We start from the raw sequence: 54795 nt of genomic DNA on the forward strand, positions 1-54795 counted from the left end.
GGACCTGGATGCGGCGATCGAGGGCGCGATGGTCGCGAAGATGCGCAACGGCGGGTCGGCCTGTACGGCGGCCAACCGGTTTTACGTCCACGAGTCCCTCGTCGACGAGTTCAGCACCCGGATCACCGCGGCAATGAAGGCCGTCACGATGGGCCCGGGGGTCGACCGGTCGAACGATCTCGGCGCCCTGGTGTCGCCGGAGGAGCGCGACAAGGTGGCCGGTCTCGTCGATCGGGCGGTCGCCGACGGCGCGACCCTGACGCTGGGCGGCGGGACACCGCCGGCCGGCGCCTTCTACCCGCCGACGGTGCTGACCGACGTCCGGCACGGCAGCGAGATCAACCGGACGGAGATCTTCGGCCCGGTCGTGGCGATCGTCGGTTACACCGACGTCGAGGACGCGGTGACGATGGCCAACGACACCATCTACGGCTTGATCGCCTACGTGTACGGCGACCCGGCGCAGGCTCTCGGGGTCGCGCAACGGATCGACGCCGGCATGGTCGCGGTCAACAGGGGCGTGCTGAGCGATCCGGCCGCGCCGTTCGGGGGCACGAAACAGTCCGGCCTGGGCCGCGAGGGCAGCTCCGAAGGCATCCTCGAGTTCCTCGAGGAGAAGTACGTCGGGATCGAGGTGTGAGGCGATGGCCAACGCCGTACTCCAGACCCTGAAACCGCCGGACGTCGAGGGGGAGCCGCCCGCCCGCAAGCGGGCCAAGGTCAAGCCGAAGCGGCAGAACCTGGCCGGCTGGCTGTTCGTCGGTCCGGTGATCGTCGGGGTGCTGTTCTTCCAGTTGGCGCCGGTCGCGGCCTCCCTGGTGGTGTCGCTGACCAACTGGTCCGGGCTGAACACGCCGGAGTTCCTTGGTCTGGGCAACTACCGCGAGTTGTTCACCGCCGACGACACGTTCTACCCGTCCTTGCGCAACACGGTGATCTTCACCGTGGTCGTGGTCGTGCTGACCATCCTGATCGGGCTCGGCCTGGCGGTGCTGTGCAACCAGAAGGTGAAGGGCATCGGCGTCTTCCGGACGCTGTACTACTCGCCGGCGGTCACGAACGTGGTCGCGATCGGGTTCGTCTGGTTCTGGCTCTACGACCCGGACAACGGGTTGTTCAACGCGACGCTGAAGACGATCGGGATCGACGGGCCGGCCTGGCTGTCCGACACCAAGACCGCGCTGATCGCGGTGATCATCGTCGCGATCTGGCAGGGCGTCGGCTACCCGATGGTGATCCTGCTGGCTGGGCTGCAGAGCATCGACAGCTCGCTGCTCGAGGCGGCCACGATGGACGGCGCGTCGGCCTGGCGGAGGTTCTGGGCGGTGGTCGTCCCGCTGCTGACGCCGAGCCTGTTCTTCCTCAGCATCACGCAGTTCATCACCTCGTTCCAGGTGTTCGGGATCATCTACGTGATGACGTCCGGTGGGCCGAACAACGCCACCTCGGTGTTCATCTTCCACATCTACGAGGCGGCCTTCGGGCACGGCCGGCTGGGCTACGCCTCCGCGATGGGCTGGGTGCTGTTCGTCATCGTCGGCCTCGTCACCGCGATCCAGTGGAAGCTGGAGAAACGGTGGGTGCACTATGACAACTGAAGTCCTGCAGCCGAACAAGGCTCCTCGGCACCTGCCGCGCCGGGTCGTGGTCTTCGCCGTCCTGCTGTTCTTCGCGGTCGTGTTCGCGATGCCGCTGCTGTGGATGGTGAGCGCGTCGCTCAAGCCGGAGAACGAGGTCCTGCAGTCGCCGCCGACGTTCGTCCCGTCGTCGTTCCAGTGGGCCAACTACTCCCAGGCCGGCGACGGGCTGCTGCCGTTCTTCCTGAACAGCGTCAAGCTCGCCGCGCTGAACGTCGGGTTCCTGCTGCTGTTCGCCTCGCTGGCCGGCTACGGCTTCGCCCGGCTGAACTTCGTCTTCAAGAACCTGGCCTTCGCCCTGTTGTTGTCCACGGCAATGATCCCGAGCATGGTCTACCTGGTCCCGCAGTACATGCTGTTCCGGGAGCTGGGCTGGATCGACACCCACTACCCGCTGTGGATCCCGAACGTGCTGACCCCGGTGTTCGGCACATTCCTGCTCCGGCAGGCGTTCCGCGGGGTCCCGGTGGAGCTGGAAGAGGCGGCCAAGCTCGACGGCGCGTCCGTCTTCGGCACCTTCTGGCGGATCATGCTGCCGCAGGTGAAACCGGCCCTGGCCGCGGTCGGAGCGCTCACCTTCATGGGCTCGTGGAACGACCTGTTCGGGCCGCTGATCTTCCTGAACTCGACGCGGTTGCAGACGATGCCGATCGCGCTCGCGCTGTTCAAGGGCGAGTACTTCACCCAGACCAACCTGATGATGGCGGCCGCGACGCTGACGATCCTGCCGCCGCTGCTGCTGTTCCTGCTCGCGCAGAAGTACTTCGTCCAAGGCATCACCATGTCCGGCCTGAAAGGTTAAGCATGCGGATCACCCGGATCGAATCGATCATCCTGCTCGACAAGCTGCACATCCTGAAGGTGCACACCGACGAGGGCCTGGTCGGCGTCGGCGAGGTCAGCCCGATGAATGCCCATGTCACCCACAGCGTGGTCGAGCAGGCGCTCGCCCCACTGCTGGTCGGCGAGGAGGCCACCGACCTGGAGCGACTGTGGCGGCGGCTGTACACCAAGCCGTACAAGCTCGGCCCGGCCGGCGCCCAGCTGAACGCGATCGCCGGCATCGACATCGCGCTGTGGGACCTGCTCGGCAAGGCCGCCGGCCTGCCGGTCTACAAGCTGCTCGGCGGCAAGTACCGGCAGAGCGCCAAGGTCTACGCCAGCTCGATGTCGCGCAGCATGTCGCCGCAGGAGGAGGCCGAGCGCGCCCAGTCCTTCCAGGAGAAGGGCTTCCACGGTTACAAGATCCACTCCTCGACGCCGTGGATGCACGACGACGGCTTCGACCAGACCATCGCGACGGTGACCGCCGTACGGGCGCTGGTCGGCGACGACTTCCCGATCCTGGTCGACGTCAACAACGCCTACTACGAGCACACCGCCATCAAACTCGCGCACGCGCTGGAGGACCTCGGCGTGTGGCATTTCGAGGAGCCGCTGGCCGCCCACGACTACGCGGCCTACGGACGGCTCGCCGACGCGGTCGACATCCCGATCGCAGCCGGCGAACAGGAGTACAGCATCTGGCAGTTCCGCGACCTGATCCTGCAGGGCCGCGTCGACATCCTGCAGCCCGACGTCATCAAGTGCGGCGGGATCACCGAGTTCAAGAAGATCGCGGTGCTCGCCGACACCTTCACCAAGCCGATCACGGTGCACAACACCCAGCAGACCATCGGCACCTCGGCGCACGCCCACCTGTGGGTCAGCACCCCGTCCTGCGTGTACCCGCAGGAGTACAACATCGAGCACAACCCGATCCTCGACGACGTGCCGATCTGGCAGAACCCGCTCGTCCCGGTGAACGGCGAGATCACGCCCTGGGACCTGCCCGGGCTCGGCGTCGAGCTCGACGAGGACGCGGTCGCCAAGCTGCGCACCAACTGATCCCCTGACAGAACAGGAACAACCATGACGGCATCACAGCTTTCCCGAAGGTCGGTGCTCAAAGCCGTTGGCCTCGCCGGCGGGGCGTTCGCGGCCGGCGTGCCGCTGTCCGCCTGCGGCGGCAACGGAAGCGGGGGAGGAGGGGGCGGCGGCAACGCCTCCTTCCTGACCTGGGACACCACCAGCGGCAGCCCGCTCTACACGGTCGCCGAGAACTGGGCCAAGGGCGCGAGCAAGACGCTCGACATCCAGTCCGTCCCGGGTGACGACTACGACACCAAGCTGCGCACCGTGCTCTCGTCCGGCGCGGCGCCAACGGCGATCCGGATCAACGACGACTACGTGGCGGGGTACTACGCCGAAGGGTCCCTGCTCGACCTCCGTCCGTACCTGGAGAAGGACGGGATCAAGCCGGACGACTACTTCCCGGTCGCGTTCAACTTCCCGAAGCAGTCCGACGGCGCGCACGCGGCGTGGCCGATCATGACCAACCCCGGCGTCATCTACTGCAACGTCGACGCGTTCGAGGAGGCCGGGGTCGAGCTGCCGCCGAAGGACTGGGCCGCGAGCGGCTGGACCTGGGACGACTTCCTGGAGGCCGCGAAGAAGCTGACCAAGCCGGACGGCGAACGCTGGGGCGCGCTGATCTTCCCCGACACCTCGCTGGAGACGGTGTGGCCGGTCAACAACGGCAGTGACGGCATCTACTCCAAGGACGCCACCCGCTTCACCCTGGCCGAGGCACCGGGCGCGGAGGCGGTCCAGTGGATCGCGGACCTGGCCCTCGTGCACAAGGTGCACCCGGACTTCGCCACCGTGACCGCCGGCCGTCAGACGCCGAACTGGGCGCTGTCCCAGCTGGGCACCGGCAAGGTCGCGATGCTGCTCGCGCTGACCAGCGCGATCCCGTACCTGCGCAGCAACGCGAAGGTGAAGTGGGACATCTTCCCGCCGCCGATGAAGGTGGCCCGCAAGACCGTGAACACGATGACGGTGCTGGCGGTCCCGAAGGCGTCCAAGGACCCCGACGCGGCCTGGGACTTCCTCAAGTACTGCGCCGGCCCGGACGCGTCGAAGCTGCTGGCCCAGTCCCGCGGGTTCATGCCGGTGAGCAAGAGCTCCTCGTCGCTGTTCGTGCCCGACGACAAGGGCCCGGCCAACCTGGCACTGGTCACCCAGGCCCTGGACAACGCCGTGAACGAGAACTTCAGCCGGTACATCGAACGCGCCCGGACCGTCTACCGCCCGGTGCTGGACGATGTCTGGAGCGGCAAGCGGTCCGCGGCCGACGCGCTCGGCAGCGTGAAGCAGAAGGTCGAGAACGTACTCGCAGGCAAGGGGTGAGGATGAAGATCACCGAGATCAGCATCGAGGTCGTGTCGGAGCCGAAGGCGCACGCGGTCCGCGACGCGATCCAGTTGCTCGATCGCAACGGCCGGACCCGGGTGCGGATCGACACCGACGAAGGCATCAGCGGCGTCAGCGACACGTACTTCGGCCGGGTCGCCAGCTCGCCGGCAGTGCTGGCCCAGATCGTCACCGAGCAGCTGGCCCCCGAGATCATGGGGGAGGACCCGACGCTGATCCGGGGGATCCGGCGGAAGTTGCAGGTGCTGACCGACTACCAGGGCACGGCCGGACTGTCGTCGTACGGAATCTCGGCGATCGACCTGGCGCTGTGGGACCTGCTCGGCAGGTCGCTGGACGTGCCGGTGTGGAAGCTGCTCGGCGCCCAGCGCACGACCATCCCGACGTACGCGATGGTGGGCTGGCTCGAGCTGGACGTCGCCGGTCTGGAGGCGGTGTCGGCCAAGGCGATGGAGCAGGGCTTCCGCGGCGTGAAGATGAAGGTCGGCGGCGGCCCGTTGAGCGAGGACGTCCAGCGGATCAAGGCGGTCCGGGCCGTGATCGGCCCGGACGCGCCGCTGATGGTCGATGCCAACCAAGCCTTCGGGTACGACGAAGCACTCCGTCGTGGCCGTGTCTACGAGGACCTCGACTGCCGGTGGTTCGAGGAACCGTTGCCGGCCGCGGACACCGATGGGCACGTCCGGCTGGCCGAGAAGCTGGACATCCCGATCGCCACCGGCGAGAACCGCTACGGCCAGGCCGCCTTCCGGGACCTGATCGCGCGCGGCGGGGTGGGCGTCATACAGCCGGATCTGCGGCGGGCCGGTGGGCTCACCGACTGCCTGGAGATCGGGTTGATGGCGGCCGGGTTCGGTGTTCCGTACGCCTCGCACGGCGGCGGCGCGCACATCCACGTGCTGGCCGCGCTGCCGAACACCATCTACGTGGAGAGCGGACTGCTGCCGGCCGACGGCCGGGTGAAGCTCGTCGACGGCTGCTACCCGCTGCCGCAGGGCCCGGGCCTGTCGTCCTGGGGTTAGGCCGGAAACACCGGCTACCAGGTCCGGCAACTGGCGGTGAACTTCTTACCAGGCCCTTGTGTGTTACCGACGGGTTGGGTCATCGTGACCCTTAGTGCTTCTGTCGCCACCCCTCGCACAAAGGCGGTCCGCCCATGAAGTCCATCGCCAGCCTGCTCTCGGCCGCGGCCCTCGGCGCCGCGCTCCTCGTCAGTCCCGGGGTCGCCCACGCGGCCGCACCCAACTACGTGGCCCTCGGGGACTCCTACGCCTCGGGTGTCGGGACCCGCAGCTACATCACCAGCAGCGGGTCCTGCCAGCGCTCGACCAAGGCCTACCCGTACATCGACGCCGGCCGGATCGGCGCCAGCCTCACCTTCGTCGCCTGCTCCGGCGCGCGCGTCGCCGACGTCACCGCCAACCAGTTGAGCTCGGTGGTGAGCTCGACGAACCTGGTGTCGGTCCAGGTGGGTGGCAACGATGCCGGGTTCTCGTCGGTGATCACCGAGTGCGCCAAGCCGTCCTGGCTCGGCGACTGCACCGGCGCGATCAACAACGCGCAGGCGATCATCACCAACACGCTGCCCGGCCGGCTGAACGGCCTGTACGGCTCGATCCGCAGCCGGGCGGCCTCGGCCCGGGTCGTGGTGGTCGGCTACCCGCGGCTGTTCAACGGCACCGACTGCAACGCCGGCACGTTCTTCAGCCCGACCGAGATGACCCGGCTGAACCAGACCGCCGACCTGCTCAACGCCAAGATCGCGGCCTCGGCGAGCGCGGCCGGGTTCGCGTTCGTCAACCCGACCAGCGCGTTCATCGGGCACGCGGTCTGCGGCAGCCCGGAGTGGATCAACGGGCTGTCCAACCCGGTCAGCGAGTCCTACCACCCGAACGTCACCGGCCAGGCCGCCTACGCCAACCTGGTCGACGACCACCTCACCTGACGATCCTTCGGTCGGACAACCGGTCTGCCGGACAATCCGGCAGACCAGTTCTTGCTGCGCGGAAGAGTTGTTTGTGGTGTCATGCTGGGGTGGTGCGAAGGTCTGTGGACTGGCTCCTGGCGGCCCGGTTCCAGGCCAACTGCCTCGCGCGTCCGGTGGACGAGGCCGGCCCCGGAGGGGTGGCCGACGTCGTGCGCCGGACGGGGGGACTGCAGGCGCAGACCTGGCGCGGCGCCGCGTACGCCGTCCGGGCCCGCTCGACCGCGACCACTCTCGCCGACGTGTCCCGCGCCCAGGAGACTGACCGCTCGGTGGTCCGGAGCTGGTTCATGCGCGGCACCCTCCAACTCGTCGCGACCGAGCACGCCGGCCCGTTGCTCGGGCTGCTCGGCCCGAAGCTCATCAAGGACACCGAGCGCCGGTACGGCGAACTCGGCCTGACTGCATCGATCCGCGCCGAGGCGGTCGACGTGATCGAGGCGCATCTGCTGGCTGAAGGTCCCACGGATCGCTCGGGTCTGGCCGACGTACTGGTGAAGGCGGGGCTGATCGCCTCGCCCAAGGGGCAGCAGGTGTACGCGCTGATCCGGCACGTCGGGCTGCTCGGCCGGCTGTGTTACGGACCTGGCGAGACGTGGGTTGCCGTCCGTGACTGGCTGGGGAAGCCACTTGTCCTCGACGGGGACCTCGAGGGGTTGACCCGGCTGTACTTGACGGCGTACGGCCCGGCGACTGCACGCGACTTTGCCACTTGGTCGGGACTGCCGGTGCCTGCCGCGCGGCGGGGGTTGCAGGCGGTTGCGACCGAGTCGTTCGAGGTCGAAGGAGTCGAACTGTCGGCAGTTGAGGACCTGCCGGGATCTCCGGACCTGCGGCTGCTGGGGGAGTTCGACCCCTACCTGCTCGGGTACGCCGACCGGCGGCACGCGCTGGCCGAGGAGTACCGCAAGCACATCCATCCCGGGGGCGGCATGTTGCGTCCGGCGATCGTCGAGGCCGGCCGGGTGATCGGGTCCTGGAAGCACGCGGATCTGTCCTACGAGCTGTTCGAGGGCTCAGCCGCGGCCATGGCAGGAGAGCTCGAGGACCTGGCCCGGTTCGCCGGTTGATCGTATATGCCTGATCGGGTATATATGGGGTCATGACCGAGACCTTGAGCACGGAGAACGGCCGGACGGTCCTGCGGATGCAGCGCGAGCTACGGCATCCGGTGGAGAAGGTCTGGCGGGCGATCACCGAGCCGGGGCAGCTGTCCGGGTGGTTCCCGGCCGCGGTCGAGCTGGATCTGCGGCTGGACGGAGCGGTCACCTTCACCTTCCAGGACGACCCGGACGCCCCGGTGGAGCAGCATGGTTCCGGGGTGATCCGCGCGTACGAACCACCAAGGCTGATCGAGTACACCTGGGGTGAAGAGGTGCTGCGCTGGGAGCTCGTCGCGTCCGCCGACGGGTGCACGCTGCACCTGACTGCGACCTACGACGACCGGCCGGGCTCGGCGAGCTACACCAGCGGCTGGACCTTGTGCTTCGACGCGCTGGACCACGTGCTCGGTGGATCGGCGGTCCCGGAGAAGGACTACGCCGAGCTGCACGAGCACTTCGTCAAGGTGTACGGCCTGGACCAAGGGGCCGTGGACGACGATGGTGGGATCCGGTTCGAGCGGCAGCTCGTGCGCCCGAAGGAGCTCGTCTGGCAACTGCTCGCCGGTGCCGCCACCGCGACTGTCGGAAGCACGCCGCCGGCCGGGTTCGTTGCCAAGGGCGTTGATCCCGGGACGGTCACCGAGGCGGCCGAGCCGGAGCGGTTGACCTACACCTGGTCGCAGGGCGAGGTCGGCTGGACGCTTCGGGACGGCAACGGCGGAGCCCGCCTGGTCCTGACCCAGACTGGCCCCGCCGCTGCCTACCTCGATGCCTGGCGCGACCTGATCGAGGCTCTGGGCGCCGAGCTAGTGACCCGCGACGTAAAGCCGTAGGTGCTCGGCCGTCAGGCTCGGGCTGCTCTCGACCAGGTCGGCGGGGGTACCGGTGAAGATCACCTGCCCGCCGTCGTGGCCGGCGCCCGGGCCGACGTCGATCAGCCAGTCGGCATGTGCCATCACGGCCTGGTGGTGCTCGATCACGATGACCGTGTTGCCTTCGTCGACGAGGGTGTCGAGCATCGCCAGCAGCTTGTCGACGTCCGCCAGATGCAGACCCGTCGTCGGCTCGTCGAGGATGTAGACCGACCCGGTCTTACCCATGTTGATGGCCAGCTTCAGCCGCTGCCGTTCACCGCCGGACAGGGTGGTGAGCGGCTGCCCGAGGCCGATGTACCCGAGTCCGACCGTCGACAGCCGGTCGAGGATGCTTCGGGCCGGGCCACGGGTGAAGAACTCACGGGCTTCGGTGACCGTCATCCGCAGTACCTCGCTGATGTTCTTGCCCCGCAACCGATAGGCGAGCACCTCGGGGGTGAATCGCGCGCCGTTGCAGTCCTCGCAGACCGAGGCGACTTCGGCCATCATCGCGAGGTCGGTGTAGACGAGGCCGATGCCCTTGCAGGTCTTGCAGGCGCCCACCGAGTTCGCGCTGAACAGTCCGGGCTTCACCTTGTTCGCCTTGGCGAACTCGGCCCGGATCGGATCGAGCAGCCCGGTGTAGGTCGCCGGGTTGCTGCGCTTCGATCCCCGGATCGGCTCCTGCCCGGCGACGATCACGCCGTCCCGGCCGGCCAGTGACCCGTGGATCAGTGAGCTCTTGCCGGACCCGGCGACCCCGGTGACGACGGTCAGCACCCCGAGCGGGACGTCGACACTGACGTTCTTCAGGTTGTGCAGGTTCGCGTCCTCGATCGACAGTCTGCCGGTCGGCCGCCGTACGTCGTCCCGGACGCTGACTCGGTGGTCGAGGTAACGACCGGTCAGGGTGCGCGACTTCTTCAGGCCGTCGAGGTCGCCGGCGTAGCAGAGCCGGCCACCGGCCAGACCCGCGCCCGGTCCGAGGTCGACGATGTGGTCGGCGATCCGGATCGTCTCCGGCTTGTGCTCGACCACCAGCACGGTGTTGCCCTTGTCCCGCAGTTGCAGCAGCAGGTCGTTCATCCGCTGGATGTCGTGCGGGTGCAGCCCGACGGTCGGCTCGTCGAACACGTAGGTGACATCGGCCAGGCTCGAGCCGAGGTGCCGGACCAGCTTCACCCGCTGCGCCTCGCCACCGGACAATGTCGACGACTCGCGGTCCAGGCTGAGGTAGCCGAGCCCGATCGTGACCATCGAGTCCAGCGTCTCCCGGAGTCCCTCGACCATCGGGCCGACGTTCGGGTGGTTGATGCCGGCAACGAACTCCGCGAGGTCGCTGATCTGCATCGCCGAGCACTCGGCGATCGTCCGGCCATCGACCGTGACCGACCGGGCCGCCTCGTTCAGCCGCGCGCCACCACACGCCGGGCAGGTCGCCTGACGGATCGCCCGGTCGGCGAACGCGCGCAGGTGGCTCTGCATCGAGTCGCGGTCCTTGCTGAGGAAGCTGCGCTTCAGCTTCGACACCAGGCCCTCGAAGGTCAGGTTGCTCTTGCCGACCTTGACCTTGGTGGGCTCGGAGTACAGGAACTGCTGCCAGCTGTCGGACGGGTAGTCCTTCAGCGGCAGGTCGGGGTCGAACAGGCCGGTCGTCGCCATCAGCTGCCAGTGCCAGCTGTCCACGGCGTACCCGGGGGCCTTGATCGCCCCCTGGTTGAGGGTCTTGTCCCGGTCGACGAGCTCGTCCAGCACGAACTCGGTGGTCCGGCCCAGCCCTTCGCACTCCAGGCACATCCCGTCGGCCAGGTTGAAGCTGAACGCCGACGGACCTCCGACGTACGGCGTCCCGGCCCGGCTGAACAGGATCCGCAGCATCGTGTGCGCGTCGGTCGCCGTACCGACGGTGGAGCGGGAGTTGGCGCCGATCCGCTCCTGGTCGACGATGATCGCGGCGGACAGGTTGCGCAGCGAGTCGACGTCCGGCCGGCTGCGGCTGGGCATGAAGTTCTGGACGAAGGCGGTGTAGGTCTCGTTGATCAGCCGCTGGGACTCGGCGGCGATGGTGTCGAAGACGAGGGACGACTTGCCGGAGCCGGAGACTCCGGTGAAGACGGTGAGCCGGCGCTTGGGGATGTCCAGCGAGACCCCGCTGAGGTTGTTCTCGCGGGCTCCGCGCACCTGGATGGCGTCATGACTGTCGGCGGCCGTGTGACCGGCGGTCCCGGGCGATTCGGTAGCAGGCATCCTTCAATTGTGACATTGAAGCAGTCGTAGGAACTTAGGCTGAAGATCGCGCCTGGCCGGATGCGAAAACCTTACACGCCCGACGAAGGTTTGCGGGCCAGTCGCTGGACCTGGCCGAGCAGTTCCTGCAGCTGTCCGGCCAGTACCGAGCGGTTCGCCGGAGTGAGAGATGCGACCAGTTCGGCCTCGCGGGTCAGGACCTGGTCGACGGTCCGCTCGACCAGGTCGTGGCCGGCCTCGGTGAGGGTGACGAGGACCGCGCGGCTGCCGTCGGACGCCGTACGGCGGGTGACCAGGCCGGACTCCTCGGCCCGCGCGACCCGCTGCGAGATCGCGCCGGCGGTGACGAGCGTACGGCGGCTCAGCTCGCGGGTCGTGAGCTCGTAGGGCTTGCCGGCCCGGCGGAGCACGCTCAGCAGGTCGAGGGTGGCCGGATCGACGCCCAGGTCGGACAGCACCCGCCGCCGGTCGTCGGCGAACAGCTTGGCCAAGCGCCACAGGGGAGTGACGATCTCGATCGAGTCCGTCGGCGTCCCGGGCCGCTCCCGCTGCCAGGCCTGCGCGATCTCGGCGGCGGGGTAGGGGCTGGGCCCGTCGAAGGGATAGCCGTCGCGTTCGGAGGTCATGGGCACCATGCTACGTTTAGACCTAAACATTTAGACCTAAACGTGAGGAGTGCGATGACTCGCACGATCGTGGTGACCGGCGGAGCGACCGGAATCGGCCGGGCGACGGCCGAGCTTTTCCGCCGTGACGGCGACGACGTGGTGATCACGGGCCGGCGGGAGGACGTGCTGGCCAAGACGGCCGCCGACCTCGGAGCCAGGGGAGTGGTGTGCGACGCGACCGACCCGGAACAGGTCGAGCGGCTGCTCGGCGAGCTGCCGGAGCGGGTCGACGTACTGGTGAACAATGCAGGCGGGAACACGGACTTCAATCGGCCGGACGGGGGACTGGCCCAGCTGAAGGCGAACTGGCTGGCCAACCTGGAGGCGAACCTGCTGAGTGCTGTGCTCACCACCACGGCGCTCGCGCCGCGTCTCACCACAGCTGTCGTGCATGTCGGCTCGATCGCCGGCGCCCGCGGGCCCGGGTCGTACGGCGCGTCCAAGGCCGGGCTGGCGATGTACAGCCTCGACGTCGCCGCCGAGCTCGGCCCGCGCGGCATCACGTCGAACGTCGTCGCGCCCGGGTTCACCGCGGACACCGAGTTCTTCCAGGGGAAGCTGACCGGCGAGCGCCGTACCCGGTTGCTGGAGGCAACGATGACGAAGCGGGAGGGAACGGTGGCCGACATCGCCGAGACGATCCGCTTCCTCGCCACGCCCGCCGCTCGCCACCTGACCGCCCAGGTCCTGCACGTGAACGGCGGCGCCCGCCCGACCAGGTGAGTTCGTGGCAACGTGGTCGGGTCGTGTCTGGTGGTGCCGCGCAGTAGGCGCGGGATCACCAGACACGGCCTGAGTGTGACAATGGCGGTATGCGTGCCACCGTCAAAGATGTTGCCAAGCTGGCTGGGGTGTCCCCGAAGACGGTGTCGAACGTCATCAACGGCGTGGTGTTCGTTCGTCCGGAGACCCGGGCCCGGGTCGAGCAGGCCCTGGCCGAGCTGGACTACGTTCCGAACATGAGCGCTCGCGGCCTGCGCAACGGCCGCTCCGGGATGATCGCCCTGGCCCTGCCCGACCTGCTGCGGCCGTACTCCGCGGAGATCACGCACCTGGTCGTCGAGCTCGCCCACGAGCGCGGCTGGGGTGTGCAGATCGAGCAGACCGCGGCCGAGCCGAAGCGTGAGTTCGAGCTGCTGTCCAAGGGCCGCGCGCACCTGGTCGACGGCCTGATCCTGAACCCGGTCAACGTCGACGACAGCGCGGTGATGACCGCCGGTCCGCTACCGCCCGTCGTCCTGATCGGCGACGTCGACCAGGACGTGGTCAGCCAGGTCGCGATCGACAACGTCACCGCGGCGCGCGACATGACGAATCACCTGCTGGCGCGGGGCTGCCGCCGGATCGCCGCGGTCGGCGTGCCGGAGATCCCGCGCGGATCGAGCGGCGTGGGCGTGCTCGGGGGCACGGCGGACGCACCTGGTACGGCGGCGTCCCGGTTGCGTACGGCGGGATACCGCCAGGCGCTCGCGGAGGCCGGCGTACCGAATGATCCGGCGCTCGAGATCAACCTGGACCGGTGGCGCCCGGAGGGTGCGGCGACGGTGGTCGGGAAGTACCTGACCGAGCACGAGTTGCCGGACGCGTTCTTCTGCTTCACCGACACGGTCGCCTCCGGCACGCTGTCGGCGTTGTGGACCGCCGGGATCGACGTACCGAAGCAGACGCTGGTCGCCGGGTTCGACAACATCCTGGAGAGCCAGTTCATGATCCCGCCGCTGACGACGGTCGACTTCGACCGGCGCGAGTTCGTCCGGTCCGCCCTCGACCTGCTCGCCGAGCGAATGGCGGACAAAGACGCCGCACCACGCAGAGTCATCATTCCCCACCAAATCATCAAGCGCGCCAGTACGACCCGCTAACCGAGCGTCTATACCTTGGCTCGGAATATCAAACAAACGCACAAGCCAGGCGAAAACCCATTCAGCGTGTCCGCAATTGCCTGGAACAACGTCTTCCAGCGCCGGATATCTCAATGGGACCACTGCTTTCAGTGGGCACTTGGTGTCGAAAGTTTCGGTGAACGATCAAAGCTGGACACGGGTCCCGGTACGCGGGATTCCTGTCACGATCCCTTGAAAACGCCGTCACTCTCAGCAAGGCTTCCCTGATCACTTCCGCGTCGTTTCCGGGTGCGGGAAGGACGGGGGAGTGTGCGACTGCTGTGCCGTACCTGCGTCGTTTTAGGCGCCGGTACAGGCGTCGGTGTGAGGGCAGTCGCGCCAACCGTCACTCGGGGAGAACGATTAGGAGAAGGGGGAAGTGTGTCAGCGATGACAAGGCTCGCCGAGCAGTGCCGTGATGTGAGGAGTCACGGCAACGCAGGTCTCGGACGGGCTTCGATCCAACCGGCGGTGTGCACCGGCATCCACGAGGTGAGCTCGTCGATCCCGTCGGTGCAGCCGCGACGCGTGGCGGTGCTGAGGTTGAGCAACGGAATGACCACCACGCTGGGACTCGGCCACGGCGCTCCGGCTCCGGAGCAGGGCGCCACCGTGTTCGTGCGGGGTGGCCGGGGCATGGGTGATCAGCCCGCCTCAGGTGGGGTCATCCTCGCGTCGGGCGACCCCCACTGAAGACCAGGGCCCCGTGAAGGGCTGAGTCAGTGACTCGCCGGTCTCAGGTGTCAACGCCCAGCTGAGGCCGGCAAGTCCCTGGAGCAGCCCTACTTCTCTTCCGGCATCGGGTCGGTGAACGAACGGATCTCGATCGGCGAGTACGGCGCCTCCGGCAGCCGGGCCGCGATCTCCACCGCCCGCTCCGGGCTGCAGTCGACCAGGTAGTAGCCGGCCAGCACCTCCTTCGCCTCGGTGAAAGGCCCGTCGGTGACGGCCGGCACTCCGTCGCTGACCCGGACCACCCGGGCGTTCGCGGTGGTCAGGCCGAGGCCGTCGATGAACTCGCCGTTCGCCTTCAGCTCCTCGGTGAGCTTGCGGTGCTGGTCGAGCACCCCGTCGATGCCCAGCGCCTGCAGGGTGTCCCAGGTCTCGGTGTTTCCGTAGATCAACAGCATGTACTTCATCACTACCTCCGGTTCCGGTTCCCTGGGTACGTCGGAGCGCCCGTGCCGTCCTCGACAGTGTTGAATCTGCCCCGCCCCACCGCCCCGGTCAGGGGCGCTCCTCACGCTACTCAGTCACCAGGTCGCGCCGGCAGGCTCCCGCGTCGTGGTGTTGATCCGGTTGAACATGTTGGTGAGCGCGATCATCAGGATGATCGCGGCCAGCTGGGTCTCGTCGAAGTGCTTGGCCGCCTCGGCCCAGATCTCGTCGGTCACCGAGCCCGGCCGGTCGGCGATCCGGGTCGCGGCCTCGGCCAGGGCGAGCGCGGCCCGCTCCGCGTCGGTGAACAGGTCGCACTCGCGCCACGCGACGACCTGGTGCAGTCGTTCGTCGGTCTCGCCGTTCTTCACCGCGGACTTCACGCCGCCGAACACACACGGACCACAGCCGTTGATCTGGCTGGCCCGCAGGTGCACGAGCTCGAGCGTCGTGGCCGGGACACCGCCCTGGTGGACGGCCTTGAAGATGTTCTGGACGCCCTTGGTCGCGTCCGGCAGCAGCATCGCGGGGTTCGTCATCCGTGCAGTCATGGGAGGGTCTCCATCAGTGAGGTTTTGTTGTCTTCACCCTCCTGACGGAGCCTGGCCGGACAATGTGACACGAGCGGCCAGGAGATCTTGCTCGAGTCGTTCCGCCACCGGTACGGCGGGATCGGAGTACTGCCCGGTCAGGCAGATCGGCCCGGTCCACCCGAGTCGCCGCAACGTGGCGAAGACGACCGACCAGTCGGACATCCCTTCGTCGGCCTGCACGAAGTACGTCTTCCACCCGGCGTCGGTGCGGATGTACTTGGCGTTCTTCAGGTTCACGATGCCGAGCCGGTCCACGCCGAGCTCGAGGGTGACAGCCGGGTCGTCACCGGCGAGCGCGTCGTGGGCCGCGTCCCACACCAGCTTGAACTGCTCGGGCAGTCCGTCGAGCAGTTGCAGCACGCCGAGCGTCGACGGCACGAACCTCCCGTGATGCGGTTGGATGCCGACCTGGACGTCGTACTGCGCGGTCAGTACGGCGGCTTCCTCGAGCAGCCCGCGGGTTCGTCGTACCGAGGCCGCGTAACCGTCGGGACCCAGCTCGGCCATGATCCGGATCATCGGGACGCCGGCCTGGGCGCACGCGGCGAAGACGCGCTCGGTCAGCTCGCTCGCGACGCTGATCGGTTCGATGCCTTCGGCCCGCAACTGCTCCGAGAACTTCGGCAGCTCGGCCTCGGCGGTGGCCGGGGTGACGTAGGCGGTGTCGCGGACCGGAATCTCGGCGCCGGTGAAGCCGAGTCCGGCGACCAGCCGTCCGAGCTCGTCACCGGGCAACTCCGACCACGGTTTGGTGAAGACGGACCACGTGTGAGTCATGTGTCAGCGGCCTCCCAGCCCGCTCATGGTGATGCCTCTTACGAACCAGCGTTGGGTCAGGAAGAAGATGATGATCAACGGGACGGTGGTGACGGTCGCTGCCATCAGCAACAGGTTCCATTGGGTGCCGTTGGTGTCCTGGAACACCTGCAGGCCGACGGACGCCGTACGGGTCGCGTCGCTGTTGGAGATGATGAGCGGCCAGAGCAGGTTGTTCCACTGGCCGATGAACTTGAACACCGCCAACGTCGCGATCGCCGGCACGGCCAGCGGGACGATGATCCGGACGAACGCCTGCCAGCGGTTCGCGCCGTCCAGCCGGGCGGCCTCCTCGTAGTCGCGCGGGATGCCGAGGAAGAACTGCCGGAGCAGGAACACGCCGATCGCGGTGAACGCGTGCGGCAGGATCATCCCCGGCCAGGTGTCGATGCCGTGCAGCTTCGCGACCAGTACGAACTGCGGGATCAGCGTGACCTGCGACGGGATCATCAAGGTGGCCAGGTAGATCCCGAACAGCCAGCTCCGGCCCGGGAAGTTCAGCCGGGCGAACGCGTACGCCGCCAGCGCTGCGGTGATCGTCTCGAGCAGAGTCGTTCCGGCGGCGAAGTAGACGGTGTTGAGCAGGTACTTGCCGAGCGGCACCAGGTCGAAGGCCCGGGTCAGGTTCTCGGGGTGCCACGTGCTCGGCCAGAACGACGGTTTCGCGGCCATCGACTCGCCGTCGGACTGGAACCCGACGAGCACCATCATCACGACCGGGATCAGCGTGATCGCGGTGACCAGGAAGCAGGTGAACACCACCAACCGGCGGCGGAGATCAGTTGTCATAGTGCACAAGCCTCCGCTGGAAGACGAACTGGGTGGCGGTGATCAGGACGATGAACGCGAACAGGACCAGCGACTGCGCGGCGGCGTACCCCTGGTCGTAGTTCTCGAAGCCGGTCCGGTAGATGTACATGACCAGCGTCGTGGTGCGGGTGCCCGGACCACCGTTGGTCATGATCAGCGCCTGGTCGAAGACCTGGAACGAGCCGATGACCGAGGTCACGATCACGAAGAACAGCGCCGGTGACAGCATCGGCAGGGTCACGTTGCGGAAGCTCTGCCAGGTCGAGCTCCCGTCCACCCGGGCCGCCTCGTACAGCTGCTGCGGGATCGCCTGCAGGCCGGCCAGGAACACCACCATGCCGAACCCGAAGCTCTTCCACACACTCATCGCGACCAGCGCCGGCATCGCCCAGGTGTCCGAGATCAGCCAGGCCGGCCCGTTGATCCCGAACCACCCGAGCACGGCGTTCACCAGGCCGTCGTGCGGGATGTAGAGCCAGATCCAGACGAACGCGACCGCGACCGTGATGGTTGCGTACGGCAACAGCAGGAGCGACCGGAAGACCGCGACCCGGCGCAGCCCTTGGTTGAGCAGTAGCGCCAGTAGGAGGCTGACCAGGATCGTCAGGGGCACGCTCAGGAAGGTGAAGTAGACCGTGTTGCCGAGCGCGGACCAGAAGGTCGGGTCGGGGCCGAGGCGGGCGAAGTTGCTCAGCCCGGCCCAGGTCGGCGCGCTGAACAGGTTCCAGTCGAGCAGCGAGATGACGCCGGCCGCGACGACCGGTCCGGCGGTGAAGGTCAGGAAGCCGATCAGGCTGGGCAGGATGAAGAGCCAGGCGGTCAGCGATTCGCGGTTCCGCCAGCGTGGTGTCGGTTTCGAGGCCGGACGTGGTGGCGCGGTCGCGGCCGGGGCAGTCGCAGTATCGACAGCCATGGGTGGTCACCCCTTCCTGGCAGTGGCTTGGCGGATGTTGTCCTGGTGCTGCCGCATCAGTACGTCGAGACGCGGGGTCAACCCGCTGATCGCGTCGGCGACGGTGACCTGGCCGAGGAACGTCCTGGGCAGGTCCTGGCCGAGCAGTTGCTTGACCTGGTTCCAGTTCGTGGTGACGTCGAACGCATGGCCGCCGGCGACCTTGCCGGCCAGGATCTGCTGGACGATGCCGAGGTTGTCCGGCGGCGGCTGGAACGCGCTGCCGGCGCTGAGCCGGGCCGGGTTGTTCCGGCCGGCCCTGGCGTAGATGTCGAGCGCGCCGGTGCTGGTCAGCGTCTTCAGCAACTTCCAGGCCAGGTCCAGGTCGGCACCTTCGCGCACCCCCGATGGAATCGCGAAGCTGGACCCGGACACCCGCGGCGTGCTGCCGACCGCGCCGGCCGGGAACGGGATGATGTCCCAGTCGAACTTGGCCTTGCGCATGTTGACCACCTGCCACGGCCCGTTCTGCATGAAGGCGACGTTGCCCTCCATGAAGTTGGACAGTGAGCTCTCGGTGACCAGGTTCTTGATCGGCGGCGTGACCTTGTCCTTCACGAACAGGTCGATGACGAACTGCAGCGCCTCCATCGCCTCCGGGTCGCCGAGCGTGCTGCGGGTCGCCTGCTCGTTCATCACGTTGCCGCCGGCGCAGTAGATCCACGACACCAGGTCGTCGATGGCCGGCGCGCAGGTGAACCCGTACTGGTCCGGCGGCTCGGTCAGCTCGATCGCGAGCTCGCGGAACGTTGCCCACGACATCGGCTCGGTGCGGGACGGCAGGTCCACTCCGGCCTTCTGCAGCAGGGTCTTGTTGTAGTACATGACCGTCGGCGCGACGTCGAAGCCGATCGCGTAGGTCTTGCTGTTGAAGCTCGAGATCCGGCGGCTCGGCTGGTAGAAGTCGTCCGGGTCGAAGTCCGGATCGGCCTCGATCAGGTCGTCGAGCGGCCGGTGCGCGCCCCGGGCGGCGTACGTCGGGATCAGCGTGCCGTTGATCGCGGTCACCAGGCTCGCCGTGCCGCTGACGAGCTGCAGGTCGAGTTTGGTCGGGTAGCCGTTGGACGGGGTCAGGGTCGGGACGGACTTCACCTTCAGCTGTTGCTCGACGTACTTGCTGAAGTCCTCCCAGACCTTCTTCTCCGCGGCGCTGCTGGACCACATCGCCCACGTCGCGGCGCCGGGCGGTGGACCGGACGAGCAGCCGGCCACCACCGCGCCCACTCCGGCCAGGCCGGTGAGTTCGAGGAAGCTGCGGCGGGACAGCCACTTCTGCATGGCTTCTCCTCAGCTGTATTCGAGGTCGATCGACTCGGCGCGGATGCGGTCCTCGTCGACCTGGACGCCCAACCCGGGGGCGGTGGGGACCGTGGCGACGGCCTTGGTGATGGTCAGCCCGTCGACGTACAGGTCGGACAGCAACTCCGGCCCGTTCAGCTCGGCAGGCAGGGCGAGGTCGAGCTGGCTGAACACGTGCAGCGCGGCCGCGAACGCGACCCCGCAGTCGGTGAGGCCGCTGGCCAGGATCTCGAGACCGCCGGCCAGGGCGGTCTGGGCGGTTTTCAGGGCGTTGCGCAGGCCGCCGGACTTGCAGACCTTGACGACGACCAGGTCGGCGGCCTCCAGCCGGATCGCCCGGGCCAGGTCCTGGGCGGAGAAGCTGCCCTCGTCGATCGCGATCGGCAGGTCGATCAGTCCGCGCAGCCGCTGCATCGCGAGCGTGTCGGTGCTCGGCACCGGCTGCTCGATGCAGTGGATCGTGCGGATTCCCGCCGTACGGTCGCGGAGCTGCTTCAGCAGGCTGGGACGGTAGGACTGGTTCGCGTCGAGCCACAGCGGCTTGCCGTCGGCCACCTCGGCGACGGTATCGATCGCGGCGGTGTCCGCGTCCAGGTCACCACCGATCTTCACCTTGTACGCCGAGTAGTCCGACGACTGGAGGGCGTGCTCGCGGACAGCGTCGGAGTCGCCGACGCCTATCGCCGAGCAGAGCGGGATCTCGTCGTACACCTTGCCGCCGAGCAGTGCGTGCACGGGGACGCCGGCCAGCTTGCCGGCCGCGTCGTGCATCGCGACGTCGACGGCGGCGCGGGCGAACGGGAAGCCGTTCGACACCGAGGGGCTGAGGCGCTTGGCGGCGCGTTGGTGGAACAGTTCGACGTCGAACGGCGTGAGCTCGAGCAGGATCGGCGCGAGGTGCCGCTTGATCACCACGGCCATCGTCTCGGCGGTCTCGTAGCTCCAGCTCGGCAACGCGCGCTGCTCACCCCAGCCGACCACGCCGTCCTCGGTGGTCAGCTTGACGAAGACGACCGCGGTGGCCTGGTCCGGCCGTTCGCCGGGTGAACCGACCGCTCCGCTGCCGAGGACGAACCGGCGCGCGAACGGGACCGCGACCGGGAAGACCTCGACCTGAGTGATCCGGGACATGAGCGTCGTCCTCTCAGGCCGCGATCGACCACACGGCCGGGTCGACGAAGCTCGGTCCGCGGCTGCCGTCCTCGAGGTAGCGGAGCACGTCGGTCAGCACGTAGCCGGCGAGGGCGAGGTGGCCCTCTTCCGCGTTGCCCGCGATGTGCGGGCTGAGCAGCAGGTTGGGTGCTTCGAGAACCGAGCTGTCGAAGGCCGGCGGCTCCGGGTCGTAGACGTCGAGAGCGGCGTACAGGCGTCCGTCGAGCACGTGGTCGAGCAGAGCGGGCTGATCGATCGCCGGACCGCGGGACGAGTTGACCACGACCGCGCCGTCGGGGAGCCGCTCGATCAGTTCGCGCGTGATCATGCCCTTGGTCTCGGGCACGTTCGGGACGTGGATGGTGAGGAACGGGCTCTGCGCGGCTTCGTCGAGCGTTGCCGTGCGGACGCCGAGTTGGTCGGCGCGCTCGGCGGTCAGGTACGGGTCGTAGACGACGAGGTCGCAGCCGAACGGCTTCAGCAAGGTGATCAGTGCCCGCGCGGTGCTGCTGGCGCCGATGATGCCGACCTTCGCGCCGGCCAGCTCATGACCGCGGAACTCGGTCTGCTTCCAGCCGCCCTGCCGGACCGCGTGGTCGAAGCGGGGGAGGCGGCGGGCGAGGGTGAGCATCGCGGCCAGGCAGTACTCGCCGACCGACCAGGCGATCCGCGGTCCGGCGGAGAAGACGGCGACGCCCTGGTCGAGGACGACCGGGTCGATCAGGTTCTTGACCGAGCCGGCCGCGTGCGCGACCACCTTCGGACCGGTGCCGTCGGTCCACAGTTCCTTGTCGAGGTGCGGCGTACCCCAGCTGGTGAGCAGGACGTCCGCGCCGGTGGCGAGGCCGGCCACGGCGCTCGGGTCGAGGGCGGCCGGGCGGCCGGGCGATCCCGGTCCGGCGGCGTGCTCGGCCCCGGCCCAGACGACCTCGAACCGGTCCTCGAGCAGCCGGCGGGTCTGCGGGTCGACCACGTCGGCGGCGCGTTCGGGGGTGAACAGGGCAGCGAGCTTGGGCACCGTGGAGGCTCCTTCTGGTTGGGCGTTGCCCTCGACGGTAGGCGCTTTCCGTTATGCAGGTCCAAGCCCGTTTTCGTATTGACCGATACCGCGTGGGTATGGGTACGGTGCCCGCTATGGATCTCTCCCTGCAGCAGCTCCGGGGTTTCGTCGCTGTCGCCGAGGAGCTGCACTACGGCCGGGCCGCGGAGCGGCTGAACATCACCCAGCCGCCGTTGACCCGCCAGATCCAGGGCCTGGAGCGGACGCTCGGGGTGCGGCTGTTCGACCGCACCGGCCGGGGAGTGCGGCTGACCGCGGCCGGGGATGTCTTCCTGGAGCACGCGCGGCGGGTGCTCGCGTTGCTCGAGGTCGCGCCGGATGCGACGCGGCGCGCGGCTGAGGGGCAGACCGGGACGCTGCGGATCGCGTTCACTGCGATCGGGGCGTACGCCGTCCTGGCGGACTTCCTCACCATGGTCGGCAAGCGGACGCCGGCGGTGACCGCGGAGCTGACCGAGCTGGTGAGCCCGGAGCAGTTCGAGGCGCTGGCGAACATGGAGATCGACGTCGGCCTGGTGCGGCCGCCAATTCCGGCGGGCTTCGAGTCGCTGCTGATCCACTCGGAGGACCTGGTGCTCGCCGTACCGGCTGATCATCCGCTGGCGGTGGGGGAGTCGCCGGTGGCGCTCGTCGACGTGACCGACGACTACATCGGCTACAGCCCGGAAGGATCGCAGTACCTGCACGACATCTGCGCGGCGATGATCGGCATGGACCGCTACGCCGTCAGCCAGCTCGCGTCCCAGGTCCCCACGATGCTGGCCCTGGTCCGGGCCGGGCTGGGATGCGCCCTCATCCCGCGCTCGATCATGGCCATGCAGGTCGAAGGCGTCCGCTACCGCGAGCTCGACGCCGCCGACGCCCACTCCGTCACCCTGCACGCCTGCTGGAACCCCGACAGCCCCAACCCAGCCCTCCAACGCCTCACCGACTCCCTGCGAGACATCCCGCACCTGGACGGCTGAGCTTCGGGGTAAGGTTGTCGCAACTACGGACTGAGGGGGTGGGACCGATTACCGGTAAGGCAGGTTGGTTGCTCCCGCCTCGAGCGGTCGGCGTCGTGCGCTGACTGCGGGAGCCTCGTAGTCGAAGGGTTTCCGTGTCTGTTTCTTCTGCTTTTGAGATCTCCGACGCCGTCGTGCGGCTGCGCGCGTCCGGCTGCGTGTTCGCCGAGGACGAGGCCGCGCTGATCGCGTCGACCGCCCGAGACCAGACGGAGGCGGCGGTGATGGTCGAGCGCCGGGTCGCCGGTCTTCCGCTGGAGTACGTGCTCGGCTGGGCGTCGTTCCGCGGGATTCGGATCGTTGTCGATCCGGGGGTGTTCATTCCGCGTCGCCGTACCGAGTTCCTGGTCGAGGAGGCGTTGCGGGTGACGACGCCGGGCGCTGTCGTCGTCGACCTGGGGTGTGGTTCGGGTGCGCTCGGCGCGGCGGTGGCGGCCGAGCGAAAGGTCGAGTTGTACGCCGCCGACATCGAGCTGGCCGCGGTCGCGTGTGCCCGGCGCAACCTGGTGCCGTGGGGCGGGGCGGTGTACCAGGGCGACCTCTTCGCCGCGCTTCCCGGGGAGCTGAAGGGCCGGGTCGACGTACTGCTCGCCAACGTCCCGTACGTCCCGACGAACGAGATCCGGCTGCTTCCACCGGAGGCCCGGCTCTACGAACCGCACGTCACCTTGGACGGCGGCCCCGACGGACTGGCCACCCTGCGCCGAGTCGCCGCCGCGGCTCCCGAGTGGCTCGCCGCCGGCGGCCACCTCTTCGTCGAGATGAGCGAACACCAGGCCCCACTGGCGAGAGCCATCCTTCAGGAGCACGGCCTCACCGCCCACATCACCACCGACGAAGACCGCGGCGCAAACGTTGTCGCAGGCACTCAAGCGGTCGCGTAGGCACCGAGGGCCGTTCACACTCGGCGTTGGACGTGGAGGAGGTAGTCGCGGCGGTTGAGGGGGTCGTGGTCGGTTCGTGGCCGGTTCGGGATGGGGCCGGCCACGGGGTGGTAGCGCTCGAAGGCCGACTCCAGGACGCCCTCGCCGCGGGTGAGGGCGGGGAGTTGCTGTTCGAGACCATAGACCGCGGCTGCCGGGATTTCTCCTTCCAGGGTTGACGTTTCGGCCGCCAGCGCCGGCACCTGCGGGATCGCGCGCAGCCGTGCCAGGGCGGCCAGTACGGGGCGAGTCGTGTCGGTCGGGATCTCGAGCTGGAAGCGGTGCATCGGCTCGTGGACCGTCGTACCGGCCTGCTGCAGCGCGGTCATCAGGACCAGCGGCGTGAGGAACCGGAAGTCGCCGGCCGTGCTCGACATGCTCTTGTCGAAGACGGCATGGGCGTGACTCTGCCGCGCCGAGTAGCCCGAGTGCGTCATCACCACCCGCGCGTCCGGGATCGCCCAGCCGTGGATGCCCTGCCCGAGGGTCTCGCGGACGGTCTCCTCGACCGCCTTGATGAACGCGTACGGCATCGACCCGAGCTCGACCTCCAGCTCGAAGCCGACCCCCGCGCCGACCGGCGCGGGCTCGACCCGCAGGCCGACCGTGGCCAGGAACGGGTTCTCGTCCTTCTTGTTGAACTCGACCGCCTGCCCGACACCGTCGATCCGCTCGATGCAGATCGTGGTGGTCTCCCGGAACTCGACGTCGATCCCGAACTCGGTGGCCAGCGTCGTCTGGATGACCTCCTTCTGCACCTCGCCGTACAGCGACACGTACGTCTCCTGCCGCACGTCGTCCTGACGCAGGTTGATCAACGGATCCTGCTCGGCCAGCTGGGTGAGAGCGACCTGCAGGTTGCCCTTGTCGGAGCGCCGGGCCGGCGAGATGACCGTTTCCAGCGTCGGCGGCGCGAAGAACCCACCGCCCTCATGCCGGCTGGAGCCGATCCGGTCGCCGATCTGGATGTCCGCCAGGCCCCACAGCTTGCCGATCTGGCCGGCTCGCACCTCGGTGGCTGCCGGTTCGCCGAAGACCTCCAACGAGGTCAGCTTCGCCTCGCTGTTGTGGCCGAAGCGCAGTCGGTCGCGGACGCGCGCCGTACCGGCGAACATCCGGGCGTAGGCGACCTTCTCGCCGGCCGGACCGCGCTCGACCTTGAAGACCGACCCGTCAACAGGCACGTCGAGGTCCTGGGCGGCGAGCGGGAGAAGCTCCCGGATGCCGTCGGTGAGCGCGTCCGTCCCGGCGCCGGTGATCGCGGAGCCGAAGTACACCGGGTGCACGATGGCCTGCCGTGTCTGTGCGGCGAGCTTGCACCACAGATCGTCGTACGAGATGGCCTTCTCGTTCTCCACGAAGGTCGCCAGCAGCTCGTCGTCGTGCTCGGCGAGCACCTCGAGCATCCCCGGATGATGGTCCGGCCCGTACGGCGTGAACGTCGCCGACCGGCTGCCGAGACCGTCGGCCGAGCCCATCGGCACGATCGCGGGGGACAGCTTGTCCGCGATGCTCTTCAGCACACCGTCGTACTGCGCGCCCGCCCGGTCGGCCTTGTTGACGAAGATCAGCGTCGGGATCCGGAGCCGTTGCAGCGTCCGCATCAGCACGCGAGTCTGCGCCTGCACGCCCTCGACGGCCGAGATGACGAGTACGGCGCCGTCGAGCACGCTGAGCGCGCGTTCCACCTCGGCGATGAAGTCCGGGTGCCCGGGGGTGTCGATCAGGTTGACCGCCACGTCGGCGATCGTGAACGACACGACCGCGGACTTGATGGTGATCCCGCGCTGGCGCTCCAGCGCGAGCGAGTCGGTCTGGGTGCTGCCGGCGTCGACGCTGCCGACCTCGTCGATGACCCCGGCGGCGTACAGCAGCCGCTCGGTCAGGCTGGTCTTACCGGCGTCGACATGCGCCAGGATCCCAAGGTTCAGTACTTTCACAACGCTTCATGTCCCTTGCACAGGTGTGAGTACGGTCCGCGATTGACATGAAGCGAGGTCGCATCGCTGCTCTCCTTGACTCGGCACCTGTGCTTACCGGCACGAGTACAGCAGCGTCGGTTTTCGACCGGCAAACAATTTAGCTGTGGGCTTCACCGTTCACGGCTACGCTGACGTGGTGCCGCCGCCCCCACTCGACGCCCGTGCGCTCGCTGACGCCGTTCTCGGCCCGGTCGCGATGGTCGAACCGGTCCAGGGATTCGCCGGCAACCAGACCTTTCGGCTGCACACCTCGAGAGGCGTCTACTACCTCAAGTCGGGTACGACGGTCGAGGCCGAGGCGCGGGCTTGCGCGTTGGCCCGGTCCGTCGGTGTGCCTGCGCCGGAGGTCCTCGTCGTGGAGCCGTCGTACCTCATCTGTGCCGAGGTTCCTGGTGGCCCCTCCGAGGCGTCTGCGGTCTTCGAGGCGGCCGGCCGCGGGTTCCGCCGACTGCACAGTCTTCGTGGTGAAGGCAATTGGGTCGCTCAGCTCCAGCAGACGATCGAGCGTCTCGACGTGCTCGCCGACGTCGTGCCCGATGACCTGGCACGACGCGTCCGCGAGGTCGTCCCGCCGTTCATCGACACCGTGGCCGAGGTCGAGCCCGTGTTGCTGCACGCCGATCTTCACCCGCGCCATCTGTATGCCGTCGGCAACGAACTCACCGGCGTCATCGACTGGGGCGACGCCATGTACGGCGACCCCCTGTTCGACGTGGCCCGCTTCACGATGTCAGGCGAGGCCGCGACCGAGGCGTTCCTGGCTGGCTACGACCTACGTCGTACCCCGGACCTCGACCGGACGCTGTCGTCCTACCGAGTGGTCTGGTCGCTGATGGCCTTGCATGCGGAACACGAGGCAGGCGGCGACTGGTTCGCCGCGCACATCGAGACGATGACGCGAGAGCTGGCCGCGTGACTCGCTACTGGCTGCAGGCCCGCGTGATGTGGCGGGCGTGCCCAGGGTGGGTGTTGGCAACTCTCGTTGTCGTGGTCGTGGGGGCTGCAGTCGGGACCGGTCTGATGGTTGCCATTGGGCAGTTCATCGCAGCGTTGTCCGGCAACGGTTCAGTCTGGTTGTGGTTCGGGGTCATGGCCGGGCTGATGATCGGTGGTCCGTTGCTGGCGTCGGTGCAGGGCTGGCTGACTGCGAAGACGACGGCGGCTACGGCGGCGTACGTGTTGGAGATGCTTGCCGAGACCGGTCTGCAGCCGCGAGGGCTGGAACTGCTCGACTCGCCGGGGTTCTCGGGTCGCCTGCAGGCTGTCGTCGATGCGACGCGCGACTGGACCTTCCTGTTCGGGTTGGGCAATGCGTGGCAGGTGCTCGGCACTCGACTGACCGGGCTTGGCGCGTTCGCCGTACTGCTGACTTGGCGTTGGTGGGTGCCGTTCGTCGTGGCAGGCTCGTTCATGCTGATCGCGCGGGCTTTCCGGCAGTGGGTGGACGCGTCGTTCGACAAGGTCCTGGAGTCGTCGGCGGGTCCGCGGCGGCGAGCGTCGTACCTGCACCGTCTGCTGACTCAGGCACCGGCGGCGAAGGAGGTGCGGCTGTTCGGGGTCGCGGACTGGTTGCTCGAGCGGTACCGGTTCACGTGGTTGTCGGCGATGGCTGAGCTCTGGCCGGCGCGTCGACGCGGTCTGCGGCCGGTGTACGCCAGTTGCCTGGTGACCGCGGTGGTCATCGCCGGCGTTCTGGTCCTGCTGATCGACGACGTGACCGATCGGCAGGTCGGTGTGGCTGCGGTGGTGACGTTGGTTCAGGCGCTGCTGGCGATGGATGCGTTCGGGGTCCTGGGGGATTCGCAGCGGGCCCTTGGACAGTACGTCGCGACTGTCGCAGCGCTGGTCGGACTGCGGCGCGAGGCCGGTCTGCCGGACATCGACCTCGCAGTACCTGCTTCGCCGGCTGCGCGGAAGGCCGACGGTGCCCTGCCGATCAGGTTGAAGGACATCACCTTCACCTATCCGACCCGCTCGTCGCCGACGTTGTCCGGTCTGAGCCTGGAGATCCCGGCCGGGCAGTCGGTCGCGGTCGTCGGCGCGAACGGCGCCGGGAAGTCGACACTGATCAAGCTGCTCTGCGGCCTCTACCGGCCGGAGAGCGGAACGCTCACGGTCGGCGGCGCCGATCCGGCTCTGGAGATCACTGGCGGGCCGCGGGTGGCGGCGATCTTTCAGGACTTCGTTCGCTACCACCTGCCGCTGCGCGACAACGTCGGCTTCGGATCGGTTCCCCAGGATCGGCTCGACCAGGCGCTGGCCGATGCGGCGGGCGGTGTGCTGCTCAAGCGGGTCGGGTGGGACACGGTCCTGTCGGCCGAGTACGACGGTGGGACCGACCTGTCAGGTGGCCAGTGGCAACGAGTCGCGCTGGCTCGCGCTCTGGCGGCCGTCTCGGGTGGTGCCGGCGTACTGATCCTGGACGAGCCGACTGCGGAGCTCGACGTACGGACCGAGGCTGCGCTGTTCGACCGGTTCCTGGACATGACGGCCGGCGTGACGACGATCCTGGTGACGCATCGGTTGTCGAGTGTGCGGCACGCTGAGCGGATCGTCGTACTGGATCCGGAGCGGGGGATCGTGGAGGACGGGAGCTACGACGAGCTGATGGCGGCCGACGGGGTGTTCGCGGGGCTGTTCCGGTTGCAGGCAGGGCGGTTCCAGTGAGGCGCGGGCTGTGGATGGTGCTGACGGCGGCTTTTCGGACGAGCCCTGGCCTGGTGCTTGCATGCTTCGCCGAGACCGTCGGCCGGTTGGTGCGCTCGGCGGTGCCGTGGTTCCTGGGGGTGCTCGTGGCCGGGGCGATGGCGGCCGATCGCGGGCAGATGCTGATCGCGGCGGCTGCCCTCGTGGCCGTGGCCGGGTTGCAGAGCCTGCTGATCATGGTCGGCTCGAATGCGCGGATCGGGCTGATGGAGCGGATCGGGTTCGAGTTCGACGCCAAGGTCGCCGAGCTGATCGGGCGGGTGCCGACGCTGGAGCACCTGGAGTCGCCGGAGTACCTGGATCAGACGCAGAGTCTGCGCGACGGCCAGGGGACACTCGGCGGCGCGCTCAACATGCTGCTGAACATCGTGAACAACCTGGCGTTCGCGGGCGGCATCCTGGTCGTCGCGGCGACTGCGGACTGGCGGTTGCTCATCCTCGCCGCGCTCGGGTTCCCGCGGCTGCTGACCGGTCGCTGGACCACCCGCTGGGGCCGGGCGGCGGAGGAGGACAGCGCTGCGCCGGCTCGGCTGACGCGGCACCTGGTCGACCTGGTCACTTCGCCGTACGGCGGTGCGGAAGCGCGGGTCTTCGGGCAACGGGTGCAGATGCGCCGGCGAGTTGGTGACAGCGCGACTGCCTGGCGAGAGCCTGCGGTGCGAAGCGCTTTCAAGAACGCGCTGCTGTCGGCAGGCATCGCGGTGGTGTTCTTCGGCGCCGCGATCGGCGTGCTCGGCTGGATGACGTACGACGCCGTGCACGGTCTCGTCTCGGTGTCGGCACTTGTGGTGGCGGTGACCGCGGTGCGTGGGCTGGAGAACGTGAGCAACATCCTGACAAACGCCGTACAAGACACGGCTCGACTGCTGCGGAACGTCTCGCGATTCGTGTGGTTGCAGGACTACGCCGTACAAGCGGCTGGGAGTGGTACGGCGGAGCCGCCTGCCGAGCTGACATCCGGGATCCGGTTCGAGGGAGTGCGCTTCCGGCATGCCGGGGCGGAGACGGACGCGGTTGCGTCGGTGGATCTCGAGTTGCCGGCCGGTGCCGTGGTTGCCCTGGTCGGTGAGAACGGCGCAGGGAAGTCGACACTGGTGAAGTTGCTGACCGGCCTGTATCGCCCGACCGCGGGCCGGATCCTTGTCGACGGCATCGATCTCGCGGAGCTGAATCCGGCGGCGTGGCGGGCGCGGTTGTCCGGGGCGTTCCAGGACTTCGCCGACTTCGAGCTGATCGCCCGGGAAGCCGTCGGCCTCGGCGACCTGACCGCGATCGACGACGAACGGCGCGTCCACCAGGCGTTGCACGACGGCGCCGCGGAGGACGTCCTGCGCGCGCTCCCGGACGGGTTGTCGACCCAGCTCGGCACTACTTGGGACGGCGGCGTCGACCTCTCCGGAGGCCAACGGCAACGCCTAGCCATCGCCCGCGGCCTGATGCGCCGCCACCCACTGCTACTGGTCCTGGACGAACCAACCTCCGCCCTGGACCCCACCACCGAACACCAACTCTTCCAGCGCTACACCGAAGCCGCCCACCAAGCCCGCACCTCCGGCGCCGTAACCCTCCTGGTCAGCCACCGCTTCTCCACAGTCCGCGTAGCCGACCTCATAGTCGTCCTCCAAGCCGGCCAAGTAATCGAGCACGGCACTCACGACCAACTAATAGCCACCCCCACCCACTACGCCACCCTCTACAACCTCCAAGCCCACGCCTACAACCTCAGCTGATCACGGTGCCGACGTGGTCGCCAGTGGCGATGGTGCTGGCGGCTGATGGGCGGTCGATGTCGAAGACGTGGAGTGGGAGGTGGTGGTCGCGGGCGAGGATGAACGCTGACTGGTCCATGACGCCGAGGCCGCGGTCGATCACCTCCTGATAGGTCAGCCGGTCGAACTTGGTAGCGGTTGGTGAGGTGTTCGGGTCGGCGTCGTACACGCCGTCGGTGCCGTTCTTGGCGACCAGGAGCGCGTCGGCTCCCAGTTCGATCGCGCGCTGGACGGCCGGGTAGTCCGTGGTGGTGAACGGCTGCCCGTTGCCGCAGGCAAGCAGAACGACCGAGCCCTTCTCCAGGTGCCGAAGGGCGCGCAGCCGGATGTAGGGCTCGGCGAGATTGTTGATCGGGATCGCCGTCATCAGGCGCACGTCGTCCGCTCCCAGCGCGGTGAGGCGGCCGCGGAGCAGCACCGCGTTGATCACGGTGCCGAGCATCCCGATGTTGTCCGCCTCAACGCGGTCGATTCCCCAGTCGCCGGCGCGGTTCCCGCGAAAGACGTTGCCGCCCCCGACGACAACCGCCACCTGGACGCCGGTTGCCCGGAGCGCGATGACCTCGTTGGCGAGATGGGTGAGGCGATCGCTGTCGAAGCCGAAGTCGTTGGGGCCGGCGATGGCCTGGCCGGAGAGCTTGAGGACGAGTCTGCGGTACATCGAGCTCCTAAGCGCCGTGGTGATCATCAGACTGCATTGTCGTCCGATTGCGCGGGATGTGGATGCGGGGCAGGGTGGCGGTATGGGTGAGTTCAGGCGGGAGGATTTGGGTGGGGCTCGGTTTGAGGAGGTTTCGTTGCGGGGGGCGGTTTTTCGGGATGTGGATCTGGCGGGGGCGCGGTTCGACAACGTGAATCTGAACGGGGCGACGATTCGGGCGTTGTTCTGTGACGTGACGATCGACGGGGACGTGCGCAACCTCAAGGTGTGGGGTGTCGACGTGATGCCGTTGGTCGACGCGGAGCTGAATCGGCGGTATCCGGGGCGGGAGAAGATGCGCCCGGCCGACGCGGACGGGTATCGCGAGGCGTGGGCGCTGCTCGAGGAGCTGTGGGAAGGGACGGTCGAGCGGGCGCGCCGGTTGCCGCCGGGGAAGCTGCACGAGTCGGTGAATGGGGAGTGGTCGTTCATCGAGACCTTGCGGCACCTGGTGTTCGCGACGGATGCCTGGGTACGGCGTACCCTCCTCGGCGACCCGGCTCCGTGGGACCCGCTGGACCTGCCGCACGACGAGATGCGTGACACGCCGCCGATCCCGCGGGACCGCGCCGTACGGCCGTCACTCGACGAGGTCCTCGTACTCCGGGCGGACCGGATGGCAACGGTCCGGACGGTCATCGCGGAGCTCACCGACGACCAACTCACGAGGATGACCGAGCCCGTCACCGAGCCCGGATACCCGGCTTCGGAGAGCTACCAGGTCGCCGAATGCCTGGAGTGCATCCTGGGCGAGGAGTGGGAGCACCGGATGTACGCCGAGCGCGATCTCGCCGTACTGGAGAAAACTCTGAACTGAAATGTCGAGTCCGGCCCAAGCGGCTCGACGCGTAGGTGAGAACGCACCTACGAGCTTGGGAGAAAGTCATGGAACTCAGCGTCAACACCTTCATCAGCCTGGACGGCGTCATGCAGGGACCGGGCGGCCCGGACGAGGACCGCAGCAACGGGTTCGAGCACGGCGGCTGGCTTGTGCCGCACGCCGGCGACGGGCAGCTCGACCCGGTCGACGGATGGTTCGGCGAGGCGGACGCGATCCTGCTGGGCCGGTCGACGTTCGAGATGATGCGCACGTTCTGGTCGCAGGTCGACGTCGAGGACAACATCGTCGCCACCGCGCTGAACACCTGGAAGAAGTACGTCGTCAGCAACACCCTCTCCGACGAGGACGCGGCCTGGGGCGACACGACCGTGCTGCGCGGCGACGACATCGTCGAGCAGGTACGGCGACTGAAGGCCCAGCCGGGGCGTGAGTTGCAGGTCCACGGGAGCTGGCAGCTCGCCCGGACCCTGCACGACGCCGGTCTGGTCGACACCTACCGGCTGATCCAGTTCCCGGTGGTGGTCGGCAAGGGGAAGCGGTTGTTCGAGGACGGCGCCGTACCGTCGACGTACAAGATCACTGCGGCCGAGGTGCGGGAGGGCGGCGCGGGCGCGGTGTCGCTGACGCTGCGGCAGCAGGGCTTCGGCTCGATCGGCACCGGCGACATCGTGGTCGAGGACGGGAAGGAAGTCCTGATCTGAGGTATGTCGGTGCGGTGTCCTAGCGTCGAGAGGTATGGAGATGCTGACGACGCAGGCGATCCTGGACGCCGGGCTGGACGACTGGCGGAAGCTTGCGCAGGCCCTGCACGCACGGTTTCTGATCGGTTCCTTCGCCGACGGCCTTCGGTTCCTGGAGGCCGTCGGCGAGTGCTGTGCGGAGGTCAGGATCGGGGACGGGTTCGTTGATTTGCAGCTGGTGAGTGCTGAGCAGGTCGGGGTGACTGAGCGGGAGGTGGAGCTGGCCCGGCGGATCAGCTCGGTCGCTCGGTCGATGGGGCTTGGGGCTGATCCGGCGGCGGTGACGCAGTTCGAGCTTGCGCTGGACACGGCCGATGTCGCGGCGATCGGGCCGTTCTGGGCCGCAGTGCTCACGGGGAGCACGGAGTCACTGGGGACCGATGTCGTTGATCCGACAGGTCGGGTGCCGAACATGTGGTTCCAGGGCACGGACGCGCACGAGACCCCGCGGCAACGCTTCCACGTCGACCTGTGGGTGCCGCACGATGTGGCCGAGCAACGCATCGCAGCTGGCCTCGCCGCCGGCGGCCGCATCGTGTACGACGATGAGGCCCCAGCCTTCACCGTCTTGGCTGACCCGGAAGGCAACCACGCCTGCATCTGCACCTGCCTCGACCGCTGAAAACCAGGAGCACTCGGACGTGGAAGTTGGCTAGGGTGAGGCGTCTCTCGAGGAGGTGGGTCATGACCTGCATGGCAATCCGGTTCCGTGCCAACCCCTCCGTGTGCGCTGCCTGAACATCTGAAGCTCCGGACCGGTTGGTGCGTCGCGGCGTAGGCCGCGGGTCCTGCACGCCCTGTTGCGTGCGCCCGTACCGACCGAACCGGAGTTCTTTGCATGTCCGCTCTGGACACACAACTGCAAGCTGCCCTCAAGGGCGTGAAGTACGACGACTTGCGTGCTCGCGTGGCCGCTCTGTCGGCTCGATATCGCGCCGAGGAGGTGGATGACACGACGGTCGGGATGGCTGATCACCTCGACTGTCTCGCGTACGCCGTCTTCCGGATGCCGGCCACCTACGCCGCGATCCGCTCCGCGCTGCTCGCGGCCGACGTCCACGTCGGCGCGTTCGCCACCCACCTCGACCTCGGCGGCGGCACCGGAGCCGCCGCTTGGGCCGCCGCCGAGGTCTGGCCGGGCATCTCAACGGAGACGATCGAGCGCCAGCCAGCCGCTGTCCGCCTCGGAGCAACTCTTGCCGCCGGCAGCCAACGCTGGACGACTGCCGACCTCCGTCGCTGGACGCCCGATCGGCGCGTGGACATGATCACCATCGGCTACCTGCTGAACGAGCTCACCGATGCCAACCGCCACCGGCTCATCGCGACCGCGGCCGAGACCGCCGGCACCGTGGTGATCGTCGAACCCGGTACGCCGCGCGGCTTCCACCGGATCCTCGACACCCGCCGCCAACTCATCGCGGCCGGCCTGACGATCGCCGCGCCCTGCCCACATCAGCAAGCCTGCCCGCTGACCACACCCGACTGGTGTCACTTCGCCGTACGCCTGCCACGCACCGAGCTTCACCGCATCAGCAAGCACGGCACCCGCAACTACGAGGACGAGAAGTTCACCTACCTCGTCGCCACCCGCAGGCCGATTCGGCCGGCTGCAGGCCGCATCCTCAGCCGGCCGACCCGGCCGAAAGGCCAGGTCATCCTGGACGTCTGCCTCCCGACGGGCACTCAACAGCGCCTGACGATCGCCAAGTCTTCCGAGCAGTACCGCACAGCCCGCGCGGCCCGCTGGGGCGATGAGGTGCAGACCGACAGGAGGTAGTGGGCGGCGAGTACCCCGGGGACGCCTGGTCACGCCGGAGGGTTTGCGCCTGAGGCCGGGACCTCCTGTCCGTTTGTCCTGGGCTCAGAGGTCGTAGCCGCCACTGGCTTCGAGGGTTTGGGCGGTGAGCCAGGCGGCGTCGGGGGAGAGGAGGAAGGCGATCACCTTGCCGACGTCGTCGGGCTCGCCGATCCGGCCGAGGGCGGTACGCGCGGCCAGCGGTGGGATCAGCTCGGGGTACTTCGCGAACGCGTCGTCGCCGAGGCGGGTCCGGGTGACGCCCGGCGCGACCGCGTTCACCCGGATGCCACGGGCGCTGAACTCCTTCGCGAGGTACCTGGTCAGCACCAGCTGCGCACCCTTCATGCTGGCGTAGACCGAGTAGCCGGGTTCGGGCTTGGTGTTGTCCAGCGCCGAACTGCTGCTGGTGTTGACGATCGCCCCGCCGTCCGCGAGCAGCGGCAGCAGCGTCTGGGTGAGGAAGTACGGGCCCTTGAGGTGGATCCGCAGCATCCGGTCGAAGAGCTCCTCGGTGGTCTCCTCGAACGAGACCGGGTGCTGCCCGACTCCGGCGTTGTTGACGAGGAAGTCGAACGACGTCCGGTCCCACCGCTCCGCCAGGGCCTGCTCGACCTTGGCGCGGAAGTCGGCGAACGTGTCGCTGCGACCCACATCCAGCGGCAGCGCGACCGCCGTACCGCCGTCCTTCTCGATCCGGTCGGCCGTCTCCAGGCCGCCGGCCGGGTTGCCGTTGTAGGTGAGGATGACCCCGGTACCGCGTTTCGCCAGCTCGAAGGCCGCGCTCTGTCCGATACCGGAGCTTCCGCCGGTGACCACAGCTACCTGCATGATCGTGCAATCTCCTACTGAGTCGTGAATGGGTACACGACCAGTACACGCCGCCGGCCTGGGCTTCTCGTAGACCAAAACTAGCGGCGGCTTGCACGATCCTCTCAACCCTAGACCTCAGGGTGCGATCACGAGTCGCGTGATGAGGTCGTCGTCGAGGGTGAAGGTGTACTGGAGGTCGACGGAGCCGCCGGGGAAGTTCCCCTCGAGGTGGTTGACCGCGACCCAGGTGTTCGCGTCGACCTGCCGGGTGCCGACGAGCTCGGTGGTGTAGGTGTACTCACTCGCCGCCGTCGCCAGCCAGACCGCGATCTCGGCCCGGCCGCGGTAGGTCTTGCCGTCGTCGGTGACGACCGCGTCGTCGGCGTACAGGGACAGGGTGGGCTGGGCGAGGTAGCTGGTGATCGTCGAAGGCAACATGGGTCCGACTCTGCGGTCTCCCGCCGGGAGAGGGTCAAGGAGGTTGACTCTCGCCCCGGGAGAGGGTGCACAGTGGCTGGGTGCGGGGCGGGCTGACGATCGGCGAGTTCGCGCAGCTCACCCATCTGAGCGTGCGGACCCTTCGCCGCTACCACGAGAGCGGGCTGCTCGAGCCGGCAACGGTCGATCCGTCGACCGGGTACCGGTACTACAGCACCGGCCAGATCCCGTCGGCCCAGGTGATCCACCGGCTGCGCGAGCTCGACGTACCGCTGGCCGAGGTCGGCAAGATCCTCGCGACCGACGATCCCGGTGTCCGCGCCGAGCTGATCGCCGGCCACCTGGACCGGCTGCAGACGTCGCTGGACCGGACCCGCGCGGCGGTCAACTCGCTGCAGCGGCTGCTGCGCCCCGAGCCCGGCGAGCTCCCGGTCGCCGTCCGCTCCGAACCCGCGCGGCTCGTTGCCGCGATCACCGATGTGGTCGAGCTCGGCAACGTGCTGGAGTGGTACGACGACGCGATGGACGAGCTCGACTCCGTCGGCGGCGCGGGGTTGGCGCCGCCGGGTGGGCACTACGACAACGAGCTGTTCGCGGCCGGCCACGGACGGGTCCTGGTGTACCGCGTGATCGCCGAGCCACCGACGTACGGGCGGGTCCGGCCGGTCAAGCTGCCCGCGGTGGAGCTGGCTGCGACCGTCCACCACGGCGCGCATGACGACATCGACGTGACGTACGGACGGCTCGGCGCGTGGGTGGTCGAGCATGCGCTCGCCGTCGCCGGTCCGGTGCACGAGACGTACGTCGTCGGTCCGCGAGACAACCCGGATCCGGCCAGCTGGCGGACCGAGATCGGCTGGCCGGTCTTCAGGGTCGCCTAGGCTTCAGGCCCGGCTGGTACGACGCCACTCCTGCGGCGTCATCCCGTGCGCCTTGCGGAACCGCCGGGTGAAGTGACCGGGGTCGAGGAAGCCCCAGTCGGCCGCGATCGCCGCGATCGAGCGATGCCGGTACGCCGGATCCGCGAGCCGGCGGGCGGCCCCCTTGAGCCGCTCAGCGATCAACCACTGCTCGAGGCTGAGGTGCTGCTCGGCGAACAGCTTGTAGAGGTAGCGGACCGAGATGTTGTGCTCCGCCGCGATCCGGGCCGGCGTGAGATCGGGATCCGCCAGGTGCTGCCGCGCGTACCAGGTGATGCGGGTGAACAGTACGTCGGCCATCGCAGGCGGCTGCTGTACGTCGTCCGCCGCGGATGTCAGCAATGCGCGCACGAGCTGGGTGGTCGCCGTACCGACCATCTCGGCCGACGCCGTCCCTTGCAGTGAGTCGATGATGCCGGGCAGCAACGTGAGGTGGTGCAGCATCAGCTCGTACAGCGGGCTGCTCGGCAGCCGTTGCGCGGCCGCGCGGACCGTCTCGACACTCAGCCCGAGGTCGGCGTAGTCGATCTGGAACGCCTGCGACGCGCCGTGACCGCTCCAGGCGTAGTCGTACGGCGCGGTCAGGTCGACCAGCATCAACTCCCCGGTCCGCACCCGCTGGTCCGCGCCGTCCTGGCTGAACACCCCGGACCCGACCACCTGCACCGCGAGTGCGAGCCGCTCCGGACCGCCGATCCGCACGTGCTTCGGAGTTCGAACCAGGCGGATCCCGGACCCCTCGTTGCGGAACAGGTCGGGCGTGCCGAGCTGCCAGAAGTCCATCCGCGCGTGCACCTCGCCGCCCGGGTCCTCGTGCTCGACCCGCGACGGGACGCTCGCCGACATCATCGCCGCGTAGAACGCCTCGAGCCGGTCCTGCCGCGGCAGTACGGCAGTGTCGAGCAGCACGGCCATCCCCAACCCCCTCCACCCCTGGAATCTGGGGGGCGAACTGTGCAGACACAGCCCAGATCCGTGCACGCACATCCTACGGAGGACGCCGTACCGGCAGCTACGTTTCCGGCAAACCTGCCGGACGGAAGGACGCACGACCATGCCTGCAGACACCATCGTGCTGGTACACGGCTTCTGGGTGACACCGCGGAGCTGGGAGAACTACATCAGGCACTACGAGGCGCGCGGCTTCAAGGTCCTGGCCCCCGGGTACCCCGGTTTCGAGGTCGAGGTGGAGTCGCTGAACGCCGACCCGACGCCGATCCTGAAGCTGACCGTGCCGGCCATCATCGAGCACCTGGAGTCGGTCATCCGCGAGCTCGACCAGCCGCCGATCATCATCGGGCACTCGGCCGGCGGCGCGTTCACCCAGATCCTGCTCGACCACGGCTTCGGCGCGGCCGGGGTGGCGATGTGCTCGGCGCCGACCGAGGGCGTGCGGGTCGTGCCGATCTCGCAGGTCAAGTCGACGTTCCCGGTGCTGAAGTCGCCGGCCAACCGGCACAAGGCGATCCCACTGACCTTCGAGCAGTGGAACTACGCCTTCACCAACACCTTCCCCGAGGACGAGGCGCGCCGTGCCTACGAGCGGTACGCGATCCCGGCGAACGGCGGGATCCTGTGGGGCAGCGTGCTGGCGAACTTCCAGCCCGGTCACCAGGACACCTGGGTCGACTACCACAACGACTCCCGCGCGCCGCTGCTGTTCGTGTCCGCGTCCGAGGACCACATCATGCCGCCCGAGGTCCAGCGCTCGAACGCCAAGCACTACAAGTCCAAGTCGCTGACCGAGACTCGCGAGTACGACGGGTTCGCCCACCTCGCGCCCGCTCAGCAGGGCTGGGAACGGATCGCCGACGAGGTGCTCGACTGGGCCCTCGAACACGCGTGAGCCTGGCCCGCATCACCCATGTCGGCGGCCCGACGACGCTGATCGAGGTCGACGGCTGGCGCCTGCTCACCGATCCGACCTTCGACCCGCCCGGCCGTCGCTACGGCTTCGGCTGGGGGTCGTCGTCGGTCAAACTGGCCGGCCCGGCGATCGGCGTCGACGAGTTGCCGGTGATCGACGCCGTACTGCTGACGCACGACCAGCACGCCGACAACCTCGACGACGCGGGACGGGCGCTGCTGTCCCGGGTCGGCACCGTCGTGACGACCGTGGCCGGCGCGGCACGACTGGGTGGTGAGACTGTCGGCCTGGCGCCTTGGGCCGTGCACACGTTGAGCCGGCCGGGCCGGCCGCCGCTGACGATCACGGCGACGCCCTGCCGGCACGGGCCGCCGTTGAGCCGCGGGATCACGGGCGACGTGATCGGGTTCGCGGTGGAGTGGCCGGGACAAGAGCACGGGGCATTGTGGATATCGGGGGACAGCGTCCTGTACGGCGGCCTGCGACAGGTCAGCCGGTTGAGTATCGGGACGGTGCTGCTGCACTTGGGCGCAGTGCGGTTCGGCGTGACCGGACCGTTGCGCTACACGATGACTGGGCGGGAGGGGGTCGAGCTGTGCTCGCTGCTGCGGGCGCGGACGGTGATTCCGGTGCACTACGAGGGGTGGAGTCACTTCTCGCAAGGACGATCAGGTGCCACAGAGGCGTTTGCCCGCGCCGGCCTGCAGCCAGAGTGGCTCGAGCTCGGCGTGCCGGGGGCCGTCTCGATCTGACCGCACGGCTGGCAGCATGTGGGCGTGACCGAGCGGCTGGAAGGCGGGTTCGACGGCGGCGCGTCGTTGGTGGACGGCGTCGTACGTCGTACTGCGGGGGCGTGGACGTCATCCGTGCATGCCCTGCTCGCGCACCTCTCGGCGGCGAGGTTTCGGGGTGCTCCGCGTGGGCTCGGGGTGGATGCCGATGGGCGGGAGATGGTCGGCTTCCTGCCCGGGCGGACGGTCGGTAGCGCGCGCCCGTGGCCGGCGTGGACGCACAGCGAGTCGGCGCTGCTCGACGTTGCCCGGTGGCTGCGGCGTTACCACGGTGCCGTGGCGGACTTCGAGCCGCCGGCGGATGCGGTCTGGCGTGAGGGCGGGGTGTGGCGGCCGGACCAGATCATCGCGCACAACGACGCAGCGCCGTACAACGCCGTCTGGAACGACGACGGGCTGGTCGGGTTTGTCGACTGGGACATGTCGGGGCCCGTCGACGTCGAACTGGACGTCGCCTGGGTCGCCTTCTCCTGGACCCCGCTCCACGCGCCCCACGTCGTCGCCGCCGAGGGCTTCACCGCCCTCGATACCCGCCTGCCCCGCCTGGAGCTCTTCCTCCGCGAATACGCCTGGCAGGGCACCACCGCGGACATCCTCGCCCTGATCGCCCAACGCCTCACCCTGCAACTCGACGCAATGCACCACGCCGCGTCCACCGGCGACCCGACGTACCAACGCATGCTCGCCGCAGGCCGCCACCTAGACCTGCAGACCGCCCTACGTCAGCTCGACAGGCTCGGGTGAGCGACGTAGGCGGTTTTCTCGGCGCCGTCGAACCCGCACGCCCTGTAGAAGGCATGGGTGGATTCGCGACGCGATCCGGTCATCAGCATGACCTTGTAGCATCCCGCGTTCCAGGCGGCCTGCAGGGTGGCGGCCATGATCTGCTTGCCGAGGCCGGTGCCGCGGAGGTCGGCGTCGACGACCACGTTCTCGATCACCGCGTACGGCGCCGCCGCGCGGGTGAGGTTCGGGATCAGGTTGAGGTACGTCGTGGCCGCGACGCGCCCGTCGACCTCGAGGACGTACAACCGCAGTCCCGGCGTCTTCAGGATCTCGGCGAACACGTCGGCGTCGCGGCCGTCGCGCAGTACCGGATCGCCGGGATGCAGCTGCCGGTAGAGCAGCATGACACTTTCGAAGTCGTCGACACCGGCCTCGCGGAACATGGGCAGGAGCCTACTGGTGTCACCAGGGGACGGGACCCTCTTCGGCGTGGAAGGTGGCGGTGGGGCCGTCGGGGCTGAGGGTGGCCAGGTGGACGAGGGCAGTGGCGCCTTCGGCGATGGTGCTGAAGCCGGTGTGGTTGTTGCTGTCGGTGTCGACGTAGCCGGGGGCGGCGGCGTTGACCAGGATGCCGTCCTTGCGGAGCTCGTTGGCGTACTGCACGGTCAGCGCAGACAGCGCAGTCTTGGACGGCATGTAGGCGGCCGACGGCAGGAGTGCCGAGAACGGCCCGTCCGGATCGCTGGTGAGGGCCAGCGACGCACCGTGGCTGCTGACGTTGACGATGCGCGGCGCCGATGACCGCCGGAGCAACGGGAGCATCGCGTTCGTCACCGCGATCACCCCGAACACGTTGGTCTCGAACACTTCCCGGACCATGTCCAGGTCCACCGTGCTCGGCACCTGGTCGTACGCATCCTGCGGCGAGACCTGCCCGGAGCCGGTGATCCCCGCATTGTTGATCAGTACGTCGAGCTGCCCGAACCGCTCGTCGATCCACTGCGCCGCCGCCTGGATCGTCTCGGCGTCGGTCACATCCAGCGTCACCGCATGCACATCACCACCCGCCGACCTCATCGCCGTCGCAGCCTCCTCACCCCGCTGCGGATCCCGTGCCCCGATCACCACCGTCATCCCCAACCGAGCCAACTGCTCAGCCGCCCCGCGCCCGATCCCCTTGTTAGCCCCGGTAACCAACGCAACCTTCATGCCTCGTCCCCATCTAGTAGCCGCTCGAACAGCCACAAGACGCCGACACCCGCCACCCTGTGACGCCGGACCTCAGGGTTCCCGGAAGCGAGAGACCGGAATCACAGAGCCTAGGACTGCGTGAGGGTTAGCCTCGCGGGATGACTCGGGACGAGGCAGAGCGCCGGCTGTCCGCGCTGACCGCCGTACGCGACAGCTGGCTGGCTGACAAGGTGCCTGCCCTGAGTGCGAAAGCCGTGTGGCTGATCGGTTCGCTCGGCCAGGGCGGCGGCGACCGATGGAGTGATCTCGACCTGCTCGTGGTCGACGGCGACTGTCCGCTCGACGACGCCGTGCTGACGATCGAGATGCCGGAGAACGGCCCGGTCGATGGCAACTACATCGGGGCAAAGTTCGTTGCCCGCGGGGAGGTGGAGAAAGCGACGGCGATGGCGACCATGCTCAGTACGACGCCGGACGTCGCGGGCCTGTCCGCCGTACTCTCACGGGTCGAAGGGCACGAGGTGGCCAGGGCTCTCGTCGGCCGGTTCCTGGAGGTGGTCGGCGCTTTACGGTGAGCCGACGAGGAGGCAGAAGGGGTGGCCGGCGGGGTCGCAGAGGACGTAGAGGGGTTCGCCGGCTTCTGTGGTGCGGTCGAGGAGGAGTTCGGCGCCTAGGGATTCGGCGCGCTGGCGGTGGTGGTTCAGGTCGTCGAGGGTCGGTACGGCGTAGTCGATGTGGAGTTGCATCGGTACGTCGTGGGACGGCCAGGTGGAGCGGGGCAGGGTGTCGACCTGCTGGAAGGCGAGCTGGCGGTGGCCGTCGTCGTCGACCAGCACCAGCCAGTCGGCGTCGTCCACGACACCGTCGGCCGGCGGCTCGTCGCCCGGACGGTACTGCAGGCCGAGCAACTCGCGGTAGAACTCCGCCAGCCCACGGACATCAGTCGTGTCCAGCGCGGTATGCATCATCCTCGGATAGTCAGTCACGCACCGATTCGACTACTCCTTGACACGATCGGCAATCTTCGAGCGCGCGAGTTGGACCATGCCGCCGATGGCGGCGACCTGGACCACGATGGCGGCCGTCCCGAGGGCCGACCAGTCGTCGGCCAGCCGGACGATCGTGAGGACCGGACAGAGGATCCACAGGCAGGCGACGAAGACGTAGAGCCGCCGCCCGAGAGGGCCCTCCCGGACAAGTCGGAGGTCACCCCCGATCGACCGGAAGATCGCGACCGAAACACCCATCGCGAGCGCTGCCGCGACGGCCGCGGGCGTGGCCTCCAGGAGTGGTGTCTGCACCGTGCGGGAGAAGCCCAGCAGGGTCGGCGCCCCCAACGCGAGCACAATCGCGACGACAGCCAGGCCGTCACCGCCCGTCCAACCGCGCTCGCTCGACACGCGCGAAACCGTAGCAGCGGCCGAAATCCGCTCGTGCTGCCGCGGGTACCTCAGGCAGGATCGGGGTGTGGATGGTCGGGGGCTGGCTCGCGCGTACTACGACGACGTGGTCGGGCCGTTGCTCGCAGTACAGGGGCTGCCGCACGCGGCCGGGCGGTTGGGGAGCGGGTCCGACGTCCTCGGGCTCGACGACGCCACCTCCCGCGATCACGACTGGGGCCTGCGGCTGACGCTCCTGGTTGACGAGGACCGCCGGGACGAGGTGGACGCGTTCCTGGCCGCGAAGTTGCCGGACACGTACGCCGGGCTGCCGACGCGCTTCCCGTTCACCGGGCAGACCGAGAACATCCACCACGTCGAGGTCTCCTCGGTCGAAGGCTTCGTCATCAGCCGGCTCGGCGCGGATCCCCGCCGCGGATTGTCGACAATCGACTGGTTGACAATGACCGGTCAGGCCGTGCTGGAGGTGGTCGGCGGGCCGGTCTTCGTCGACCAGGCCGGCGACCTCACCGCCGTCCGCGACCGCCTGCAGTGGTACCCGGACGACGTCTGGCGGTACGTCGTCGCCTGCGACTGGATGCGGTTGTCCGAGGAGATGCCGTTGATGAGCCGGGCCGGCGAGCTCGGTGACGACCTGGGATCGCGGGTGATCGCGGCCCGGTTGGTCGACATCGCAGTCCATCTCGCGTTCATGATCGAGCGCCGGTGGCCGCCGTACCCGAAGTGGCGCGGGACGATGTTCGCCCGGCTGGCGTGTGCGCGCGAGGTCGGTGACGCGCTGCGGAAGACGGTGAAGGCCGACCACTGGCGTTACCGGCAGCAGCAGCTCGCTCGGGCTCTGGAGCATCTGCTCAACCGCCAGCGCGCGGCCGGGCTGCCCGCCCCGGCGCCGGCGACTGTCGACTTCTGGGATCGCCCCTACCTGCACCCGAACGGCGCGATCGCGACCGCGCTCCTGGCCTGCGTACCCGACCTGCCGCCGGGCCGGGGCAGCGTCGAACAACGCTCGGACAACGTCGCCGTGCTGACCGACGCCACCGCCCGCCGGGCGCTGATCACCTAACTGCGGAACGCCCGGCGATAGGCGTCCGGCGGCACAGCCACGACCCGCTTGAACTGCCGCCGCAACGTCGTCGCCGTACCCATGCCGGTGGCGACCGCGATCGACACCACGCTCTGATCCGTCTTCTCCAGCAGCTCCTGCGCACGCCTCACCCGCTGCGTCAGCAACCACTGCAGCGGCGTCTGCCCGGTCACCGCCCGGAACTGCCGCCCGAGATGGCGAGGGCTCGTGTTCACCCGCCGAGCCATGTCCGTCACGGTCAACGGCTCATCGAGCCGCTCGAGCACCCACGACTGCAACTGCGCGAGCCTGTTGTCCCCACTCACCTCCAACGGCGTCGCCACGAACTGCGCCTGACCACCAGACCGGTGCGGCGGTACGACGAGCCGCCGAGCAACGCTGTTGGCCACACTCGCGCCGTGGTCGAGGTGGATCAGATGCAGACTGAGATCCACCGCCGCCGCCTTGCCGGCCGACGTGAGCACACTGCCGTTGTCTGTGTAGAGCACATCCGGGTCGACCTCGGCCAGCGGATAGCGCTCGCTGAGCACGTCAGTGTGCGCCCAGTGCGTCGTAGCCCGGCGACCGTCAAGCAGCCCCGCCGCTCCGAGGACGAACGCGCCCGTGCACAGCGACGCGATCCGCGCTCCTGCCTCATGAGCCGCGCGTACGGCGTCGATCAGCTCGACCGGAGGCGGTTCGTCCACATCGGCACAGGCCGGCACGATCACGGTGTCGGCGCTGACGAGACGCTCCAGGCCGGCATCGGGCTCGACCGAGAACGGGCCGACCTTGACCGGTCCCGGTCCGCAGAGCTGGACGTCGTACCAGCTCTCGGCCGCCTCGCGCGGCGGGTTGCCGAAGATCTCGTACGCGACGCCGAGCTCGAAGTGCAGGAGGTGGCCGGCGGTCGCCAGTGCGACGGTGTGCATGTCCGAAAGTGTACGCATGGTGTCGTTCCGGACTCTCACACCGGAGGCCGCCGAACCGCCAGACTTTCGGTCGAACCCACCACCGGAGGAACGAGAACATGACTGCAGTCGCCGTCTACGGAGCCACCGGCCACACCGGCCGGTTCGTCGTCGCCGAGCTCGCCGCCCGCGGCTACACGCCGATCGGATCCGGCCGCCGGGCCGAGGCCGGACGACAGGCGAGCGTGGACGACCCGGATGCGCTCGACCGCGCGCTCGACGGCGCCGAGGCGGTCATCAACGCCGCCGGACCGTTCGCCACCACGGCCGGTCCGCTGGTCGCGGCGGCACAGCGAGCCGGGATCCCGTACGTCGACGTCGCGGCCGAGATCGAGGCGAACGTGTCGACCTTCGCCGACCACACCAAGGCCGAGACCCCGATCGTGCCGGCGATGGCATTCTTCGGCGGCCTCGGCGATCTGCTGGTCACCGCGGCGATGGGGGAGCGGACCGCGGCCGACGAGATCCAGGTCGCCTACGGCCTGTCGAGCTGGCGTCCCACGGAAGGCACCCGGATCGCCGGGCAGGTGTCGCACGACCGTCGGGGCGGTCGCCGGGTCCGCTTCCGGAACTCCACGCTGGAGTACCACGAGGACGAACTGGTGCGGCAGGACTGGGACTTCCCAGCGCCGCTCGGGAAGCGTGAGGTGATCGCCGAGTTCAGCATGGCCGACATCGTCACGGTGCCCAGCCATTTCGCCGTACGCGACGTGCGTACCTACATGGCCGTCGAGGCCGCGACCGATCTCTCGGCTCCGGGCACGCCGACGCGGGACGAGGCTGACCCCGACCAGAGCTTCGTCGTCGACGTCGTGGTGCGGGCTGACGGAGTCGAGCGGCGGGCCGTCGCTCGCGGCCGGGACATCTACGCGGTGACCGCGCCGCTGGCGGTGGAGGCGGTGCAGCGGCTGCTGAAGGGGCAGACCCGGACGACCGGCGTGGCCTCGGCCGGGGCGATGTTCGACGCTGCTGATTTCCTCCGGGCGCTGACGCCGTACATCGAGGTCGAGCTGCCGTAGCCCCCAGGCTGCGAGAAGATGTGAGCCTCCCTGCAGCACGTACCGCCCACGTCCAGCTGGAGGCCGCCCCATGCAGTTCACTCGTCGCGACTTTCTCAAGGTGGGCGGCGGTGTGGTCGCCGCAGCCGCCCTCCCCGCCGCCCCGGCGTTCGCCGCAACCATCGACTACACCGCCCGTACGACGTTCGACGACTGGGACCGGCTGTTCCAGCAGGGCGGTCCCGGCCAGCCGGACCAGCCGAACGACAACACCAACGCCGACGGCCGGTCCGGCATGCTCGCGTGGAGCCAGTCGTACGTGCTCCTCGGGCTGGTCCGGATGTACGAGACGTACCGCGACACCTGCTACCTGGACCGGTTGATCGACAACGTCGACCAGGTCCTCGCGGTCCGCGACAGCGAGCGCGGCGTGACCGACTACCGCGGTCTGTCGCTGCCTGCGTGGCGGGCGGACCACCCGTACACCACCGGCTACACGACACTTGCCGACAGCAACGGACAGCCGGTGCTGGAGCTTCGGCAGGCGCTCCCGTACGCCGAGGACACCAAGGTGACCGTGACAGCGGGATCCCGGCCGGACACCTTCACGGTCAGGCTGGTCAACACCCAGGTCAACCGCACGGTCACGCACACCGAGCTGTCGATGGACCCGGCCAGCCCGGACTTTGCGGTGAGCCGGATCTACGCGGCCGCGCCGGGGCCGTTGCAGTTGACTGCACGCGCCGTGTCCCAAGGCGTGCCGGTCCTGGGGGAGTTCCCGATGCTGACCAAGCCGGTGATCTTCGCCGTACACACCGGGATGATCACGTACCCGATCGCGAGTTTCGTGCGACTGGTGTGCGGCTCACCGGTGCTGCGGCAACGGTACTGGGCGAAGGCGGCCGAGTATCTGACCGCGTGCCGCGAGGCGGTCGCCGTACATGACTGGGAATACCGCGAGACCGCGGCGGGCGGCGGGTACCTGATCTGGCCGAAGGAGCAGCCGCTCGCGTACGACGGGTGCGAGCAGCCGATCAACCAGTCACTCGGACTCGGGCAGACGCTGGTCGAGCTCGCGCTGGCGACCGGCGATCGCGGGTACCGGCGGAAGGTGGCGGCGCTGGCGAAGATGTTCGCCGGACAGCTCGCGGTGGACGCCGGCGACGCCTACCAGTGGCGGTACTGGCCGATGGGCGGCAAGGTGTACGACGGCTTCGTGAAGACGGGCTCGCCGGACACGGACGTCTCGATCTTCACGCCTTCCGGCGGCCCGGCCCGGCAGTTCGAGGACATCAGCCACGGCGCGATCGACGTCGAGTTCGCCGTCCGCGCCTTCCGCGCCCGCCTCGGCTTCACCGGCGCCGACATGGACCGGCTCGCCCGCACCTACACCCAGAACGTCGCCACCACCGACCCCGACGGCCTGCCCGCCATCCACACCACCGTCGCCGGCACCACCCTCGGCGCCGCCTCCGTAGCCCACCAAGCACCCCGCTGGATGCAAGCGACCCCCTGGGACCCAGCCGTCCACGCCCACTGCCTGGCCCTCTACACCCGCTACCAACCCACGCCCGAACGCGACGGCCAGCAAGCCATCGGGTTCGGCTGGCTGCTGGCCAACGTCGCCTACCTCAACTGGGGCGCGAAGTATGTCAGCTGACTACACAGCGTGGTCGGCGGCCGCCGTGGCATGATCGTGGGGTGGCTGGGGCGAAGGATGTGCGCGACCTGGCGTTGCTGCGGCGGGTGAAGGACCGGATCGACCGGGAGTTCGCGCAGCCGCTGGACGTCGAGGCGCTGGCGCGTGGGGTGAACATGTCGGCCGGACACCTCAGCCGGCAGTTCAAGCAGGCGTACGGCGAGGCGCCGTACAGCTACCTGATGACGCGGCGGATCGAGCGTGCGATGGCGCTGTTGCGGATGGGTGAGCTGAGCGTGACCGAGATCTGCTTCGCGGTCGGCTGCTCGTCGCTCGGGACCTTCAGCACCCGCTTCACCGAGCTCGTCGGCGTGCCGCCGAGCGTCTACCGCGAGCAGGAGGCGGAGGCGACCAAGGGGATCCCGGCGTGCATGGCCAAGCAGGTGACCAGACCGATCAGGAATCGAGAAGCGCCGGCCGGTGACCGCCAACTAGCGTGACGGTCATGGACATCACGATCAACCAGACCTACCTCCCGCACAACGACCCGGACGCCGCGATCGCCTTCTACCGCGACGTACTCGGCTTCGAGGTCCGCAACGACGTCGGCTACCAGGGCCTGCGCTGGATCACCGTCGGCCCGGTCGGCCAGCCGGTGTCGATCGTGCTCTACCCGCCGGAGGCCACCCCCGGTCTCACCGACGACGAGCGCCGTACCGTCACCGAGATGATGGCCAAGGGCACCTACGCCAGCATCAACCTCGGCACCCCGGACCTGGCCGCCACCTTCGCCAAGATCGAGGCCGCCGACGCCGAGGTCGTCCAGGAGCCGACCGACCAGCCGTACGGCGTCCGCGACTGCGCCTTCCGCGACCCGGCCGGCAACATGGTCCGGATCGCCCAGTCCTGACCGACCGACCTGATTAAATCGACCCAGGGGACGCGACGGGGGCAGCGCACGCATGCCCCCGCCCGACGGATGGAGACCACGATGCCCAAGGCCGGCACCAAGCCTGAGCAGCACGCCGCGGACAGCCACGACCTGATCCGGGTCCAGGGCGCCCGCGAGAACAACCTGAAGGACATCAGCGTCGAGCTCCCGAAGCGCCGGCTGACGGTGTTCACCGGGGTGTCCGGCTCGGGCAAGAGCTCACTGGTGTTCGAGACGATCGCCGCGGAGTCGCAGCGGATGATCAACGAGACCTACAGCGCGTTCCTTCAGGGCTTCATGCCGAACCTGTCGCGTCCCGAGGTCGACATGCTGGACGGCCTGACCACGGCGATCATCGTGGACCAGGAGCGGATGGGCGCCAACCCCCGCTCCACGGTCGGCACCGCCACCGACGCCAACGCGATGCTGCGGATCCTGTACAGCCGGCTCGGCAAACCCCATGTCGGCCCGCCGACGGCGTACTCCTTCAACGTCCCGAAGCGGACCGCGACCGGCTCGATGGTCGCGGACAAGGGCGCCGGCGAGAAGACCGTCGTACGCAACGCCGTCTACCACGGCGGCATGTGCCCCAAGTGCGAGGGCATGGGGTCGGTCAACGACTTCGACCTGACCGCGCTGTACGACGAGAACAAGTCGCTCAACGAGGGCGCGCTGACCATCCCGGGCTACAGCATGGAGGGCTGGTACGGCCGGATCTACCGCGGCTGCGGCTACTTCAACCCGGACAAGCCGATCAAGAAGTACACCAAGAAGGAACTGCACGACCTGCTCTACCGGGAGCCGACCAAGGTCAAGGTCGAGGGCATCAACCTGACCTACACCGGCCTGATCCCGCAGATCCAGAAGTCGTTCCTGTCCAAGGACGTCGACGCGATGCAGCCGCACATCCGCGCCTTCGTCGAGCGCGCGGTGACGTTCACGACCTGCCCGGACTGCAACGGCACCCGGCTCAGCAAGGAAGCGCTGTCGTCGAAGGTCAAGGGCAAGAACATCGCCGACCTGTGCACGATGCAGATCAGCGACCTGGCCGACTGGATCCGCGGCCTCGACGAGCCGTCGGTCGGGCCGCTGCTGGCCGGCCTGCAGCACCTGCTCGACTCGTTCGACGAGATCGGCCTCGGCTACCTGTCGCTGGACCGCCCCGCGGGCACGCTGTCCGGGGGAGAGGCGCAGCGGACCAAGATGATCCGCCACCTCGGTTCCTCGCTCACCGACGTGACGTACGTGTTCGACGAGCCGACGATCGGCCTGCACCCGCACGACATCGAGCGGATGAACAACCTGCTGCTGCAGCTTCGCGACAAGGGCAACACCGTCCTCGTCGTCGAGCACAAGCCCGAGACGATCGCGATCGGCGACCACGTCGTCGACCTCGGCCCGGGCGCCGGCTCGGCCGGCGGCACGGTCTGCTACGAGGGCACCGTCGAGGGCCTGCGCAAGAGCGACACCACCACCGGCCGCCACCTCGACGACCGCGCGAAGCTGAAGGAGACGGTCCGCGACTCCAACGGCAAGCTCGAGGTACGGCGCGCGTCGACCAACAACCTGCGCAACGTCAACGTCGACATCCCGCTCGGCATGCTCTGCGTCGTGACCGGCGTGGCCGGCTCCGGCAAGAGCTCGCTGATCCACGGCTCGGTGGCCGGCCGCGAAGGCGTCGTCGTGATCGACCAGGGCGCGATCCGGGGATCCCGGCGGTCCAACCCGGCGACGTACACCGGTCTGCTGGACCCGATCCGCAAGGCGTTCGCCAAGGCCAACGGCGTGAAGCCCGCGCTGTTCAGCTCGAACTCCGAAGGCGCCTGCCCAACCTGCAACGGCGCCGGCATCATCTACACCGAGCTGGGCGTGATGGCGACCGTCGAGTCGACCTGCGAGGAGTGCGAAGGCCGCCGGTTCCAGGCGTCGGTGCTGGAGTACACGCTCGGCGGACGGAACATCGCGGAGGTGCTCGCGACGCCCGTCTCCGAGGCGCTGGAGTTCTTCGCCGACGGCGAGGCCCGGACGCCGGCCGCCGAGAAGATCCTGGACCGGATGGCCGACGTCGGCCTCGGCTACCTGACGCTCGGCCAGCCGCTGACCACGCTTTCCGGCGGCGAGCGCCAGCGGCTCAAGCTGGCCACCCAGATGGGCGAGAAGGGCGACGTCTACATCCTCGACGAGCCGACCACCGGCCTGCACCTGGCCGACGTCGAACAACTCCTCGGCCTGCTGGACCGCCTGGTCGATTCCGGCAAGTCGGTGATCGTCATCGAGCATCACCAGGCCGTGATGGCCCACGCCGACTGGATCATCGACCTGGGTCCGGGCGCCGGCCACGACGGCGGCAAGGTCGTCTTCGAAGGAACCCCGTCCGACCTGATCGCGAAGAAGTCCACCCTCACCGGCGAGCACCTGGCCGCCTACGTCGCCTGACGCCGTCCGCCTGCGGGCGTCACGGGCTGCGGAGGGACCGGGCGGCTCGGGCCGCCTGGGCGGCGACGCCGGGGATGCTCGAGGTGATGAAGGAGCCGCCGCCGACGAGGTCTCCGACGACGTGCACCCTTGGATCGGCGGGAATCAGTCCGCCGGACGGGTGTCGGGTGGCGAGGCCGGTTTGCGTCAGCGAGCGGACGAGGTCTCGGCTCATGGCTGGGACCGCTTGCGGTGGCGGGTTCACTGCGTTGACGACGAACTGGGCAGTGATAAGTTCGTTGCCGTGGGCCCGGAACCGGCCGTTGTCGACCTCGATCGACTGAAGCCCGGGGACGAGGGTGAGCTGGCCGGCGTCCAGGAGCCCCATCAAGGTGGCGGCGTTCACCGGGACCATGGGCGACGCCACGCTGGCCGCCGTACGGAGATGACGTCGTACCAGCGCCCGATCGGCCTCCGGCAACAACCGCCACACGAAGGGTCCGACCGTGTGCGCGGCCTCCTGCAGTACCCGGCGGCCGGTACTGGGATCGTCGATCGCCGCGATCTGCCGCCGGAGCCGCTCGACCGGATCCTCGGTCTCCGTGCCCAGCAGCTCAGCCAAGAACTCGTTCAAGTTCTCATCCGCCAGCTCCGCGCGGAACAGCTCGACGAGCTGATCGAGAGTGACCATCCCCAACCCGGCAACCCGTTCGGTGGTCAGGTGCTGCGGCCGCCGCTCGTTCGGCCGCTGCCAGACGTGCGGCAGGACGCCACTGCGTGACAGCAGGGTGATCCGTCCCGTGTGCCCGCGCGCAGCCAGCGAGACGACAACGTCTACCGCGGTCAGCCCGCTGCCGATGACCGCCACATCGCTCTCAGCAGGCACGCCATCGAGCGTCTGCGCCAGCGGATACGGATCCGCGAGGAAGCCTTCGGTGCCCGCGAGACCGTACAGGTCCGGGGGAGTCCCGCCACCAACGCACAGCGCCACCTGTGTTGCCGGGTGCTCGTGGCCGTCCTGCGTGCGCACCACGAGACGTGCTTCGGTACGTCGCACTTCCGTCACTCGAGCCGGTACGACGCGGACCAGCCACCCCTGCTCGCCTAACGCGGCTATCGCCTTCTCGGCCGTGTCCGCCAGATACTCGCCGTACACCGCGCGTGGCACCAGCGGCTGGCCCAGCAGTTGGTCGAGGTGCTCCGCGCCGCGATTTCCCAGCCAGGCGGCGTAGTGCCCGAAGTCGCCGCTCCTGATCGACATGATGGCCGGCGGCGCGTTCACCAGCACCGACTCCAGGTCCGGGCCGTACGGCCGACCACGCCACAACTGCGGCGACGGCTCGAAAACGCTCACCGTGCCCGCACCTGATCGGCCGCGTCCTTGGTCGCCCGGCCTGGCAGCCAGCGCATCGAGCAGCCCGACAGCCGCCGCGCCCCCTCCGACGATCGCAATCTCCATGATCTCCCTCTCGTTGACGTCCACCTCGACCCTCGCCGCCCGCACCCGCGATCCCCATCCCCCGCGAACAGGCGATCGACAGCGCGCTGACCCCCTCAAACGAGGGATGGTGCGTTGTGGGGGACCGGGCACACTGGTCGGCGGAGGGATGTGGATGACTGATCACCGCCGGGCGGTGCTGTCGGCTGCCGAGCGGGCCGTTAACGGGGTTGACCTGTTCAGTCGCGTCTCAGCGGGGTTGAGGCGGCGGGTGCCGTTCCACTCGGCCGTGTGGACGGCGTCCGACCCGGAGACCGGTCTGATCACGGCGCCGATGCTGGTCGAGAACCTCGGCTCCGGAGACGGCTGCGCCACCTACTGGGAGAGCGAGCTGCTCGAGGAGAACGTCGTACCGTTCCGCGACCTCGCCCGCGCGACTGTCCCGGCTGCGGGCTTGCGCGCCGCGACCGGCGGTCTGCCCGCCCGCAGCGCCCGCTTCCGGCGGTTGCTGGCCGGTCAAGGTGTGTACGACGAACTCCGCGTCGTACTGCGGATCGGCGACCGGCCGTGGGGGCTGGTGAGCCTGTTCCGCACCACCGACGCCTTCAGCCCGGACGACATCGCGCTGCTCGCGGACCTGTCCCGCCCGCTGGCCGAACGGCTGCGCGAGTTCGCCCGGCCCAGCGAGACCGCGCCCCGCACGGACTCGCCGGCGCCCGGCCTGATCCTCTTCGACGAGACCGGCGCGGCCACGTCCATCAACGACGAGGCCCGCCATCACCTCTCTACGCTGCCGACGGGACCCAGCTTCCCCTCGCCACTCGGGCTGAAGCTCCCCATCTGGGTGATCGGTACGGCGCTCCAGGCGCGAGCGATCGCAGACGGACGCGACCATGGCAACGCCCGGATACGTCTGCGAACGGCCGACGGCCGCTGGCTGGTTTGTCATGCCTCTTGTCTCAACGGTCCTGGTGGCCGGCCGGGCCCGGTGGCTCTCGTCCTCGAGCCTGCAACGACTGCCGATCTGGCCGTCCTGATCGCCGACGCCTACGGCCTGACGTCACGCGAGCTTCAGATCACCCAGCTGGTCGCGCGCGGAATGACCACGGCCGAGATCGCCTCGACACTGTTCATCTCCCCGCACACAGTCCGCGACCACCTCAAAATGGTCTTCAGCAAGGCGCACGTCTCCACCCGAGGCGAGCTCGTAGCGCGCCTCTTCACCGAGCACTACTGGCCGGCCCTACCCGAGCCCACGTCCACTCGAGCTCCAGGTCAGCGGGTGCGGTCGTAGATCAGGGCGATTTCGCCGTCCGGGCCGGCGGTCTGGCTGGTCAGGGTCCACTGGTTCTCCGGGAGAGCGCCGTCGAACAGTTGGGGGCCGTTGCCGAGGAAGATCGGGAAGATCATCAGTGCCAGGCGGTCGACCTGGTCGGCTGCCAGCAGTGCCTTGATGACGCTGGCGCTGGAGAACACGACGATGTCGCCGCCCTCGGTCGCCTTGAGCTCGTTCACCACGTCGACAGTAGGATTGTCGACAATCGTCGTACGGTCCCAGGGCGCCTCGGTGAGGGTGGACGACAGCACCACCTTGTCGGTGTCGACGAGCCACTTCGCGAACGCCTCGTCGCGCGGGTCGGCGCCCTCCATGCCGATGACCGTGGGCCAGAACCCCAGGAAACCTTCGGCGTTGACCCGGCCGAGCAGCGCCGTCGTGGCCGGCTCGAAGAGGCTCGTCATGTGGTTGCGTGCGACATCGGTGATGGCGTACGGCAGCACCCAGCCCATGTCGAGCGGATCGGTCTTGGCGTACCGGCCGTCGATGGACAGGCTCATGTTGGTCACGACCCGGCGGCCGCTGGTCTGCTCGGTCATTTCTTGCTCCTCAAGTCGGTGTTCTGCAGGGTCGCCACGAGCTTGTCGAGGCTCTGGCCGAAGCCCAGTTCGATCCCGGCGATGAAGTCCGCGGAGTCGACGGTGCTGTCGGTGATGCGGTAGAGGACGTCCAGCTCGGTGCCGGCGTCAGTACTGCGGAGGTCGAAGTCGACCTGCGCCGTGAAGGCGATGCTGCCGTCGGGCAGCGTGGGGGAGAGGCGGTAGGAGAGGCCCTCCCCTGGGCGCGCTTCGTCGACGGTTCCCTCGCCCCGTCCGGCAACCTGCTCGGTGCCGCCGGTGTCCTCGAGGTCGCGGTACTCCAGGACGATCCGGCCGCCTGGGCGCGGCTCGAAGATCAGCTCAGAGACACGCAGGTCGTCCGGCGTCCACCAGAGGGTCAGCAGATCCGTCTCGGTCAGATGCCGCCAGACCAGCTCGGGATCGCCGGCCAGCGAACGGTGGAACCCGAACGTCCGACCGTCCGCCCATCCCGGCGCCTCGGCAGCGAGCCGCTCCGCTTCGAGGCTGAGCCCGTGACGGTCGAACGCCGTACGTGCCCCACCAGGCTGATCCACGGCGTCGGCGAGCCGGCTGAGCGCGGTCGCGAGATCCCGCAGGGGAGTGGCCTGCAACGCGTAGATGCGCCGCTGCCCTGTCCGCTGCGAGATCACGATGCCGGCCCGCTCGAGCGTCTGCAGGTGCTTCGTCGTCTGCGGCTGCCGCGCCTGCGCAAGCTCCGCGAGTACGCCGACCGACCTCGGGCGTTCGGCCAACAGCGTCACCAGGCGCCACCGCGCCGGGTCCGCCAAGGCACTGATCACTGCGTCCATGACTCCGATTATTCACACGGACGAATATTCGTGTCAAGGAATAACTTCCGCGAACCCACGAACTTGTCGGTCGCGGATGGCAGGGTGACTCTCACCTGAGCCGGAAGAACGGAGCGACCTGATGAGCCGCGAGGTCCAAATCACCTTCGACGCCCACGACCCGCGGGCGCTGTCGACCTTCTGGCGCGACGTCCTGGGCTACGTGCATCCTGGGCCGCCCGGGGTCGAGCTTCCGGAGGGCGCTGATCCGCTGGCTGCGTGGGACGAGTTCCTGGAGCGCATCGGCGTACCGGAAGACCAGCGCAACACCAGGTCGGCCATCGAGGACCCGGACGGCAACCACCCACGCGTCTTCTTCCAGCAAGTCCCGGAAGGCAAGACCGTCAAGAACCGCGTTCATCTGGACGTCCGTGCAGCCCCGGGCCTCGAAGGCGACGAACGAATGGCCGCTCTGGAAGCCGAGTGCACCCGCCTCGAAGCCCTAGGCGCAACCCGGGGATACCGCGTCGATCCGGCGCCCCCGATGGAAGCCGGCTTCATCACCATGCAAGACCC

The 54795-nt window shown here is 68.7% G+C and carries 57 protein-coding genes (2 of these 57 running past the window's edge); 34 read left to right on the forward strand and 23 right to left on the reverse strand.

The genetic code is table 11. The features are described 5' to 3' along the window. The 9 genes from AB0H36_RS11210 to AB0H36_RS11250 all read left to right on the forward strand — a co-directional run. Positions 1-640: the 3' portion of an NAD-dependent succinate-semialdehyde dehydrogenase gene (locus tag AB0H36_RS11210; RefSeq protein WP_360520036.1), read on the forward strand. It extends 788 nt beyond the left edge of the window; the window shows 640 of its 1428 coding nt (coding positions 789-1428); its start codon lies beyond the left edge, outside the window; it ends in the stop codon at positions 638-640. Between the two features lie 4 nt (positions 641-644). Further along, the gene (locus AB0H36_RS11215; protein WP_360520038.1) at positions 645-1598 is read left to right on the forward strand and encodes a sugar ABC transporter permease; all 954 of its coding nucleotides are present in this window, start codon (positions 645-647) and stop codon (positions 1596-1598) included. Further along, positions 1588-2439: a carbohydrate ABC transporter permease gene (locus AB0H36_RS11220; RefSeq protein WP_360520040.1), complete on the forward strand. Its 852-nt coding sequence runs from the start codon at positions 1588-1590 to the stop codon at positions 2437-2439. Before AB0H36_RS11215 ends, AB0H36_RS11220 begins: the two co-directional genes overlap by 11 nt. A 2-nt stretch (positions 2440-2441) precedes the next feature. Beyond that, the gene (locus AB0H36_RS11225) at positions 2442-3524 is read left to right on the forward strand and encodes a mandelate racemase/muconate lactonizing enzyme family protein (protein WP_360520042.1); all 1083 of its coding nucleotides are present in this window, start codon (positions 2442-2444) and stop codon (positions 3522-3524) included. Between the two features lie 24 nt (positions 3525-3548). Continuing rightward, positions 3549-4868, forward strand: a complete 1320-nt coding sequence (locus AB0H36_RS11230) for a sugar ABC transporter substrate-binding protein (protein WP_360520044.1) — start codon at positions 3549-3551, stop codon at positions 4866-4868. 2 nt (positions 4869-4870) lie between these two features. After that, positions 4871-5914, forward strand: a complete 1044-nt coding sequence (locus tag AB0H36_RS11235) for a mandelate racemase/muconate lactonizing enzyme family protein (RefSeq protein ID WP_360520046.1) — start codon at positions 4871-4873, stop codon at positions 5912-5914. A 134-nt stretch (positions 5915-6048) separates the two neighbouring features. Beyond that, positions 6049-6837, forward strand: coding sequence for an SGNH/GDSL hydrolase family protein (locus tag AB0H36_RS11240; RefSeq protein WP_360520048.1), 789 nt, complete (start codon positions 6049-6051; stop codon positions 6835-6837). Between the two features lie 92 nt (positions 6838-6929). Continuing rightward, a complete protein-coding gene (locus AB0H36_RS11245) occupies positions 6930-7946 on the forward strand; it encodes a winged helix DNA-binding domain-containing protein (RefSeq protein WP_360520050.1) in 1017 nt (338 codons plus the stop codon). A gap of 32 nt (positions 7947-7978) precedes the next feature. Further along, positions 7979-8812, forward strand: coding sequence for an SRPBCC family protein (locus AB0H36_RS11250; protein ID WP_360520052.1), 834 nt, complete (start codon positions 7979-7981; stop codon positions 8810-8812). Here the strand turns inward: AB0H36_RS11250 and AB0H36_RS11255 are convergent. Beyond that, positions 8786-11080: an excinuclease ABC subunit UvrA gene (locus tag AB0H36_RS11255; protein ID WP_360520054.1), complete on the reverse strand. Its 2295-nt coding sequence runs from the start codon at positions 11078-11080 to the stop codon at positions 8786-8788. The genes AB0H36_RS11250 and AB0H36_RS11255 overlap by 27 nt on opposite strands. Positions 11081-11151: 71 nt before the next feature. Next, positions 11152-11706, reverse strand: a complete 555-nt coding sequence (locus AB0H36_RS11260) for a MarR family transcriptional regulator (protein ID WP_360520056.1) — start codon at positions 11704-11706, stop codon at positions 11152-11154. A 54-nt stretch (positions 11707-11760) separates the two neighbouring features. On the opposite strand from AB0H36_RS11260, the gene AB0H36_RS11265 reads away from it, so the two are divergent. The 3 genes from AB0H36_RS11265 (at position 11761) to AB0H36_RS11275 (ending at position 14324) form a co-directional block, all read left to right on the forward strand. After that, complete coding sequence (locus AB0H36_RS11265) at positions 11761-12471, forward strand: SDR family oxidoreductase (RefSeq protein WP_360520058.1); 711 nt, start codon at positions 11761-11763, stop codon at positions 12469-12471. Between the two features lie 89 nt (positions 12472-12560). Continuing rightward, positions 12561-13610: a LacI family DNA-binding transcriptional regulator gene (locus AB0H36_RS11270; protein WP_360520060.1), complete on the forward strand. Its 1050-nt coding sequence runs from the start codon at positions 12561-12563 to the stop codon at positions 13608-13610. A gap of 576 nt (positions 13611-14186) precedes the next feature. Then, positions 14187-14324 carry a hypothetical protein gene (locus tag AB0H36_RS11275; protein ID WP_360520062.1) on the forward strand — a complete coding sequence of 46 codons (138 nt, stop codon included), beginning with the start codon at positions 14187-14189 and terminating at the stop codon, positions 14322-14324. A gap of 89 nt (positions 14325-14413) precedes the next feature. On the opposite strand, the gene AB0H36_RS11280 is transcribed toward AB0H36_RS11275, so the two are convergent. The 8 genes from AB0H36_RS11280 to AB0H36_RS11315 all read right to left on the reverse strand — a co-directional run bounded on the left by AB0H36_RS11280 (position 14414) and on the right by AB0H36_RS11315 (position 21429). Further along, the gene (locus tag AB0H36_RS11280; protein WP_360520064.1) at positions 14414-14770 is read right to left on the reverse strand and encodes a YciI family protein; all 357 of its coding nucleotides are present in this window, start codon (positions 14768-14770) and stop codon (positions 14414-14416) included. Positions 14771-14884: 114 nt separating this feature from the next. Then, positions 14885-15340: a carboxymuconolactone decarboxylase family protein gene (locus AB0H36_RS11285; protein WP_360520066.1), complete on the reverse strand. Its 456-nt coding sequence runs from the start codon at positions 15338-15340 to the stop codon at positions 14885-14887. 33 nt (positions 15341-15373) lie between these two features. Then, a complete protein-coding gene (locus AB0H36_RS11290; RefSeq protein WP_360520068.1) occupies positions 15374-16159 on the reverse strand; it encodes a sugar phosphate isomerase/epimerase family protein in 786 nt (261 codons plus the stop codon). A 3-nt stretch (positions 16160-16162) separates the two neighbouring features. Further along, positions 16163-16987 (reverse strand): carbohydrate ABC transporter permease, encoded by an 825-nt coding sequence (locus tag AB0H36_RS11295; protein WP_360520070.1) that lies wholly within the window; start codon positions 16985-16987, stop codon positions 16163-16165. Next, the gene (locus AB0H36_RS11300) at positions 16977-17921 is read right to left on the reverse strand and encodes a sugar ABC transporter permease (RefSeq protein WP_360520072.1); all 945 of its coding nucleotides are present in this window, start codon (positions 17919-17921) and stop codon (positions 16977-16979) included. The genes AB0H36_RS11295 and AB0H36_RS11300 overlap by 11 nt, the downstream gene beginning before the upstream one ends. A 6-nt stretch (positions 17922-17927) precedes the next feature. Further along, on the reverse strand, positions 17928-19238 hold the full coding sequence (locus tag AB0H36_RS11305; RefSeq protein WP_360520074.1) for a sugar ABC transporter substrate-binding protein: 1311 nt from the start codon (positions 19236-19238) through the stop codon (positions 17928-17930). 9 nt (positions 19239-19247) lie between these two features. Further along, positions 19248-20390, reverse strand: coding sequence for an enolase C-terminal domain-like protein (locus tag AB0H36_RS11310; RefSeq protein ID WP_360520076.1), 1143 nt, complete (start codon positions 20388-20390; stop codon positions 19248-19250). Positions 20391-20403: 13 nt separating this feature from the next. Beyond that, positions 20404-21429, reverse strand: coding sequence for a hydroxyacid dehydrogenase (locus tag AB0H36_RS11315; RefSeq protein WP_360520078.1), 1026 nt, complete (start codon positions 21427-21429; stop codon positions 20404-20406). 116 nt (positions 21430-21545) lie between these two features. Between AB0H36_RS11315 and AB0H36_RS11320 the strand changes: the two genes are divergently transcribed. Both AB0H36_RS11320 and AB0H36_RS11325 read left to right on the forward strand, forming a co-directional pair. Beyond that, positions 21546-22436, forward strand: coding sequence for a LysR substrate-binding domain-containing protein (locus tag AB0H36_RS11320; protein ID WP_360520080.1), 891 nt, complete (start codon positions 21546-21548; stop codon positions 22434-22436). A gap of 134 nt (positions 22437-22570) precedes the next feature. Beyond that, positions 22571-23359: a putative protein N(5)-glutamine methyltransferase gene (locus AB0H36_RS11325; protein ID WP_360520082.1), complete on the forward strand. Its 789-nt coding sequence runs from the start codon at positions 22571-22573 to the stop codon at positions 23357-23359. A gap of 14 nt (positions 23360-23373) precedes the next feature. On the opposite strand, the gene AB0H36_RS11330 is transcribed toward AB0H36_RS11325, so the two are convergent. Beyond that, complete coding sequence (locus AB0H36_RS11330; protein WP_360520084.1) at positions 23374-25338, reverse strand: translation factor GTPase family protein; 1965 nt, start codon at positions 25336-25338, stop codon at positions 23374-23376. A gap of 145 nt (positions 25339-25483) precedes the next feature. On the opposite strand from AB0H36_RS11330, the gene AB0H36_RS11335 reads away from it, so the two are divergent. From AB0H36_RS11335 to AB0H36_RS11345, 3 genes are all read left to right on the forward strand, one after another. Beyond that, positions 25484-26296 carry an aminoglycoside phosphotransferase family protein gene (locus AB0H36_RS11335; RefSeq protein WP_360520086.1) on the forward strand — a complete coding sequence of 271 codons (813 nt, stop codon included), beginning with the start codon at positions 25484-25486 and terminating at the stop codon, positions 26294-26296. Between the two features lie 104 nt (positions 26297-26400). After that, positions 26401-28047, forward strand: a complete 1647-nt coding sequence (locus AB0H36_RS11340) for an ABC transporter ATP-binding protein (RefSeq protein WP_360520088.1) — start codon at positions 26401-26403, stop codon at positions 28045-28047. Beyond that, positions 28044-29816, forward strand: a complete 1773-nt coding sequence (locus tag AB0H36_RS11345; RefSeq protein WP_360520090.1) for an ABC transporter ATP-binding protein — start codon at positions 28044-28046, stop codon at positions 29814-29816. The genes AB0H36_RS11340 and AB0H36_RS11345 overlap by 4 nt, the downstream gene beginning before the upstream one ends. Here AB0H36_RS11345 and pyrH read toward each other — a convergent pair. Next, positions 29809-30543, reverse strand: coding sequence for a UMP kinase (pyrH, locus tag AB0H36_RS11350; RefSeq protein ID WP_360520092.1), 735 nt, complete (start codon positions 30541-30543; stop codon positions 29809-29811). The genes AB0H36_RS11345 and pyrH overlap by 8 nt on opposite strands. 55 nt (positions 30544-30598) lie before the next feature. Between pyrH and AB0H36_RS11355 the strand changes: the two genes are divergently transcribed. The 4 genes from AB0H36_RS11355 to AB0H36_RS11370 all read left to right on the forward strand — a co-directional run bounded on the left by AB0H36_RS11355 (position 30599) and on the right by AB0H36_RS11370 (position 33916). Then, a complete protein-coding gene (locus AB0H36_RS11355; protein ID WP_360520094.1) occupies positions 30599-31372 on the forward strand; it encodes a DinB family protein in 774 nt (257 codons plus the stop codon). A 68-nt stretch (positions 31373-31440) separates the two neighbouring features. Next, positions 31441-32097 (forward strand): dihydrofolate reductase family protein, encoded by a 657-nt coding sequence (locus AB0H36_RS11360; RefSeq protein ID WP_360520096.1) that lies wholly within the window; start codon positions 31441-31443, stop codon positions 32095-32097. Positions 32098-32131: 34 nt separating this feature from the next. Further along, positions 32132-32758 (forward strand): VOC family protein, encoded by a 627-nt coding sequence (locus AB0H36_RS11365; RefSeq protein ID WP_360520098.1) that lies wholly within the window; start codon positions 32132-32134, stop codon positions 32756-32758. Positions 32759-32974: 216 nt separating this feature from the next. Beyond that, complete coding sequence (locus AB0H36_RS11370) at positions 32975-33916, forward strand: small ribosomal subunit Rsm22 family protein (RefSeq protein ID WP_360520100.1); 942 nt, start codon at positions 32975-32977, stop codon at positions 33914-33916. An 84-nt stretch (positions 33917-34000) separates the two neighbouring features. Here AB0H36_RS11370 and AB0H36_RS11375 read toward each other — a convergent pair whose 3' ends face one another. Next, positions 34001-34765 (reverse strand): SDR family oxidoreductase, encoded by a 765-nt coding sequence (locus tag AB0H36_RS11375; RefSeq protein WP_360520102.1) that lies wholly within the window; start codon positions 34763-34765, stop codon positions 34001-34003. Between the two features lie 117 nt (positions 34766-34882). Next, a complete protein-coding gene (locus AB0H36_RS11380) occupies positions 34883-35185 on the reverse strand; it encodes a nuclear transport factor 2 family protein (RefSeq protein WP_360520104.1) in 303 nt (100 codons plus the stop codon). 80 nt (positions 35186-35265) lie between these two features. Between AB0H36_RS11380 and AB0H36_RS11385 the strand changes: the two genes are divergently transcribed. After that, positions 35266-36066, forward strand: a complete 801-nt coding sequence (locus AB0H36_RS11385) for a MerR family transcriptional regulator (protein WP_360520106.1) — start codon at positions 35266-35268, stop codon at positions 36064-36066. Positions 36067-36069: 3 nt separating this feature from the next. On the opposite strand, the gene AB0H36_RS11390 is transcribed toward AB0H36_RS11385, so the two are convergent. Next, the gene (locus AB0H36_RS11390) at positions 36070-37020 is read right to left on the reverse strand and encodes a helix-turn-helix domain-containing protein (protein ID WP_360520108.1); all 951 of its coding nucleotides are present in this window, start codon (positions 37018-37020) and stop codon (positions 36070-36072) included. Positions 37021-37159: 139 nt separating this feature from the next. Here AB0H36_RS11390 and AB0H36_RS11395 point away from each other — a divergent pair, with 139 nt between their 5' ends. Genes AB0H36_RS11395 through AB0H36_RS11405 form a run of 3 tightly spaced genes read left to right on the forward strand, consistent with a single transcriptional unit; the run spans position 37160 to position 39507 of the window. Next, entirely contained in the window at positions 37160-37951 is a 792-nt protein-coding gene (locus tag AB0H36_RS11395) for an alpha/beta hydrolase (RefSeq protein WP_360520110.1), read from the forward strand. After that, positions 37948-38724, forward strand: a complete 777-nt coding sequence (locus AB0H36_RS11400; protein ID WP_360520112.1) for an MBL fold metallo-hydrolase — start codon at positions 37948-37950, stop codon at positions 38722-38724. Before AB0H36_RS11395 ends, AB0H36_RS11400 begins: the two co-directional genes overlap by 4 nt. Before the next feature lie 24 nt (positions 38725-38748). Next, entirely contained in the window at positions 38749-39507 is a 759-nt protein-coding gene (locus tag AB0H36_RS11405) for a phosphotransferase (protein WP_360520114.1), read from the forward strand. Here AB0H36_RS11405 and AB0H36_RS11410 read toward each other — a convergent pair. Both AB0H36_RS11410 and AB0H36_RS11415 read right to left on the reverse strand, forming a co-directional pair. Then, the gene (locus AB0H36_RS11410) at positions 39486-39932 is read right to left on the reverse strand and encodes a GNAT family N-acetyltransferase (protein WP_360520116.1); all 447 of its coding nucleotides are present in this window, start codon (positions 39930-39932) and stop codon (positions 39486-39488) included. The genes AB0H36_RS11405 and AB0H36_RS11410 overlap by 22 nt on opposite strands. A gap of 19 nt (positions 39933-39951) precedes the next feature. Then, positions 39952-40698, reverse strand: coding sequence for an SDR family oxidoreductase (locus tag AB0H36_RS11415; RefSeq protein WP_360520118.1), 747 nt, complete (start codon positions 40696-40698; stop codon positions 39952-39954). 140 nt (positions 40699-40838) lie between these two features. Between AB0H36_RS11415 and AB0H36_RS11420 the strand changes: the two genes are divergently transcribed. Beyond that, positions 40839-41255 carry a hypothetical protein gene (locus AB0H36_RS11420; RefSeq protein ID WP_360520120.1) on the forward strand — a complete coding sequence of 139 codons (417 nt, stop codon included), beginning with the start codon at positions 40839-40841 and terminating at the stop codon, positions 41253-41255. On the opposite strand, the gene AB0H36_RS11425 is transcribed toward AB0H36_RS11420, so the two are convergent. Together AB0H36_RS11425 and AB0H36_RS11430 are read right to left on the reverse strand one after the other, a co-directional pair. After that, entirely contained in the window at positions 41247-41666 is a 420-nt protein-coding gene (locus tag AB0H36_RS11425; protein ID WP_360520122.1) for a VOC family protein, read from the reverse strand. The genes AB0H36_RS11420 and AB0H36_RS11425 overlap by 9 nt on opposite strands. 12 nt (positions 41667-41678) lie before the next feature. Continuing rightward, positions 41679-42080, reverse strand: coding sequence for a hypothetical protein (locus AB0H36_RS11430; RefSeq protein WP_360520124.1), 402 nt, complete (start codon positions 42078-42080; stop codon positions 41679-41681). Positions 42081-42147: 67 nt separating this feature from the next. Between AB0H36_RS11430 and AB0H36_RS11435 the strand changes: the two genes are divergently transcribed. Further along, the gene (locus AB0H36_RS11435) at positions 42148-43143 is read left to right on the forward strand and encodes a DUF4037 domain-containing protein (protein WP_360520126.1); all 996 of its coding nucleotides are present in this window, start codon (positions 42148-42150) and stop codon (positions 43141-43143) included. Here the strand turns inward: AB0H36_RS11435 and AB0H36_RS11440 are convergent. Beyond that, the gene (locus AB0H36_RS11440) at positions 43140-44075 is read right to left on the reverse strand and encodes a helix-turn-helix domain-containing protein (RefSeq protein WP_360520128.1); all 936 of its coding nucleotides are present in this window, start codon (positions 44073-44075) and stop codon (positions 43140-43142) included. The genes AB0H36_RS11435 and AB0H36_RS11440 overlap by 4 nt on opposite strands. A 98-nt stretch (positions 44076-44173) precedes the next feature. Here AB0H36_RS11440 and AB0H36_RS11445 point away from each other — a divergent pair, with 98 nt between their 5' ends. From AB0H36_RS11445 to AB0H36_RS11465, 5 genes are all read left to right on the forward strand, one after another. Further along, a complete protein-coding gene (locus tag AB0H36_RS11445) occupies positions 44174-45133 on the forward strand; it encodes an NAD-dependent epimerase/dehydratase family protein (RefSeq protein ID WP_360520130.1) in 960 nt (319 codons plus the stop codon). Positions 45134-45203: 70 nt separating this feature from the next. Then, entirely contained in the window at positions 45204-46772 is a 1569-nt protein-coding gene (locus tag AB0H36_RS11450; protein ID WP_360520132.1) for a twin-arginine translocation signal domain-containing protein, read from the forward strand. A 41-nt stretch (positions 46773-46813) separates the two neighbouring features. Then, positions 46814-47251, forward strand: a complete 438-nt coding sequence (locus tag AB0H36_RS11455) for a helix-turn-helix transcriptional regulator (protein ID WP_360520134.1) — start codon at positions 46814-46816, stop codon at positions 47249-47251. A gap of 5 nt (positions 47252-47256) precedes the next feature. Further along, positions 47257-47661 (forward strand): VOC family protein, encoded by a 405-nt coding sequence (locus AB0H36_RS11460; RefSeq protein ID WP_360520136.1) that lies wholly within the window; start codon positions 47257-47259, stop codon positions 47659-47661. 81 nt (positions 47662-47742) lie between these two features. After that, on the forward strand, positions 47743-50118 hold the full coding sequence (locus AB0H36_RS11465) for an excinuclease ABC subunit UvrA (protein WP_360520138.1): 2376 nt from the start codon (positions 47743-47745) through the stop codon (positions 50116-50118). Between the two features lie 19 nt (positions 50119-50137). On the opposite strand, the gene AB0H36_RS11470 is transcribed toward AB0H36_RS11465, so the two are convergent. Next, positions 50138-51601 (reverse strand): FAD/NAD(P)-binding protein, encoded by a 1464-nt coding sequence (locus tag AB0H36_RS11470; protein ID WP_360520140.1) that lies wholly within the window; start codon positions 51599-51601, stop codon positions 50138-50140. Between the two features lie 109 nt (positions 51602-51710). On the opposite strand from AB0H36_RS11470, the gene AB0H36_RS11475 reads away from it, so the two are divergent. Next, positions 51711-52829 (forward strand): LuxR C-terminal-related transcriptional regulator, encoded by a 1119-nt coding sequence (locus AB0H36_RS11475; protein WP_360520142.1) that lies wholly within the window; start codon positions 51711-51713, stop codon positions 52827-52829. On the opposite strand, the gene AB0H36_RS11480 is transcribed toward AB0H36_RS11475, so the two are convergent. Next, positions 52811-53410: a dihydrofolate reductase family protein gene (locus AB0H36_RS11480; protein WP_360520144.1), complete on the reverse strand. Its 600-nt coding sequence runs from the start codon at positions 53408-53410 to the stop codon at positions 52811-52813. The genes AB0H36_RS11475 and AB0H36_RS11480 overlap by 19 nt on opposite strands. Continuing rightward, positions 53407-54240, reverse strand: a complete 834-nt coding sequence (locus AB0H36_RS11485) for a metalloregulator ArsR/SmtB family transcription factor (RefSeq protein WP_360520146.1) — start codon at positions 54238-54240, stop codon at positions 53407-53409. The genes AB0H36_RS11480 and AB0H36_RS11485 overlap by 4 nt, the downstream gene beginning before the upstream one ends. A gap of 121 nt (positions 54241-54361) precedes the next feature. Between AB0H36_RS11485 and AB0H36_RS11490 the strand changes: the two genes are divergently transcribed. Further along, positions 54362-54795, forward strand: the 5' portion of a protein-coding gene (locus AB0H36_RS11490) for a VOC family protein (RefSeq protein ID WP_360520148.1). The gene runs 28 nt beyond the window's last position; 434 of the gene's 462 nt are visible here — the first part of the coding sequence; it begins with the start codon at positions 54362-54364; the stop codon falls past the right edge of the window.

The organism is Kribbella sp. NPDC050820 (assembly GCF_040653975.1).
Taxonomy (GTDB): Bacteria; Actinomycetota; Actinomycetes; order Propionibacteriales; family Kribbellaceae; genus Kribbella.

What these genes read in the sequence shown, in the direction of transcription:
- AB0H36_RS11215 (WP_360520038.1), top strand. Translation starts at nt 645, where the DNA reads ATGGCCAACGCCGTACTCCAGACCCTGAAACCGCCGGACGTCGAGGGG.
- AB0H36_RS11220 (WP_360520040.1), top strand. Translation starts at nt 1,588, where the DNA reads ATGACAACTGAAGTCCTGCAGCCGAACAAGGCTCCTCGGCACCTGCCG.
- AB0H36_RS11225 (WP_360520042.1), top strand. Translation starts at nt 2,442, where the DNA reads ATGCGGATCACCCGGATCGAATCGATCATCCTGCTCGACAAGCTGCAC.
- AB0H36_RS11230 (WP_360520044.1), top strand. Translation starts at nt 3,549, where the DNA reads ATGACGGCATCACAGCTTTCCCGAAGGTCGGTGCTCAAAGCCGTTGGC.
- AB0H36_RS11235 (WP_360520046.1), top strand. Translation starts at nt 4,871, where the DNA reads ATGAAGATCACCGAGATCAGCATCGAGGTCGTGTCGGAGCCGAAGGCG.
- AB0H36_RS11240 (WP_360520048.1), top strand. Translation starts at nt 6,049, where the DNA reads ATGAAGTCCATCGCCAGCCTGCTCTCGGCCGCGGCCCTCGGCGCCGCG.
- AB0H36_RS11250 (WP_360520052.1), top strand. Translation starts at nt 7,979, where the DNA reads ATGACCGAGACCTTGAGCACGGAGAACGGCCGGACGGTCCTGCGGATG.
- AB0H36_RS11255 (WP_360520054.1), bottom strand. Translation starts at nt 11,080, where the DNA reads ATGCCTGCTACCGAATCGCCCGGGACCGCCGGTCACACGGCCGCCGAC.
- AB0H36_RS11260 (WP_360520056.1), bottom strand. Translation starts at nt 11,706, where the DNA reads ATGACCTCCGAACGCGACGGCTATCCCTTCGACGGGCCCAGCCCCTAC.
- AB0H36_RS11265 (WP_360520058.1), top strand. Translation starts at nt 11,761, where the DNA reads ATGACTCGCACGATCGTGGTGACCGGCGGAGCGACCGGAATCGGCCGG.
- AB0H36_RS11270 (WP_360520060.1), top strand. Translation starts at nt 12,561, where the DNA reads ATGCGTGCCACCGTCAAAGATGTTGCCAAGCTGGCTGGGGTGTCCCCG.
- AB0H36_RS11275 (WP_360520062.1), top strand. Translation starts at nt 14,187, where the DNA reads ATGACCACCACGCTGGGACTCGGCCACGGCGCTCCGGCTCCGGAGCAG.
- AB0H36_RS11280 (WP_360520064.1), bottom strand. Translation starts at nt 14,770, where the DNA reads ATGAAGTACATGCTGTTGATCTACGGAAACACCGAGACCTGGGACACC.
- AB0H36_RS11285 (WP_360520066.1), bottom strand. Translation starts at nt 15,340, where the DNA reads ATGACTGCACGGATGACGAACCCCGCGATGCTGCTGCCGGACGCGACC.
- AB0H36_RS11290 (WP_360520068.1), bottom strand. Translation starts at nt 16,159, where the DNA reads ATGACTCACACGTGGTCCGTCTTCACCAAACCGTGGTCGGAGTTGCCC.
- AB0H36_RS11295 (WP_360520070.1), bottom strand. Translation starts at nt 16,987, where the DNA reads ATGACAACTGATCTCCGCCGCCGGTTGGTGGTGTTCACCTGCTTCCTG.
- AB0H36_RS11300 (WP_360520072.1), bottom strand. Translation starts at nt 17,921, where the DNA reads ATGGCTGTCGATACTGCGACTGCCCCGGCCGCGACCGCGCCACCACGT.
- AB0H36_RS11305 (WP_360520074.1), bottom strand. Translation starts at nt 19,238, where the DNA reads ATGCAGAAGTGGCTGTCCCGCCGCAGCTTCCTCGAACTCACCGGCCTG.
- AB0H36_RS11310 (WP_360520076.1), bottom strand. Translation starts at nt 20,390, where the DNA reads ATGTCCCGGATCACTCAGGTCGAGGTCTTCCCGGTCGCGGTCCCGTTC.
- AB0H36_RS11320 (WP_360520080.1), top strand. Translation starts at nt 21,546, where the DNA reads ATGGATCTCTCCCTGCAGCAGCTCCGGGGTTTCGTCGCTGTCGCCGAG.
- AB0H36_RS11340 (WP_360520088.1), top strand. Translation starts at nt 26,401, where the DNA reads ATGGTTGCCATTGGGCAGTTCATCGCAGCGTTGTCCGGCAACGGTTCA.
- pyrH (WP_360520092.1), bottom strand. Translation starts at nt 30,543, where the DNA reads ATGATCACCACGGCGCTTAGGAGCTCGATGTACCGCAGACTCGTCCTC.
- AB0H36_RS11355 (WP_360520094.1), top strand. Translation starts at nt 30,599, where the DNA reads ATGGGTGAGTTCAGGCGGGAGGATTTGGGTGGGGCTCGGTTTGAGGAG.
- AB0H36_RS11360 (WP_360520096.1), top strand. Translation starts at nt 31,441, where the DNA reads ATGGAACTCAGCGTCAACACCTTCATCAGCCTGGACGGCGTCATGCAG.
- AB0H36_RS11365 (WP_360520098.1), top strand. Translation starts at nt 32,132, where the DNA reads ATGGAGATGCTGACGACGCAGGCGATCCTGGACGCCGGGCTGGACGAC.
- AB0H36_RS11370 (WP_360520100.1), top strand. Translation starts at nt 32,975, where the DNA reads ATGTCCGCTCTGGACACACAACTGCAAGCTGCCCTCAAGGGCGTGAAG.
- AB0H36_RS11375 (WP_360520102.1), bottom strand. Translation starts at nt 34,765, where the DNA reads ATGCAGGTAGCTGTGGTCACCGGCGGAAGCTCCGGTATCGGACAGAGC.
- AB0H36_RS11380 (WP_360520104.1), bottom strand. Translation starts at nt 35,185, where the DNA reads ATGTTGCCTTCGACGATCACCAGCTACCTCGCCCAGCCCACCCTGTCC.
- AB0H36_RS11390 (WP_360520108.1), bottom strand. Translation starts at nt 37,020, where the DNA reads ATGGCCGTGCTGCTCGACACTGCCGTACTGCCGCGGCAGGACCGGCTC.
- AB0H36_RS11395 (WP_360520110.1), top strand. Translation starts at nt 37,160, where the DNA reads ATGCCTGCAGACACCATCGTGCTGGTACACGGCTTCTGGGTGACACCG.
- AB0H36_RS11410 (WP_360520116.1), bottom strand. Translation starts at nt 39,932, where the DNA reads ATGTTCCGCGAGGCCGGTGTCGACGACTTCGAAAGTGTCATGCTGCTC.
- AB0H36_RS11415 (WP_360520118.1), bottom strand. Translation starts at nt 40,698, where the DNA reads ATGAAGGTTGCGTTGGTTACCGGGGCTAACAAGGGGATCGGGCGCGGG.
- AB0H36_RS11420 (WP_360520120.1), top strand. Translation starts at nt 40,839, where the DNA reads ATGACTCGGGACGAGGCAGAGCGCCGGCTGTCCGCGCTGACCGCCGTA.
- AB0H36_RS11440 (WP_360520128.1), bottom strand. Translation starts at nt 44,075, where the DNA reads ATGCACACCGTCGCACTGGCGACCGCCGGCCACCTCCTGCACTTCGAG.
- AB0H36_RS11445 (WP_360520130.1), top strand. Translation starts at nt 44,174, where the DNA reads ATGACTGCAGTCGCCGTCTACGGAGCCACCGGCCACACCGGCCGGTTC.
- AB0H36_RS11450 (WP_360520132.1), top strand. Translation starts at nt 45,204, where the DNA reads ATGCAGTTCACTCGTCGCGACTTTCTCAAGGTGGGCGGCGGTGTGGTC.
- AB0H36_RS11460 (WP_360520136.1), top strand. Translation starts at nt 47,257, where the DNA reads ATGGACATCACGATCAACCAGACCTACCTCCCGCACAACGACCCGGAC.
- AB0H36_RS11465 (WP_360520138.1), top strand. Translation starts at nt 47,743, where the DNA reads ATGCCCAAGGCCGGCACCAAGCCTGAGCAGCACGCCGCGGACAGCCAC.
- AB0H36_RS11475 (WP_360520142.1), top strand. Translation starts at nt 51,711, where the DNA reads ATGACTGATCACCGCCGGGCGGTGCTGTCGGCTGCCGAGCGGGCCGTT.
- AB0H36_RS11480 (WP_360520144.1), bottom strand. Translation starts at nt 53,410, where the DNA reads ATGACCGAGCAGACCAGCGGCCGCCGGGTCGTGACCAACATGAGCCTG.
- AB0H36_RS11485 (WP_360520146.1), bottom strand. Translation starts at nt 54,240, where the DNA reads ATGGACGCAGTGATCAGTGCCTTGGCGGACCCGGCGCGGTGGCGCCTG.